Genomic DNA, 51375 nt, shown 5'->3' with positions numbered 1-51375 from the left:
TTTCTTCACGCAGGGGTCGCTGGACTAACACCCGAGCCTACGATGCCGCTTCGACTCAAAGTCAACGATATCGCCTTCTTCGATCGGCCGCTGATGTTCGCCCGGCCGTTCCGCTTCGGCGCGGTGACGATCACCGCGTCGACGCAGCTGTTCGTGCGGGTCGAGATCGAGGTGGAGGGCAAGGGCCGCGCCACCGGCGCCAGCGCCGAAATACTGGCGCCGAAATGGTTCGACAAGCGGTCGCATCTGACGGAAGCGCAGTCGCTCGACGGCCTTCGCCGCTCGCTCGCGATTGCGCGCGAGCTCTATCTGGCAAACAGGGGCTTCGACACCGCCTTCGGCCTGCACGCCGCATGTATCGGTCCGCAGGTCGCGGCTTGTGCCGCGGAAGACATTCCAGCGCTCGCCGCTGGCTTTGGCCCGGCCGAGATCGACAAGGCAATCCTGGATGCGCTGCTGCGCGCGGCTGGCGCGAATTTCTTCGACGGCATGGCCGGCAATATCGCCGGCATCGACGCGCGGCTGACGCTGGATATTGACGAGGCCGCCATCGCGCGGTTCCTGTCGAATAGCAAGCGGCTCGACCGTGTCGCCGTCAGGCATACGGTCGGGATGGACGACAAGGTCGAAGGCGAGGGCGGCGTTGCCGACGCGAACGAGAATGCCGGTGCACGCTATTTCAAGCTCAAGCTGAACGGCGATCCCGCGCATGACGCGGCGCGGCTGGCGCGGATCGGCAGCGAGCTCGCAAAGCTGCCTTACGCCACCAGGATCACGCTCGACGCCAACGAGCAATATGCCGACCTTACCGCACTGAACGCGTTGGCCGAGCGGCTCGACCATGACGCGGCGCTGCGGTCGATCGCCGCAAACTTGCTCTATATCGAGCAGCCGATGCCGCGCGACATCACAAAGGCCTCGCCGCTCGGGAAGCTCGCCGCGCGGAACTTCATCATCGACGAGGCCGACGATTCCTACGATGCCTTCCCGCAGGCGCGGGCGCTCGGCTATCGCGGCATCTCGTCGAAATCGTGCAAGGGCATCTACAAGTCGGTCATCAACGCCGCGCGCGCGGCGGTGTGGAGCGCGGAGGGCGGCCAGTATTTCATCAGCGGCGAGGACCTGACCTGCCAGGCAGGGCTCGGCGTGCAGCAGGATCTCGCGCTCGGCGCGCTGATCGGCGTCCCCCATGCCGAGCGCAACGGCCACCATTACGTCGACGGCTTTGCCGACACTCCGGCTGACGAAGCCGGCGCCTTCCTCACCGCGCATCCCGATCTCTACGCGCGCGCCGGCGGCAAGGTCCGCCTCGCGATCCATGACGGCGATCTCCTGACCGGATCGATCGCCGCGGCACCGGGCTTTGCCAGTTCGATCCATCCGGACTGGTCCACCATGCAGCCGCTCAAGCGGCCAACACCACGCGTTTCGCAGGAGCAGAAAGTATGACGACCAAACGCCTCGGCTTGATCATGAACGGCGTCACCGGCCGGATGGGGCTCAACCAGCATCTGATCCGCTCGATCGTTGCGATCCGCGAGCAGGGCGGCGTGCAGCTTTCGAACGGCGACCGCATCATGCCCGATCCGATCCTGGTCGGCCGCGACGCCGAGAAGGTCGGCGCATTGGCGAAACGTTACAATATCGAGCGCCACACCACCGATCTCGATCGCGCGCTCGCCGACGAGGGCGATACGGTGTTCTTCGATGCCGCGACCACGCAGGCGCGGCCCTCGCTGCTGACCAAGGCGATCAACGCCGGCAAGCACGTCTATTGCGAGAAGCCGATCGCGACCAATCTCGAGGAGGCCGTCGCGGTGGTGAAGCTTGCCAACGCCAAGGGCCTCAAGCACGGCACGGTGCAGGACAAGCTGTTCCTGCCCGGCCTGAAGAAGCTCGCCTTCCTGCGCGACTCCGGTTTCTTCGGCCGCATGCTCTCGGTGCGCGGCGAATTCGGTTATTGGGTGTTCGAGGGCGGTTGGCAGGAGGCGCAGCGGCCGTCGTGGAATTACCGCGCCGAGGACGGCGGCGGCATCATCCTCGATATGGTCTGCCACTGGCGCTACGTGCTCGACAATCTGTTCGGCGAGGTCGAGAGCGTGGTCTGCATCGGGACAACAGATATCCCCGAGCGCTATGACGAGAAGGGCAAGAAGTACCAGGCAACCGCCGATGATTCCGCTTACGCCACCTTCCGTCTGAAGGGCGGCGTGATCGCGCATATCAACATGAGCTGGGTGACGCGGGTCTATCGCGACGACCTCGTCACCTTCCAGGTCGACGGCACCCATGGCTCGGCGGTGGCGGGCCTGACCGACTGCGTGATCCAGGCGCGCCAGGCGACGCCGCGGCCGGTGTGGAATCCGGACGAGAAACGGATGCACGATTTCTATGCCGATTGGCAGAAGCTGCCGGAGAATGTCGTCTACGATAACGGCTTCAAGGAACAGTGGGAGATGTTCATCCGCCACGTCTGCGAGGATGCGCCCTACAAATATACGTTGCTCGAGGGTGCCAAGGGCGTGCAGCTTGCCGAATGCGCGCTGAAGAGCTGGAAGGAGCGGCGCTGGATCGACGTCGCCCCGATCGTCGTCTGAGAGAGGGCTTTTGTCATGAACAAGCCAGTCCTGCCGATCTCGTCGCTGTCGCTGAAACTCCCCATCACGGGCGGGGGCATCGAGACCTATCGCCTGGCAGCGTCGCGGACCTTTCCGGCGAAGCTCGAGGGCACGCTCAATCGTGTGGCGTTCTCGGCGGCACATGTGGTCGCCGATCCGCGGGCCGACGTCGATCCCTGGCTGAGCGCTGCGATCGATTGGGACAGGACGATCGCATTCCGCGAGCGCGTCTGGGACCTCGGTCTTGGCGTCGCCGAGGCGATGGACACCGCGCAGCGCGGCATGGGGCTGGACTGGGCAACCTCGCTCGAACTGATCCAACGCTCGGTGAAGGCGGCGAAGGCCAGGGGCAATGCGCTGGTGTTTTCGGGCGCCGGCACCGATCATCTCGCTGTGGAAGATGCCAGGTCGATCGACGACGTGATCCATGCCTATGAGGAGCAGATCGCGGCGGTGGAGAAGGCCGGCGGGCGGATCATCCTGATGGCCTCGCGCGCGCTGGCCAAGCTCGGCAGGACCGCGGACGATTATGCAAAGGTCTATGACCGGGTGCTGTCGCAGGTCCGGGAGCCCGTGATCATCCACTGGCTCGGCGACATGTTCGATCCGGCGCTATCGGGCTATTGGGGCACCGCCGATCTCGACAAGGCGATGGATACGGCGGTTGCGATCATCAACGCGAACGCGGCCAAGGTCGACGGCGTCAAGGTCTCGCTGCTCGACAAGCAGCGCGAGATCGACATGCGGCGCCGGCTCGATCCCCGCGTCAAGATGTACAGCGGCGACGACTTCAACTATGCCGAGCTGATCGCCGGCGATGACAAGGGCTTCTCCCACGCGCTGCTCGGCATCTTCGACGCGATCGCGCCGGCGGCGTCCTATGCGCTGTCGCGGCTGGCGGCGGGCGATGAGGCCGGCTTCCATGACGTGCTGGGACCGACGGTGCCGCTGTCGCGCCACATCTTCAAGGCGCCGACGCGCTTCTACAAAACCGGCATCGTGTTCATGGCCTATCTCAACGGGCATCAGGATCACTTCACGATGGTCGGCGGACAGGAGAGCGCGCGCTCGACCCTGCATCTCGCCGAGCTGTTCCGGCTCGCCGACCAGGCGGGGCTGCTTGCCAATCCGGAAGTCGCGACGCGCCGGATGCAAGCCATCCTGACCACACGCGGCATCGACGCGTGATGCGTGATTTTTCCAACGATCACCGCTGGCTGTCGCTGAACACGGCGACGGTCCGCAAGCAGGGTGATCTCATCGCGATCATCGACGCCTGCGCGCGCCATGGCATCCGCGCCATCGATCCCTGGCGCGACCAGGTCGCCGGCGTCGGCCTCGATCGCGCCGTGCGCGCGGTCAGGGATGCCGGGCTCGATCTGTCGGGCTATTGCCGCGGCGGCATGTTCACGGCTGACAGTGCGCACCGCAGCGAGGCGCGCGACGACAACCGCCGCGCAGTCGACGAGGCGGCGGCGCTCGGCGCGTCCTGCATCGTGCTGGTGGTGGGCGGCCTGCCGCAATACTCGCGGCCGGGCAGTATGGCCTCGAAGGACATCGCCGCTGCGCGCAATCAGGTGCATGACGGCATCGCCGAGATGCTGGACTATGCGAAGCAGGCCAAGCTGCCGCTTGCGATCGAGCCGCTGCATCCGGCCTATGCCGCCGACCGCGCCTGCGTGAACACGACCAAGCACGCGCTCGACATCTGCGACGCGCTCGATCCCGACCGCACCGGCGCCATCGGCGTCGCGCTCGACGTCTATCACATCTGGTGGGATCCTGAGCTCAAGAGCCAGATCGCCCGCGCCGGGAAGGATCGCCTGCTCGCGTTCCACGTCTGCGACTGGCTGGTGCCGACCAAGGACATCCTCAACGACCGCGGCATGATGGGCGACGGCGTCATCGACATCAAATCGGTCCGCGCGATGGTCGAGGCGCAGGGCTTTGCCGGCTATTCGGAGATCGAGATCTTCTCGAATGACTGGTGGAGCCGGCCGCTGGACGAGGTGCTGGAGACCTGCATCGAGCGGCACCGCTCGGTGGTCTGACCCGACCACCGGTTCGGTGGACAAGGCAAAGCGTGCCCGCTATTCCGGGTGCTGTGGTGTGAACGGCACTGAGAGCCGTTGAACGCCGCGGTCCGGGACCTTCGGAGCACGTCATGCGCTTGAGTCATTGCCACAATTTCCATGACTTCCGTGAACTGGCGCGGCGGCGGCTTCCCGGGCCGATCTTCGATTATATCGACGGCGGAGCCGACGACGAGGCGACGCTCCGGCAGAACACCGCGAGCTTCGAGCGGTGCGACCTGGTGCCCAACGTCCTGCGCGGCGTGGAGACCGTCGATCTCTCGGTCAACGTGATGGGACAGAAGCTGGCCACGCCATTTTATTGTTCGCCTACCGCGCTGCAGCGCCTGTTTCATCATGATGGCGAGCGGGCCGTCGCGGCGGCGGCATCGAAATTCGGCACGATGTTCGGCGTGTCCTCCCTCGGCACCGTGAGCCTCGAGGAGTTGCGCAAGGCCTACGCGACGCCGCAGGTCTACCAGTTCTATTTCCACCGGGATCGCGGCTTGAACACGGCGATGATGCAGCGCGCCAAGCAGGCCGGCGTCAACGTCATGATGCTGACGGTCGACAGCATCACCGGCGGCAACCGCGAGCGCGATTTGCGCACCGGGTTCTCGATTCCGTTCAGGCTGACGCTCGGCGGCATGATGCAATTCGCCATCAAGCCGGCATGGGCCATCAACTACGTCACCCATGAGAGCTTCAAGCTGCCGCAACTCGACGAGCATGTCGACATGAGCGGCGGTGCGATGTCGATCGGGCGCTATTTCACGGAAATGCTCGATCCCGCCATGACATGGGACGACGTCGCCGGGATGGTCCGGCAGTGGAACGGCCAGTTCTGCCTGAAGGGCATCATGTCGGTCGAGGATGCCAAGCGCGCTGTCGAGATCGGCTGCACCGGAATCATCCTGTCCAACCACGGCGGCCGGCAGCTCGACGGCTCGCGGGCGGCGTTCGATCAGCTGGCCGAGATCGTCGATGCCGTGGGCGACCGGATCGACGTGATGATGGACGGCGGCATCAAGCGGGGCAGCCACGTGCTCAAGGCATTGTCGCTGGGCGCCAAGGCCGTCGGCCTCGGCCGCTTCTATCTCTATCCACTGGCATCTGCCGGCCAGGCCGGAGTCGAGGCGGCGCTCGGTCTGCTGCAGGCGGAGCTGGTGCGGGACATGCGGCTGATGGGGTGCTCCTCGATCAGCCAGCTCTCTCGTGCAAACCTGCGGTTCAGATAGCCGCCCCACCAATCCGTCTCGCGCTCACGAATCCTGATCGCTGTGCGTAATCTCGAGCGTGACGAGCCGCGCCAGCAGCGTTGCGGGATAGAGTTGGCCGAAGATCGCCTCGAGATTGCACAGGCTGCGCGCGATCGGGTGCAGCGGGGCGACGTCGCCATAGCCGGTGGTCGTCAGCGTCATGAAGCTGAAATAGATCAATTGGTTCGCCAGCGCCGGACTGTCCTCCATCTTCATCCCGGAAAAGGCGTTCGGCAGCAGCGTGCCGATGAAGGTGTAGAGTGCCGAGAAGATCACGGCAACGGATAGGTAGAGCAGGACGGCGCCGATCACGCGGTGATAGGTGACGCGGCCCGGCGCAAACGTCGCGCGAGCCACCGTCACAGCGAGAGTGATGCCGACGATCAGCCACGAGCCGGCGAACAGATTGAGGTCGAGGATCGAGGGCGAACGCAGCCTCAGGACTCCGCCCGTGACGATCATGGCAAGCGCAACCAGCATCGCGGTGACGGCGATTGCGCTTCCCGACATCAGGAACACGCCGCCGACCAGGAAGAGCGCGAGCAGCAGCTCGAAGATCTGGAATTCGAACAGGCCGAGGGCTTGGAGCGGCGCTATCACGAACATCATGATCATGATCAGGGCCGTGAGCCCGGTCAGCAGGGAATCGCCCCAGCGCTTGCGCAGCTCGCCGATGCTCGTCCAATTGCGCTTCATTCCCGCCCCGCCACTCGGCATGACATCAGGATGTCGGTGCCGAACATTGCTGTGCGCCGGCCGCAAAGGCAAGACGGGGGGCCGGTGTCGCGCGCACCGGGCGGTGAAGATCGCAGGCCGGCGGCCTCAGGGGCTCGCGACCTGCTGCAGCGTGTTGAAGCGTGCCTTCTGCTCGCTGCTCAGCGTGGCGTAGAACTTGTCCAGCGCAGGCTCGATCAGCTGCGCGGCCTTCTGCATGGCCTCGAGCCGGTGCTGCATTGCCTCCAGCCGGCCGACCGGGGTCAGCGGCACATCGTTCGGGCAAGCCGCCTGCAGGTCCGCAATGGCCTTCGTGGTCGCGTCGCTCAAGCGGTCGAGCGCTTCCTTCTGCTTGCCCGCCGGATGAAGCGAGGCCTCGATCCGGTTGATCGGCAATTGGGCCAGGTCGGATTTCGAATCGCCGCAATTTCCGGATTGCGCGGTCGCCTCATGCTGTTGCGGCGAACGCTCGCCGACATGTGGACCGAGCGCATTGAAGCGGGCCTGCTGCTCGTCGCTGAGCGAGCCGTAGAAATTCGCCAGGGCGGGCCGCACGATCTTGATTGCATCGAGCGTTGCGCTGATCCGGTTCAGCATCGACCGCAAGCGGCCGGTTGGCGTCAATGCATAGCTGTCGGTGCAGGAGTCCTTGAAGACATTGGCAGCCTGCGCCGCGGCAGCCTTCAGATCGTCCAGCAAGGCACGCTGCTGCTGGTTCGGCCGTACCGCCCGCGCGATATCGGCAAGCGGCCAGGCCGTGACGCCCTTGTCGGGTTCACCACACAGCTGCTTGATGGCCTGCGGGCTCGTATCGGCGCGTTGACGGGATCGAGTGCGGCCTGCGGTCGCCGGATAATCGCCGGGCTCGATGCTTGCATAGGCGGAGTAAGGGCTGTTGGTGTCCCAGAACACGGTGTCGACGAAGTCGTCATAGGCGTAGGCCCAATAACCGGGGTCGTAGGCATAGGGCCAGAACGTGTAGTCAAAGATGTCCGAATAGGCGTAAGGCAGGAACACCGGGCCAAGCCATGCCACGAACGCCGCGCGGTGGCCGCGCCGCCAGGCATTCCGGGGCGCCCAGCCACCTTGGCGCACCGCAAGCGCGGCCTGGCTTTGCGCGCCTGTCTGCTCGCGGAAGCGCGCGGCAAATCGCTCGCGCTGGGCCGCCTGCGTCGCCGCGGTGGTCGCGGCGGCGGCCCCAACCGTCGCTGCCGGTGCCAATCGCTGCTGCCGGGCAAGATCGGCTTGCTGTGAGCGCTGCTCGCGCTGCAGCAGGCGGTTCTGTGCCTGCAGGGCGCGGTCGTGGACGCGTTGCGCGCGTGCGCCCTGGACATTCTGCGACTGCAACTGCTGCACGCGTTGCTGCAGACGATCGATCCGGGTTTGCCGCTCCGCGGTCTGGCGCGAGAGCGTGTCACGCTGCCGCTCCTGCACAGTCTGCTGGCGTTGCTGGACGAGTTGCTGTCGCTGTTGCGCGCGCTGTTGAATTCGCTCGGCCTGCGACGGTCGTTCGCTCAAGCGCGACGGTGGGCCCGGGCGTGATGGCGCGGCCAAATGAGGAGCAGGGCGCTGCGGCGGCGCCCCCCGACGGAATTCGGGTCGATGCGTTGCAACGCGTGGCGCGGCGATATGGGGCGCCTGGCGCGGTGACGGGGCAGCGAAATGCGGCGCCGGGCGTGGCGCCATCGCAGGTCGCTGCGGGGCGTGGAACGCAGGTGCGGCCGGTCGAGCCATCGCTGGCGGTCGCGCCATTGCGGGCGGGGCGGCGTGCACCATCGGCGCGGAAGGACGCGCCATTGCTGGCGGTGCGGCTGGACGTGCCGCCGGTCCACCCTTTACGTGCGGCTGGGCGGACGCGCCGCCGCTCGCCACGAGCATTGAGGCACTAATCAAAAAGACAATAAGTCCAGTGCGACGGCAAGGCATGAGCGCGACTCTCCGTCCATACCTGCCCGTAGAGCTTCAACGCGCAGACGTCGAAATTGTTCTTGTTGGCCGTAGCCGGCGGTGCGGTCTTCCGACGCTGGGAACCGTCAGGAAACATCCTGGGTGAGGGCAGCCGTGATCCGCTCCAACGCCCAGTCGACCTGGTCGGCCGTGATCACCAGCGGCGGGGCGATGCGGATGGTGTGCTCGTGGGTGTCCTTGGCGAGGATGCCACGCGCCTGCAGCGCGAGGCAGTAGCGGCGGGCGCCGCCGGCTTCCGGTTGTAGTTCGATCGCCAGCATCAAACCGCGCCCGCGCACCTCGCGGATGACGTTGGCGCGGATGTCCTGCAATCCGGCGAGAAAGCGGGCGCCTTGTTGCGCCGCGTTCTCGATCATGCCTTCCTCGACCAGCACGCGCAACGCTGCGCGCGCCACCGCACAGGCCAGCGGGTTGCCGCCGAAGGTCGAGCCGTGCTGGCCCGGCCGCAGCGTGCCCAGCACGGCGTTGTTGGAGAGCACGGCCGACACCGGATAGAAGCCGCCCGATAGCGCCTTGCCCAGCAGCGTCACGTCGGCCTCGATGCCCTCGTGCTGCTCGGCGAGCAGCTTGCCGGTGCGGCCGAGCCCGGTCTGGATCTCGTCGAGCACGAGCATCACATTGCGCGCGGTGCACAGTTCGCGCACGCGCGCGAAATAGCCCGGCGGGGGAATGATGACGCCGGCTTCGCCCTGGACCGGCTCGACCAGGAAGGCCGCGGTGTTCGGCGTGATCGCCTGCTCAAGTGCCGCGGCATCGCCGAACGGGATGATCTTGAAGCCCGGCGCGAACGGGCCGAAATGATCGCGCGATGCCGGGTCGGTCGAGAAGCCGACGATGCCGAGCGTGCGCCCGTGAAAATTATTGGCGCAGACGATGATCTCGGCCTGTCCGTCCGGCACGCCCTTGACCTCATAGGCCCATTTGCGCACCGACTTGATCGCGCTCTCCACCGCTTCGGCGCCGCTGTTCATCGGCAGCACCTTGTGCGAGCCGGTCAGCTCCGCGAGCTCGCGGTAGAAGGGAGCGAGCTGGTCGTTGTGGAAGGCGCGCGAGGTCAACGTCAGCCGATGCGCCTGCTCGATCATTGCTGCCAGGATCTTCGGATGACAGTGGCCCTGGCTCACCGCCGAATAGGCGGAGAGACAATCGAGATACCGGTTACCATCGGTGTCCCAGACCCAGACGCCTTCGCCGCGGGACAGCATGACCCCGATCGGCTCGTAATTGTAGGTGCCGAACTGCGCTTCGGTTGCGAGGAGATCAGTGACCGATGGACTCATCCTGCGTCACTCCCGCTGTCGCGCGCCAGATTACATCAATGCGCGCCTACAGCTGATTTGGGCATCAGTTCCTCCACAGGGAAGTGGAGTCACTGGCCAAATTCGCAGGAGGCGATAACCTGTCCTAGGCCTTGATGCTGCATGGCACGCTGAGGAAGCCACGGAAGCGAACCCGGCCGCCGCGCACCGGCGCGCCGTCGAGCGAATAGTTCGGGAAGCGCTGAAGGAAGCGCGCGATCGCGATGGCGCCTTCGAGGCGCGCCAGCGCCATGCCTGCGCATTGATGCGCGCCGGTGCCGAAGGCGAGGTGACGGTTCGGCGTGCGTGCGACGTCGAAGCCTTCGGGGTTGGGGAATTGTGCGGGGTCGCGGTTGGCGGCGCCGATGCACAGCGTGACCAGCGTACCGGCCGGCAGCTTGATGCCGCCGAGCTCGGTCTCCTCCACGATCATGCGGTTGCCGAGCTGGTTCGAGCTTTCGTAGCGCAGCATCTCCTCGACCGCGGTCTTGATCAGCTCCGGCTGTTCAATCAGCCGCTGCTTCTGATCGGGATATTGGGCGAGCGTCACCAGCCCGTTGCCGATCAGATTGGTCGTGGTCTCGTGGCCGGCGTTGAGCAGGAAGATGCAGTTGTGCAGCAATTCCTTTGCCGTCAGCCGCTCGCCATTCTCCTCACCCCGGATCAATCGCGTCAGCACATCGCGCTCGGGATTGCCCGGTTTGGCGCGGCGGCGTTCGACGAGGGTTTCGAGATAGGCGAGGAAATCCTTCACGGCATCGTTGCCGCGGTCGAACGCCTCCTTGGCGATCACGGGCTCCAGCGCGCCGAGAATCGCAAGCGACCAGTCGCGCAGCGGCTCGCGCTCGTCATGCGGCACGTCGAGCAGATTGCCGATCACCTCGACCGGGATAGCCGAGGCGAAATCCTCGATCAGCTCGAAGTGGCCTTTCGTGGCGATCCGGTCGAGCAGGCTGTCGACCAGCGCGATCAGGTCCGGCTCCATGCCGGCGATCGCACGCGGCGACAACGCGCCCATGATCAACCGCCGCACGCGGGTGTGCGCCGGCGGATCGTTGAAGACGAGGCTCGTCGTGTGGTGCTCGTAGAGCAGCGAGTTGCCGTATTTCGGCAGGAACTCCTTCTTCTTGTCGGAGGAGAACGCCTTGGTGTTCTTGTAGGCAGCGATCAGGTCGTCGTAGCGGGTGAGAAAATAGCAGCCGTTCGGCAGGCGCTTGACCGGTGCGTGCTCGCGCAGCGCGCGATAGGTCGGGTAGGGGTTCGCGTAGAACTTCGGCGTCAGCTTTTCCAGGTCGAAGCCGTCAGCCAGCTCTCGCGCGTGCCCGTTCATGGCGGATATCCAACCCTTATTAGTTTCATTTGCAACTATCGTAAGCCGCGGGCAGCGGCCGCGCAATACAATTTGCGGGGAGTGAGGACCAGCGCGGGTGCGCCGCGCGATGCCTGTAAATCGCAGAGCCATATGCGGTATTGCGCTTTGATGAAGCGCGCGCGCCCCTCTACAGTCGCGGCCAATAAGCAATAGAGAACCGGAAACGCCGATGCATGCCCGTGCTGAGACCGCGGCCTCCTGGCCCGAGGAGATTTTCTCGATCTTGCAGCGCTTCGAGGTGCGTCAGGTGCCCTACGTGCCGGACGCCGGACATTCCGAACTGATCGAGCGCGTGCTGGGATCGTCCTCGATGCGCGGCATCGCGCTGACCACCGAGGAAGAGGGCGTCGCACTGCTGGCAGGCGCCTGGGCCGGCGGCCAGCGCGGCGTGCTGCTGATGCAATCGAGCGGCGTCGGCAATTGCATCAACATGCTGTCGCTGGTGCAGATCTTCCGCCTGCCGTTCCTCACGCTGGTGACGATGCGCGGCGAATGGGGCGAGTTCAATCCCTGGCAGGTGCCGATGGGCTCGAACACCCAAGGCATTCTCGAACTGTCGGGGATCAAGGTGCTGCGCGCTTCGCGCCCTGATGAGGTCCGCGAGGTCGTCGAGGCCGGCGCGGCGCAGGCCTACAACGCCTGCACGCCGACCGCCGTCCTGCTGTCGCAGCGCCTGATCGGAGCAAAGGTCTTCACCAAATGAGCAAAGCCAATCTCCTCGACCGCCGCGCCGTGGTTTCCGAACTGCTCAGGGATCGCAAGGGCGCCTTCGCGATCGGCGGCCTCGGCGCCTCCACCTACGACATCGCCGCGGCCGGCGACCACGACCGCAACTTCTATCTCTGGGGCGGCATGGGCGGCGCCGTGATGATCGGGCTCGGCCTGGCGCTGGCCCAGCCGACGCTGCCGGTCATCGTGATCACCGGTGACGGCGAGATGCTGATGGGCATGGGGAGTCTGGCGACCGTCGGGCTGCAGCAGCCCAAAAACCTCTCGATCATCGTGCTCGACAACGAGGCCTATGGTGAGACCGGCGGCCAGACCAGCCACACCGGTGGAACCGCCGACCTCGTCGGTGTTGCCAAAGCCTGCGGAATCGGAGATAGCCGCGCGATCAGCACGATGGCGGAGGTCGAGGCTTTTGCTTCGTCTTTGCAAGACGTTACGGCAGGGCCGCGGTTTGCGAGCGCGAAGATCGACGGGGCCAATCTGGAGCGCGTGCTGTCCAGCCGCGACGGCACCTACATCGTGAACCGCATCAGGGGATCGATCGGCCACACTCCAATTTAAAGTGGCTTTCGCGGTGCAATAGAACCTTGACTTTCGGTAAAGTGAGTGATTACTCACGACCCAAATGTCTACCTTACGCATGACGAGTGACTTGCGGCGTCAGTTGATCCTGAGCGCTGCAAAGCGATGCTTCGCCCGCAACGGCTTTGCCGGCACCACGACAAAGAGCGTGGCGGCTGCGGCTGCCATTTCGGAGGGACTGCTGTTCAAGCACTTCCCGTCGAAGGCGGCGCTCTATGCCGAAATCCTTGCCGAGGAGTGCGAGGCGGATCCCGATCTCGCGCATCTGCTCGGCCAGGAGCCGTCGACCGCAACGCTGGTCGAACTGGTGGAGGGCATGGTCGGCCACTTCATGCAGCTACGCGATGCGCCGGACCAGGAAGAGGCGCAGCGGATGCGGCTGATGGTGACGAGCCATCTCGACGATGGCGAGTTCGCGCGCCTGCTCTACGACAAGGTCGGCAAGCTGATCGGTCCGACTTTCGCCGCCTCGCTTGAACGGGCGATTGCTGCCGGCGAGGCGACGCGGATCGGCGACGAGCCGCTCAACCTGTTCTGGTTTGCGCATCATACCGTGCTTATGGGCGCACTGACGCAGCTGCCTGCGACACCATGTCTCCCCTATGGCGATGCCGCTGCGGCCGAGCAGCAGCTTTGCCAGTTCATTCTTCGCGGCATCGGACTTACCGAAGCCGCAATTTCAACTCATTTGGGCCGCCAGCCGTCGCCGAGCGCAGGACCGTCGGTAACTGCAGAAAGTGCATGACATGAATATTCAGACCGAAAGCCACATCTCGGGACAACCGATCAAGGAGAAACAAGCCAAGCGTCCTGTCCGTATGGTGCGCTGGTTTATCATTGTGGGGCTGTTGCTGGCCCTGCTGGTCGGCGCGCTGGTCGGCTTCAACGCCTTCCGCAGCCACATGATCGCGCAGTTCTTCGCCAACAATAAGCCGCCGCCGTCGAACGTCACGGTCGCCGAGGCGAAGACGGAAGTGATTCCGAATCTTCTGACCGCCGTCGGCGATCTCGTCGCGGTGCACCAGGTCAACGTCACGACCGACGTGCCGGGCCGCATCACCGAGATCCAGTTCACCGCCGGCAGCCATGTGAAGGCGGGCACGCCGCTGGTGCAGTTGTTCGACGCACCTGAGCAGGGCGACCTCGCGAGCTTCAAGGCACAGGCGACCGTGGGCGAGCAGCAGCTCGACCGCGCCAAGCAGCTTGCGTCGCGCCAGTTCGGGCCGCAGTCGACCGTCGACACCGCGCAGGCGACCTACGACCAGGCCAAGGCGGGCATTGCCAAGACCGAAGCGCTGATCTCGCAGAAGCTGGTGCGCGCGCCGTTCGAAGGCGATCTCGGCGTTCGCCAGGTCGAAGTCGGCCAGTATCTGACGGCCGGCACGCAGATCGTGTCGCTGACCGATCTGTCGGTGCTGTATGCCAACCTGACCGTGACCGAGAAGCAGAGCTCGCAGATCAAGGTCGGCCAGGCTGTGCGTGTTGCGGTCGACGCCTATCCGGGCCGCACCTTCGAGGGCAAGATCACGACCATCGAGCCGCAGATCGCGACCGAAACCCGCAACATCCGGGTCCAGGCAACGATCCAGAATCCGGACAGCATCCTCAAGCCCGGCATGTTCGCGACCACCACGATCGTGCTGCCTGAGAAGCCGCCGGTCGTGACCATTCCGGAAACCGCGGTGGACTACACGCTGTACGGCGACTCCGTGTTCCTGATCACAGAGAAGAAGGGCGAGGACGGCAAGACCACCCTGACCGCCGACCGCACCTTCGTGAAGACGGGCAACCGCGTCGAAGGCCGCGTCGAGATCCTCAAGGGCCTGAAGGCCGGGGACAAGGTCGTGGCCGTCGGCCAGATCAAGCTGCAGTCGGGCATGGCGGTCGCGATCTCGACCGATCCGCCGCCGCCGGTTCCGGCCGAGCCGCCGCGCTACTGATCTCCACTAGCTGAACCCGGAGGGCCTGATGGCCCTCCGCCACATGTTGCCGCAACCGGCAGACAACACGAATCGAGTTGGCGATGGCCTTCACTGATATTTTCATCAAGCGCCCGGTGCTGTCGGTCGTCGTCAGCCTGCTGATCCTCTTGATCGGCTTGCGCGCGGCGATGGTGCTGCCGATCCGGCAATATCCGAATCTCTCGAACACCGTCGTGACGATCACGACGTCGTATCCCGGCGCGTCGCCCGAGCTGATCAACGGCTTCATCACCACGCCGATCGAGCAGGCGGTCGCTTCGGCCGAAGGCGTCGACTACATGACGTCGAACTCGGTGCTCGGCACCTCGACGATCCAGGTCTACGTCAAGCTCAACCACGATCCGAACCAGGCGCTCACTGAAGTGCTCGCCAAAGTCAATTCGGTCAAATATCTGATCCCGAAGGAAGCCTTCGATCCGGTCGTGACCAAGGCGACCGGTGACACTATCGCCGTGATGTATCTCGGCTTCTCCAGCGAAGAGCTGACCGGATCGGCGATCTCGGACTATCTGACCCGCGTCGTGCAGCCGGTGCTGTCGACGGTCGACGGCGTCGCTTCGGCCGACATTCTCGGCGGCCAGACCTTTGCAATGCGCGTCTGGCTCGATCCGACCCGTATGGCCGGACGCGGCGTGTCGCCCAACGACGTTGCCGCTGCGATCGCCGCCAACAACTTCCAGGCGGCCGCCGGCCAGACCAAGGGCTTCTTCATCGTCTCGAACGTCTCGGCCAATACCGACCTTCAGAACATTGATCAGTTCAAGCGCATGATCGTGAAGGCGAAGGACGGCGGCTTCGTGCGCATCGAGGACATCGCGACGGTGGAGCTCGCGGCGCAGTCGACCGACGCCAGCGTCGCCTTCAACGGCGAGCATGCGATCTTCATCGGCATCAAGGCGACGCCGCAGGGCAACCCGCTGACCCTGGTGAAGGGCGTGCGGGCGCTGTTCCCCGATCTCGAGCGCAACCTGCCGCCGTCGATGAAGATGAAGGTGGCCTACGACTCCACCAAGTTCATCCAATCCTCGATCGACGAAGTCCAGAAGACGCTGACTGAAGCGGTCCTGATCGTCGTCGTCGTGATCTTTCTGTTCCTGGCCTCGCTGCGGTCGGTGATCATCCCCGTCGTCACCATTCCGCTGTCGCTGATCGGCGTCTGCATCCTGATGCTGGCCGCGGGCTTCAGCTTCAACCTGCTGACGCTGCTGGCGATGGTGCTGGCGATCGGGCTCGTGGTCGACGACGCCATCGTGGTGGTGGAGAATATCCATCGACATCTCGAGGAGGGCCTGCCACCCGTGCAGGCATCGCTGAAAGGTGCGCGCGAGATCGTCGGCCCCGTCGTCTCCATGACGATCACGCTGGCGGCGGTGTACGCGCCGATCGGCTTCCTCGGCGGCGTGACCGGCACGCTGTTCCGCGAATTCGCCTTTACGCTGGCGGGCTCGGTGATCGTGTCGGGCGTGATCGCGCTGACGCTGTCGCCGATGATGTGCTCGGTGTTCCTCAAGAGCGCGGAAGAGGGCCGGTTCGCCAAGCTCGTCAATCGCGTGTTCGGCGCGTTGACGCGCGCCTATGGCCGCCAGCTGGATCGTTCGCTCGACTACCGCCCGATCACGGCGCTGTTCGCCGTGACCATCCTCGGCCTGGTCGGCTTCCTCTACATGCACATCCAGAAGGAACTGGCGCCGCAGGAAGACCAGGGCATCGTGTTCGCGGTGACCAAGGCGCCGAAATACGCCAACATCGACTACATCGATTTCTACGGCGACAAGATGGACAAGGAGTTCCAGAAGTTTCCCGAGACCGATCTGCGGTTCATCCTGAACGGCATCACCGGTCCGCAGGGCGGCTTCGCCGGCATGCTGCTCAAGCCGTGGGATGAGCGCAAGCGCTCGGCCCAGACATTGCAGCCGCTGGTGCAGAACGAGCTGTCGAAGATCGAAGGCGTCAGCGCATTCGCGTTCAGCCTGCCGCCGCTGCCGGGCGGCCCCGGCGGTCTGCCGGTGCAGATGGTGATCTCGTCGACAGCCGGCTTCCAGCAGGTGTTCGACCAGATGAACAAGCTGAAGGATGCCGCGCGCAAGAGCGGCCTGTTCATCGTCACCGACAGCGACCTCGACTTCAACCAGCCGGTGGTCCGGGTGAAGGTCGATCGCTCCAAGGCGAGCGACCTCGGCATCACGATGCAGTCGGTCGGTGGCGCGCTGGCGACGCTGCTCGGCGGCAACTACGTCAATCGCTTCAACCTGGAAGGGCGCTCCTATCAGGTGATCCCGCAGGTGCCGCGCGCCAGCCGGCTCGCTCCGGAATCGTTCGACAACTACTACGTCCCGACCACGACCGGGCAGCTGGTGCGGCTGTCGACGGTGGTGTCGGTCGAGACCGGCGTCGATCCGAACGCGCTGACCCACTACAACCAGCTCAACTCGTCGACCTTCCAGGCCGTGCCGATGCCCGGCGTCTCGATGGGGCAGGCGGTCGAGTTCCTGCAGGGTGAAGCCAAAAAGCTGCCGTCCGGCTTCAGCTACGACTTCCTCGCCGACTCCCGGCAATACGTCCACGAGGGCAACCAGCTGCTGGTCACCTTCGCGTTCGCCATCATCATCATCTTCCTGGTGCTGGCGGCGCAGTTCGAGAGCCTGCGCGATCCGTTCGTGATCATGATCTCGGTGCCGATGGCGATCGTCGGCGCCTTGATCCCGCTGTTCTTCGGCGTCGCCACCATGAACATCTACACCCAGGTGGGCCTGCTGACGCTGGTCGGACTGATCACCAAGCACGGCATTCTGATGGTGGAGTTCGCCAATGAGCTGCAACTCAATGAGGGACTGGACCGCCGCTCGGCGATCGAGATGTCGGCGCGGATTCGTCTGCGTCCGATCCTGATGACGACGGCGGCCATGGTCACCGGCCTGCTGCCGCTGCTCACCGCCTCGGGCGCCGGCGCCGCCAGCCGCTTCTCGATCGGGCTTGTCGTCGTCACCGGCATGACGATCGGCACGCTGTTCACGCTGTTCGTGCTGCCGATGGTCTACACGGTGATCGCGACCGACCACCAGGCTGCGGCCCGTTCCGAGCGCGCCAAGCAGATCGCCGACTACGAACTCGAGGGTAACGGCGGCGGCGCACTGAAACCGACCTGAGCCCTCCAAGCTCATGTTCGCAGGAAAGGCGGCACTGGCGAAAGCCACTGCCGCCTTTTCCTTGGGAGACCACTTCGCTCCAAAACGCTATGCTCCGCCTCACAAGATCTGGAGGAAACAGGCATGGCGAGCGAATTTGCGGCGGGCAATTACCGGTTCATTCCGGCCGTGTTCCAATATTCCAGCGGCGCGCAGGCGAACGCGGGCTATGAGATCGAGCGGGTCCGCTTCGATCGGCTGGTGCCGCTTGCGGAAGGGTTTGCGCGGATCGCCGCCTACATCAAGGACGCCGGCCGGCCGTTGACCTCGTTCTGCGCCTGCGAGTTGCGCTCGCCGGCCGCCTTCACCGAGGACGGCTTCCGCGCTTTCAACCAGCATTACGTCAAGACGCTCGCCGAATGGGGCCTGTTCGACGGCACCATCAATCCGGTGGCCCGCAGCAATGTCTGTCCCGAGATCGATCCGCCAAGCGAGCCCTCGTTCTACGCGTTCTCGTTCACGCGGCCGAGCACGAGCACGTCGCCGTCCTTCGTGATCGCAGGCGGCGCCGAGGCGCGCAGTGGCACCGCCAGCTATCCCGACCGCATTGTTTGCTATCGCGATCTCAGTCCCGGCGCATGGCGGGAGAAGGTCCGCTTCACCGCCGGCGAGATGGAGCGACGTCTTGCCGAGTTCAGCTTCGGCTGGCAGGAGACCACGGCCGTGCAGGCCTACACCGTGCACGACATCCATCCGGTGATGGCCGACGAACTGGTCCGCCGCGGCGCCACGCGCTCCGGCCTGACCTGGCACTTCTGCCGCCCGCCGGTGGTCGATCTCGAATACGAGATGGATTGCAGGCGGGTGTTGCGCGAGGTGGTGATCTAGCTTCCGTCGTCATTGCGAGAAGCGAAGCGACGAAGCAATCCATGCCTCCGCACGCTAGGTGACATTGGATTGCTTCGCTTCGCTCGCAATGACGTGGATGGTGCAGCGCGCAATCTCTCCCCGTCATCCTGAGGAGCGCGTAGCGCGTCTCGAAGGATGCACGGCCCCAGTCGGGCCGTCGATCCTTCGAGGGCCGCTGAAGACGCGGCCACCTCAGGATGACGGGGAAGATCGAGCGTTCGTCGCTGTGATAGGACGACGGCGTGTCACCGCGCCTTCGGATCGAGCGCGTCGCGCAGGCCGTCGCCGACCAGGTTGAACGACAGCACGACCAGGAAGATCGCAAGCCCCGGCCAGACTGCCATCCACGGCGCGGTGGTCAGGAAGCGTTGCGCGGCGTTGAGCATGCTACCCCAGGACGGCGCCGGCGGCTGCTGGCCGAGGCCGAGGAAGGACAGCGCGGCCTCGGCGATGATCGCGGCCGCGATCGACAGCGTCGCCTGCACCAGGAGCGCGGGCAGGATGTTGGGCAGGATGTGGACCAGCGCGATGCGCCAGCGCGGATTGCCCATGGCGCGCGCCGCCTCGACATAATCCTCGACCTTGACGCTCATCACCTGGCCGCGGGTCAGGCGGATGAAGATCGGGGTCGCCGAGACGCCGATCGCGATCATCGCATTGCCGAGGCTCGGGCCGAGGAAGGCCGCGAGCGCGATCGCCAGGATCAGGAACGGGCAGGCCAGCATCGCATCGGTGACGCGGCTGATCAGCGCGTCGATGAAGCCGCCGCGATAGCCGGCGAGCAATCCGAGCGGCACGCCGACCGCAAGCGCGATGCCGACCGAGATGACGCCGGCAAGCAGCGAGGCGCGGGCGCCGAACACGACGCGCGCGAGCACGTCGCGGCCGAGCTCGTCGGTGCCGAACCAGTGCTGCATCGACGGCGCCTTGCGCACCAGCGACCAGCTCGTCGCGACGGGGTCATAGGGCACGATCAGTGGCGCGAAGACGGTGAGCAGGACAAACAGCGCGATCACGGTGAGGCCGAGCACGGCGCCCCTGCGCTTCATCAGCCGCCGCCAGGCACGCCGCGCCGAGCTCTCCAGCGTCTCGGCCGCGGCAAGCGAAGCTGATGTCCCGAGTGCAGCGTCGGTCATCCGATCAGCCCCTCAGCCGCGGATTGACGAGGATATAGGCGATATCAGCGATCAGATTGAGCGTGATGTAGATCGTCGCCGTCGTCAGCACCACGCCCTGCACGACGGCATAGTCGCGGTTGAACACGGCATCGACAATCAGCTTGCCGAAGCCCGGGATCGAGAAGATCTGCTCGGTGAGCACCGCGCCCGACAGCAGCGTGCCGAGCTCGAGCGCGCCAAGTGTGATGATCGGCGTCAGCGCGTTGCGCATCGCATGCTTGAGGATCACCGTACGCTCGGACAGGCCCTTCGCCCGCGCGGTGCGGACATAGTCGCTCTCCAGCACTTGCAGCATCGCGCTTCGCGTATGCCGCATCAGGATCGCGGCGATCGCGTTGCCGAGCACGAAGGCCGGCATGACGGATGCGGCGAGGCTCGCGCGCCAGTTTTCGCTGAGCGGTACGTAGCCGGAGGCCGGCAGCCAGCCAAGTTCGACCGAGAACAGGAAGATCAGCATGATGCCGAGCCAGAAATTCGGCGTCGAGATCCCCCACAGCGCGAACAAATTGGCGCCATAGTCCCACGCCGTGCCCATCTTCACCGCCGAGATGATGCCAGCAGGAATGCCGATCAGGAAGGCGACCACGATCGCCATGCCGGCGATTTGCATCGTCACCGGCAGCTTCTGCGCGATCAGGCTCGATACCGGCATCTTGTTGCGCAGCGACTCGCCGAAGTCGCCCATCAGCACGCCCTTGACCCAATAGGCGTATTGCACCGGGATCGGCTGATCCAGGTGGTATTGCTGGCGGATCTGCTCGATGACAGCCGGATCGCGCTCCTCGCCGGCCATCACGAGCGCCGGATCGCCGGGCAGCAGATGTTGCAGCGAGAAGATCAGGAGCGAGACGAAGAACAGCGTCGGGATCAGCTGAGCCAGCCGCTTGGCGAGAAAGTTCAGCATTGTCGACCCCGCGTACCCTGCGCCGTGGCGATCATTTCAATTTCAGCCCGACCACGCGCACCAATCCATCCGGCATCTGCCGGTAACCCTCGACCTTGACGGAGTGGGCGATCAGCAGCGTGCGGTGGTAGAGATAGATGATTGGCTCGTCATTGAGCACGATCTTGGTCATCTTCTCGTAGATCGCCTTGCGCTGGGCGGGATCGTTGATCAGCCGCGCATCTTCCATCAGCTTGTCGGCTTCCGCGTTGGAATAGCCGCCATCGTTCTGCGGCGCCTTGGTGTGCAGGAAGACATAGGAATTGCCGTCAGGATCGATCCGGCCGCTCCAGTTGATCTGAAACACCTGAAATTCGCCGGCCTGGGCCTGCTTGAACGTCGTCGCAAATTCGACCACGCGGATCTTGATGTCAAAGCCTGCTTCGGCCGCCATCGACTGCACGACCTGGGCCACGGCTTCGTTCTCGGCCCCTTTGGGGACCATGTAGTCGATGGCTAAGGGCAGCGTTACACCGGCCTCCTTCAGCAGTGCCTTGGCCTTGGCAACGTCGCGTCCCCGAACCGGAAACGCTTTCTGATAGTAAGGATGCGTCGGGCTGACCCACTGATTGCCCGGCGTGAACTCGCCGTTGAAGACGACCTGGTTGAGCGCCTCGCGGTCGATCGACAGATCGAGCGCCTGGCGCACCTTTTCCGACTGGCTGAGCGGTCCCTTGCTCTTGTCGTTGCCGATGTTGATGGTGAGGCCGAGATAGCCGAGTTCAGGTGCGGTCGACAGCACGAGCCGCTTGTCGGCGCGGACGTCCTTGATGTCGGTGGCGAGCACGCGCTCGATCAGATCGAGTCCGCCGGATTTCAGATTGGCGAGCCGCACCGTGGCGTCGACGATAGGGAGGAACACGATGCGATCGATGAATACGTTGTCCTTGTTCCAGTAATCCCCGAATTTCTCGAACACCATGCGGTCCTGCTGCACGCGCTCGACGAATTTGTAGGGTCCGGCGCAGACCGGATGCAGGCCGAATTTGTCGCCCGCCTCCTTCACCGCCTTCGGCGAGACCATCATGCCGGCGCGGTCGGTCAGCTGGGCGATCAGCGGCGAGTAGGGCGTCTTGAGCACCAGCTTGATGGTCAGGGGATCAACGACGTCGACATGGTCGAGGGCGGCCAATTCCGGTTTGCGAAACGAGGTCGGCAGCGTCAGATGGCGCTCCAGCGAGAATTTGGCGGCTTCGGCGTCGAACGGCTCACCGTCGTGGAATTTGACGCCCGGCCGGAGCCTGATCGTCATCTCCTTGCCGTCGGCCGAGTTCTCGTAGGACAGCGCGAGCTGCGGAACGATGTTCAGCTTCTCGTCAATGTCGAACAGCTTGTCGCAGAAGGCGGAAAAGACGATGCGGCCGACATAGGTGCGACCGACTGAAGGATCGAGGATGTCGGGGTCCTCGGCGAGCCCGATGCGAAGCGTCGTCTCGGCACGCGCGCTCGTTCCGCACCAGGTCACGAGGGCTGTCATCAGGACCGCCAAGCGCCAAAATCTCATCGCCAACCCCTTATCCCTTGCGCCTTTATCCCTTGCGCCTTTGTTCCCTACGAAATAACCCCGGGCCGCCCCGAGGCTTCCGCCGTATTGAACGCCGCCACCAGCTTTTCCAGTGTCGGCGAGAACCCGCCATCGGACGGCACGATCGCCTCCGCGCCGGGCAGCTCGCCGGTCCGGTGACAGGCCGTTGCATATCCGGTGCCATCGTCGCGCAACTGCGGCACTTCGCTGCGGCAACGCGAAATCACATAGGGGCAGCGAGTGTGGAAGCGGCAGCCGGAGGGCGGATTGAGCGCGCTCGGCAGCTCGCCCTCCAGCACGATGCGGCTGCGTTTGGCGCGCGGCTTCGGCACCGGGATCGCCGACAGCAATGCGCGGCTATAGGGATGGCGCGGCGCGGTGAACAGCGCCTGCGCCTCCGCCGTTTCGACGATGGTGCCGAGATTCATCACGGCGACCCGGTCGGCGATGTGTTTCACGACGGCGAGATCGTGCGAGACGAAGATGTAGGCGAGCTTCAAGCGATCCTGCAGGTCGCGCAGCAGGTTCAGGATCTGCGAGCGGATCGAGACGTCGAGCGCCGACACCGGCTCGTCGCAGATGATCAGCTTCGGCTCGACCGCGAGCGCACGGGCAATCGCGATGCGCTGGCGCTGGCCGCCGGAGAATTCGTGCGGATAGCGGCGCGCAAAGCGCGGCTCGAGCCCGACCAGGCGCAACAGCTCGTCGACCCGCTCGCGGCGGCGCGCAGCCGGCACGAGATCGTGCAGCGCCAGCGGCTCGGTCAGGATCTGGCTCACCGTTATGCGCGGGTTGAGCGAGGCGTAGGGGTCCTGGAAGATCAGCTGCGCGTCGCGGCGGAACGCGCGCAATTGCTCGGCATTGAGAGCGCCGAGGTCGCGGCCCGCGAAGGTGACGCGGCCGGCATCCGGCTCGATCAGCCGCAGCACCAGCCGGCTCACGGTGGATTTGCCGCAGCCGGATTCACCGACCAGCGCCAGCGTTTTTCCGGCCTCGACCGTGAAGCTGGCGCCGTCGACCGCCTTCACATAGGCGGTCGGCCGGCCGAACACCGAGCGTTCGGCGACGAAATGCTTCACCAGCCCTTCCACCTCGAGCAGCGCAGTCATGACACCAGCCGTTCCAGCGGCGCGCGGAGGCAGCGCGAGGCGTGGGTCGCGCTCAGCATCGCCAGCGGGGGAGGGGATTTGGTGCAGGCATTCTCCACGAACGGGCAGCGCGCGGCGAAGCGGCAGCCGGCCGGCGGGTTCGCCATGTTCGGCACCATGCCCTCGATGGTCGCAAGATGGCTGGTGCGGCGATCGAGCCGCGGGATGGAGCCGAGCAGGCCGACCGTGTAGGGATGCTGCGGATTGGCAAACAGCTCGTCGACCGGGGCGCGCTCGACGATCTCGCCCGCATACATCACGGCGACCTCGTCGCAGACTTCGGCGACGACGCCGAGATCGTGGGTGATCAGGATGATCGCCGCACCACTTGCGGCCTTCAGCTCGCGCATCAGATCGAGAATCTGCGCCTGCAGCGTGACGTCGAGTGCGGTAGTCGGCTCGTCGGCGATCAGGAGCTGCGGGTCGCAGGCCAGCGCCATCGCGATCATCACGCGCTGGCGCATGCCGCCGGACAGCTTGTGCGGATACTCGTCGATGCGTTTCTCGGGCGAGGGGATATGCACGCGGCGCAGCAGCTCGATGGTGCGCTCGCGCGCCGCGCGCCGGGAGCCGCCGCGGTGGCGCAAAATCGTCTCGGTGATCTGGTCACCGATGGTGAAGCTCGGGTTGAGCGAGGTCATCGGCTCCTGGAAGATCATGGCGAGGCGATTGCCGCGCAGGTCGCGCAGCGTCGCGTCCGGCACGTCGAGCAGGTCGAAGCCGTCGAAGCGGATCGCACCGGACACCGCGGCGGATTGCTTCGGCAACAGCCCCATGATCGCGAGCGAGGTCACGCTCTTGCCGCAGCCGGACTCGCCGACCAGGCCGAGCGTGGTGCCGTTGGCGACGGACAGATCGACGCTGTCGACGGCATGCGTGGTACGACCGTCGTCGCCGTGGAAGGTGACGCGCAGGCCCTCGATCTCGATCAGCGGGCCGGCGGTCATTCGCCGCTCTTGGTTGCCGCTGCGATGGCAGCCTCGATCCTAGCGCGATCGCTGGTTCCGGCCGGGTTGGCGCGGGTCGGCATGAAGTCCCGGAACGGCACCCAGTGTTCCCGGCTGACGGCTTCCAGCCGCTCCAGCTCGCGCAGGGGATCGGCGTGGTCGTCGACCCGCAGGTCCAGCGCCGGCCATTCCTCGGTGCTGTGGATCAGAAGCGCCGCGGACTGCTTGCCACGCTTGTCGCCGCCGGCCGCTTCGCCGGCGAGCATCGCCTTGATCAGCCGTTCCGCGAACGGCAGCGTTTCGTTGGCTGCGTAGACGCGTGCGGTCTCGTCGAGCACCGCAGGTCCGGCCAGCATGTTGCCGGCGATCGAAAAACCGTCGCCGGCGATGTGGCCGAACCAGTCGATGCAATCCTTGCCGGAGTGGGCGGCGATCCGGCCCTTGGCATCCATGACATGCACCTGCCGGCTGTCGCGGCTGTTGTCAGGCGCGAGCAGCGCCGAGATCACCTCATGCGGGCTCTTGCCGTCGCGCAGCAGCGCAAGGCCGTCGATGCCGTAATAGGGATTGACCAGCGCCTGCGTCGCAACGGCGCCGATCCCGGGTGCAATGTGCGGCACGAGAGCGCCAACCGCGAAGAACCGCGTCGCGACGGCGATGCCGAGCTGGCCGGTGGCGCTGTCGCGGGCGACGATCGACCAGGTCATCTCACCTCTCTTCTCCCTCTCCCCGCCCTTTCCGGGGAGAGGGGTGGGGTGAGGGGCTTGTTCCGCGAAGATGATGAAAATCGAGTTCGCGGAGACTCCCCCTCACCCGGATCGCATCTTCGATGCGACATACCCGAAGCTTCGCTTCGGCGTTTTTCAGGACAGCCGCCAAAGGCGGCCTTTGCCTCTCCCCGCAAGCGGGGCGAGGTGGAGTTTGAGGCTCGCTTCGCGATCCGACCGGATGTCATCATGCTGTGGCGATCACCTTTTGCTAGCGCCCTGCGGCGTAGCCCTGCATGCCGCGCGGGTTGGCGGCGGCGCGGCGGCGGGGGCCGACCTTCGAGGCTGCAGTGAGGCGGCCTTCCGACCAATCGGGGCCAATCTCGACCACATGGCCGCGGCGTTTCAATTCGTCGATGGTCGATTTCGGCACGCGATTTTCCAGCACCAGCACGCCGGGCCGCGAGGTGCGTGGCCAGAACGAGATCGGGAAATGTTCGGAGTGCCAGGCCGGTGCGTCGATCGCCTCCTGCAAATTGAGCTTGGCGTGCACGTGGCGCAGGAAGAACTGGGTGATCCACTGGTCCTGCTGGTCGCCACCCGGCGAACCCCAGGCGAGATACGGCTCGCCATCGCGCAGCGCCATGGTCGGCGACAGCGTGGTGCGCGGCCGCTTGCCCGGCGCCAGCGAGGCCGGGTGGTTCTCCTCCAGCCAGAACATCTGGGCGCGGCTGCCGAGGCAGAAGCCGAGCTCGGGAATCACCGGCGAGGATTGCAGCCAGCCGCCCGAGGGCGTCCCCGAGATCATGTTGCCGGCCTTGTCGATGATGTCGAAATGCACGGTATCGCCGCGCACCTCGCCGAACCGGCCGACGGTCGGCTCGCCCGCGCCCATGGCGCCGACTGCTTCGCGATGCCCTTCGGCATGTCGCAATTTGACGACGCCACCGAAGCCTTCGACCGAGCCGGGGCGGAAGTCGAGCGAAGCCTTGTCCCTTGAGATCAGCTTGCGCCGTTCGTTGTTATAAGTGTCGGACAGCAGCGTCTCGATCGGGATGTTCGTGAATTTCGGGTCGCCATAGAACGTCTCGCGATCGGCATAAGCGAGCTTGGCGGCTTCGATCTGCAGATGGATGAAGTCGGGGCCTGCGGGATCGAGCCCGTCGAGCTCAAAGCCCTTCAGCAGCGCGAGTTGCTGCAGCATCACCGGACCCTGGCTCCAGACCCCGGCCTTCTGCACGGTGTAGCGGCCATAGTCGTAGGTCAGCGGCGCTTCGATGGTCGGCTGCCAGCGCGCCATGTCGTCGGCCGACAGCACGCCGCGATGCGGCGAGCCGGAGACGTCCATCACCTCCTGGGTGCGGCAGAACTTGTCGATCGCTTCCGCGACGAAGCCCTTCGACCAGGCCTGCCGCGCGCGCTCGATCTGCGCGACGCGGTCGCCGCCGGCGCTCTCGGCTTCAGTCAGGATGCGGGTGTAAGTCTCCGCGAGCTTCGTGTTGGTGAAGATGGTGCCGGGCTTCGGCACCTCGCCGTTGGGCAGATAGACATCGGCCGAGGTGGTCCAGTATTTCCGGAACAGCTGCTCGACGGTCTTGATGGTGGCCGACGCACGCTCGACCAGCGGATAGCCGTCGCGGGCATAGGCGATCGCGGGCTCCAGCACGTCGCGCAGCCTCAATGTGCCGTAGTCGCGCAGCAGCAGCATCCAGGATTCGAACGTGCCGGGCACGCAGGCGGCGAGCAGGCCGGTGCCGGGCACCATCTCGAGGCCCTCGCTGCGGTAATGCGCGATCGTTGCCTTCGCCGGCGCCGGGCCCTGGCCGCAGATCACCTCGGTCTTGCCGCGCTTGACATCGTGCACGATGATCGGCACGTCGCCGCCGGGGCCGTTCAGATGCGGCTCGACGACCTGCAACGTGAAGGCAGTTGCCACCCCCGCATCAAATGCGTTGCCACCCTTCTCCAGCGTCGCCATGCCGACCGCGGTCGCAATCCAGTGCGTCGAGGTGACGACGCCGAAAGTGCCTTCGATCTCGGGCCGTGTGGTGAATGGATCGGGATTGACGTTGCTCATGGCTCTTCACCGTTAGGCGGTTTGTTCTTCGATTTGTTCTGGCGCGACTTGCGCGCGCGCACTTGATCACAGCCGGGCTGGTATGCCAACCGCTTGGTGGACATGGCCGCTCCCATCCGCGTGATCATGCCGGAACGGCGGCGGCCGGGCTGTTGACGGCGTGGCAGGCGACGCCGTCGATCAGTTCCGGCGCCCTCTCGCGGCAGAGATCGAAGGCGAGGGGACAGCGCGGATTGAACGCGCAGCCGGACGGCGGATCGATCGGGTTGGGAATCTCGCCCTTGACCGGGATGCGCTGGCGGCCGGACATCGCAAGATCCGGAACCGCGCCGAGCAGCATCTTCGTGTAGGGCATCCTCGGGTTCTCGAACAGTTTCCGGCCCTCGGCGATCTCGACGATGCGGCCGAGATACATCACGCCGATCCTGGTCGCCATGTGGCGGACAACCGCCAGATTGTGGCTGATGAACAGATAGGTCAGGCCGAACTTGTCCTGGAGGTCGCGCATCAGATTGAGGATCTGCGCCTGCACGGAGACGTCGAGCGCCGAGGTGGGCTCGTCGCAGACGATGAACTCGGCTTCGGACGCCAGTGCGCGGGCGATCGCGATGCGCTGGCGCTGGCCGCCGGAAAACTCGTGCGGGAATTTTTGGCCGTCGTCGGGGTGCAGGCCGACCAGCGAAAGCAATTCGCCGACCCTGGCCTTGATGTCGCGCTCCCCCTGGATCAGGTCGAAGGCGCGGATCGGCTCGGCGACGATGGCGGCGACCCGGTAGCGCGGATTGAGGCTCGCATAGGGATCCTGAAAAACCATCTGGATGCGCCGGCGCAGCCGGCGGCGCGCCTGGCCCTGCCGCGGATCGGTCATCGAGATGCCGTCGATGATGACTTCGCCCGAACTCGGCGGCAGCAGGCCGACGACCATGCGCGCAACGGTGGTCTTGCCGGAGCCGGATTCGCCGACCAGCGCAAAGGTCTCGCCGCGCTTGATGTCGAAGCTGACGCCGTCGACGGCTTTCAGAAGCTCGAGATGACCACCCTCCAGCACGCGGTTGAGCCATGGCTTCGAGACGTCGAAGACGCGGCGCAGGTTCCTGACCTCGATCAACGTCCCGCTCATGCCGCGGTCTCCTTCGCGGGCTCGAACAGATGGCAGGCGACGGATTGCGTGCCCTGCCGGATCGGCTCAGGCCGCTCGATGCAGCAGCGATCGAACGCAAACGCGCAGCGCGGATTGAACGGGCAGCCTGGCGGGATTGCCGACAGCCGCGGCATCGCGCCTGGGATCTGCACCAGGCGCTTGTCCTCGCCGGCGAGTGTCGGGATCGCGCCCATCAGGCCCTTGGCGTAGGGATGCAAGGGATTGCGCACCACCTCCTGCACCGGGCCGATCTCGGCGATGCGGCCCGAATACATCACCGCGACGCGGTCGCAGGTCTCGGCGATCACCCCCATGTCGTGGGTCACCAGCATCACCGCGGTGCCATGGTCGCGCCCGAGCCGCTTGATCAGCGCGATGATCTGCGCCTGCACCGAGACGTCGAGCGCGGTCGTCGGCTCGTCGGCGATGATCAATTCCGGCTCGGCACAGATCGCGAGCGCAATGACGACGCGCTGGCGCATGCCGCCGGAGAATTCATGCGGATAGCCGTCGATGCGCTTCTCCGGCGCGGGAATGCCGACCTCGGCCAATAGATCGATGGCGCGCCTGCGCGCGGCGCTTTCGCTTAAGTTTGTGTGGGTGCGGATGGTCTCGATGATCTGGTCGCCGATCCGGTAGAGCGGATTGAGGCTGGTCAGCGGATCCTGGAAGATCATGCCGATCCGCTTGCCCCTGACGCGGCGGATCTCCTCCGGCGGAAGATGGTCGATCCGCGTGCCCGACAGCTCGATCTCGCCGCCGGAGATGCGGCCGGGTGGATCGATCAGCCCGATCACGGCAAGGCCCGTGACCGATTTGCCGGCGCCGGATTCGCCGACCACGCCGAGCACCTCGCCCTTGGCGATGTCGAACGACACGCCGTTGATGGCGCGCAAGTTGGCGCGGCGGGTGACGAATTCCACCTCGAGGTTACGCACGGAGAGAACAGGTTGGGTCATCGGAGCTTCGGGTTGAGTGCGTCGCGCAGCCAGTCGCCGAGCAGGTTGATGGAGAGGATCAGGCCGGCAAGGGCAATGCCCGGGAAGGCGACGATCCACCATTCGCCGGCGAACAGATAATTGTTGCCGATCCGGATCAGGGTGCCGAGCGACGGCATGGTGTCGGGCATGCCGGCGCCGAGGAACGACAGCGTCGCCTCGGTGATGATGGCGAGCGCGAGGTTGATGGTGGCGATCACCAGGATCGGGCCCATCGTGTTCGGCAGCACGTGGCGGAACATGATCTTCGGCGCCGGCAGGCCGATCAGCTGCGCCGCAGCCACATAGTCCTTGTTCTTCTCGACCATGACCGAGCCGCGCACGGTGCGGGCATATTGCACCCAGAAGCTGAGGCCGATCGCGATCACGAGCACGCCAAGCGTGCTTATCTCGTCGAGCCGGTTGCCGAGCAGCGATTTGGCGACGCCGTTGACCAGCAGCGCGATCAGGATCGCGGGGAAGGTGAGCTGCACGTCGGCGATCCGCATGATCACGGTGTCGACCACGCCGCCGAAATAGCCGGCGATCAGGCCGAGGGCGATGCCGAGCGCGCCGGCGAAGACAACGCCTGCGATGCCGACCGCAAGCGAGATGCGCAGGCCGTAAAGGATCGCCGAGAGCACGTCGCGGCCCTGTTCGTCGGTGCCGAGCAGGAACGGGCTCTGGCCATCGGCGGTCCACAGCGGGGCGATCCGCGAGTTGAGCAGCTGCAGCTGCGCCGGATCGAACGGATCCTGCACCGCGAGCCATGACGCAAAGATCGCCAGCAGGAAGAACAGCAGCGTGATGGAGGCTGCGACCATCGTCAGCCTGGAGCGGCGGAACGAATAGAAGATGTCGCTGTCGAGCGCGCGCCTGACCCAGCCGGCAGGTGCCTGGTGGTCTTGCGTGCGATGGGGGACGACGGCGTCGGACATGGTTTGGTCCCTCACGCCGCGCGGCCGACGGTCGACCGCAAGCGCGGATCGACCACGGTGTAGAGGATGTCGACCACGAGATTGATGGTGACGAAGATCAGCGAGACCATCAGGAGATACGCGGCCATGATCGGGATATCGACATTCTGCACGGCCTGCACGAACAGAAGCCCCATGCCCGGCCATTGGAACACGGTTTCGGTGATGATCGAGAAAGCAATAACCGAGCCAAACTGCAGGCCGGCCACCGTGATCACCGGAACCAGCGTGTTCTTCAGCGCGTGGCCGAAATGGATCGCGCGCGTGGTCAGCCCGCGGGCGCGGGCAAAGCGGATATAGTCGGTGCGCAGCACTTCCAGCATTTCGGCGCGCACCAGCCGCATGATCAGGGTCATCTGGAACAGCCCGAGCGTGATCGCCGGCATGATGATCGCCTTCCAGCCGGAGACGGTGAGGAGCCCGGTCGACCACCAGCCGAGCTTCACCACGTCGCCGCGACCGAACGAGGGCAGCCAGCCCAAGGTCACGGCGAACAGATAGATCAGGAGGATGCCGATCAGGAAGGTCGGCAGCGAAATGCCGATCAGCGATATCGCCTGGAATAATCTGGCCAGGATGGTGTCACGGCGCAGCGCCGAATAGACCCCCATCAGGATGCCGGCCACCATCGCAAAGATGGTGGCGACGATCGCAAGCTCCAGCGTCGCCGGCATGCGCTCCGCCAGCAGCGATGAGACCGGCAGGCGGAATTGGTAGGACACGCCGAACTTGAACTGCAGCGCATTGATGAAGTAGCGGCCGAACTGCACCAGCACGGGATCGTCGAGGCCGAGCGACTGCCGGATCGAGGCGCGTTCCGCCGCCGAAGTGTCGATCGAGACGATCTGGTTCACCGGATCGCCGGCGAAGCGGAACATCGCAAACGCGATGATGCCGACGGCGAGCATGACGCCGATCGCCTGCAGGAAGCGGCGAAGAGTGAAAGCGAGCATCTCTACCTTTCACTGCTTTTGAATATTGGTGCGCGGCTTTGCGCGACCGGAAAACGCGAGGTCCCGGAAGCCTGCGCTTCCGGGACCCAATTCGCCGTAGCCACTATTCACCCTGTTTGGTCGCCCAGTACAGCAGCACCTGGTTGTCCGCGCGCTGGGTCAATTTGACTTTTTTCGACACGCCCCACACCAGCGGTTGCTGATGCAGCGGAATGTAGCCGTAATCCTTGATGACGATCTCGTAGGCCTGCTTGATCAACTGGTCGCGCTTGGCCGTGTCGCTCTCGACCAGGACCTTGTCGGTGAGCGCGTCGACTTCCTTGTTGCAATAGCCGCCGAGATTGGCCTCGCCCCGGGTGGAATCCTTCGGATCGTCGCGGCAGCCGAGGATGTCGTGCAGCACGTTGTGCGAGTCTGATGTCGCGGGGGTCCAGCCCAGCATGAAAAACGAGGTCTGGTAACCGCCGGGCTTCAGCACCTTGCCGAAATACTGCGCCTTCGGCTGCGCCAGCAGGTTCACCTTGACGCCGATGCGGGCCAGCATGCCGACCACCGCCTGGCAGATCGCGGCGTCGTTGACGTAGCGGTCGTTCGGGCAATCCATCGTGACTTCGAAGCCGTTCGGATAGCCGGCCTCGGCCAACAGCTTCTTGGCACCATCAGGATCGAGTTTCGGCCGGGTGAACTCCTTCGACAGCGGATAGAGCTCGGGGGCGATCATCAGGGTCGAGGGCGTCGACATGCCGCGCATCACGCGGGTCTTGATCAGATCGACGTCGATCGTCTTGTAGAAGGCTTCGCGGACCCTGATGTCCTTGAACGGATTCTTGCCCTTGATGTTGGAATACAGCAGCTCGTCGCGGGCCATATCCATGCCGATGAAGATGGTGCGGATCTCCGGCGCGGTCATCACGGTGGCGACGCCGCTGGAATTGACGCGCTGGATGTCCTGCAGCGGAACCGGCTCGATGACATCGACTTCGCCCGAGAGCAATGCGGCGACGCGGGTGGCGTCGGAGCCGATCGGGGTGAAGATGATCTCCTTGAGATTATGCTCGGGCTTGCGCCAATAGCCCGGAAACGCCTTGAATACGGTCTTCACACCGGGCTGATGGCTCTCGATCGTGAAGGCGCCGGTGCCGTTCTCGTGCAGCGCCGCGTAGCTCGGCGTGGTTGCAGAGGCCGGCGTCGGTGCGACCGAGTTGTTCTCCTCGCACCACTTCTTGTCCATGATGTACCAGCTATCCCATTGCGAGGTCAGGATGGGATTGGGCGAGTCCAGCGTCACGTCGACGGTGTAGTCGTCGACCTTGGTGAATTTGGCGTCGGCCGGGACGTTGCTGAGGAAGTTGGAGCCCTTGGCGCGGACGCGGTCCGCGGAAAACAGCACGTCGTCGGCGGTGAAGGGGTCGCCATTGTGGAATTTCACGCCCTTGCGCAGATGGAAGCGCCATTTGGTCGGGCTCAGCGTCTCCCAGCTTTCCGCCAGTGCCGGAATGATCTTGAGGTCCTTGTCGCGCGCGGTGAGGCCCTCATAGACGTGGGCGTGGTGCGCGATCGTCGTGGTCTCCTTCAGCGTGTAGGGATCCAGCGACTTGAGCTCGCCCTGGTTGGCATACTTCAACGTCTGGGCCGATGCCGGCAAGGCAAGGGCGACCAGTGCGACGGCCGTCGCCGCAAACAAACTCCAACGTACCGACATGTGATCCCGCGTCCCCGTTTTTGTCCGCCGGCTGCTTTGTCCGGCTGGTATTATTGATGCATGTTGCCAGAGTTTACCGGCCGCGCAAGCGCGATTTCCCAAAGGGTTAACCTGTTCGCGCGAGTGCAGCGCAATGGCCGGGATTCGAGAGTAAGCTGTCGGCACGAACGCGAGACATTCGACTTTCGGAGTGCTGCCTGTCGGTCACGGGAATGATCACCGGCGCGCCCTGTTTATGCCGGTCGCTCCAAAACGGTTTGGTTGACCATAACGGATGATTGAGGCCGACTGCCCGTTGGGGCGGGTGGGGCCGACTTGCGCAACGCACCCCGTCGCGGCGATACTGAGGTGGGTCAGGCGTATTTGAGGAGGCGGATATGAAAGTCAACGTCGAGATAGATTGTACGCCCCTCGAAGCGCGGCAGTTCTTTGGCCTGCCCGATGTGGCGCCGATGCAGAATGCCGTCATGGACAAGTTGCAGCAGCAGATGCTGTCGAACATCGATAAGATTTCGCCGGAATCGCTGATGCAGAGCTGGTTCACCTTCGATCCCAAACTCGCCGAGCGCTTCCAGGACATGTTCGTGGCGATGGCCGGCTTCGGCGGCACCAGCAAGAAGAAATAGTGACCGACATGGACAGGAGCGTTGATGGGACCGTACGCCGGTTGCGCCCGCCTAGCCTGTTCCTGATGCTGGCGGAGGCGCGCGGCGTGCTCGAACTCAATTGGAGCCTGCTGCTGTCGCCCCTGCTGATGCAGGCGCCGAAGGGCGACGGCCATCCGGTGCTGGCGCTGCCGGGCTTCCTCGCCAGCGACCTTTCGATGGCGCCGATGCGGCGCTATCTGAAGGAGCTCGGCTACGACGCCTACGCCTGGAACATGGGCCGCAATTTCGGCGGGATTTCCAGCAGGCGGGCTGCACTGCGCGACCTGCTGAAGCGGGTCCATGAAGCGTCCGGGCGCAAGGTCTCGATCATCGGCTGGAGCCTCGGCGGCGTCTATGCGCGCGACCTGGCGGCGCAGATGCCCGATCTGGTGCGCTCCATCATCACGCTCGGCAGTCCGTTCGCTGACGACATCCGCGCCACCAACGCGACCCGGCTGTACGAACTGCTGTCCGGCGAGGCGGTGGACGACATCCCCGAGATTCGCGCGGCGATCGCCGGCGACATGCCGGTGCCGGCCACCTCGATCTATTCCCGCACCGACGGCATCGTGAACTGGCGGACCTCGCGGGTGCGGTCGTCGGCGACCGCCGAGAACATCGAGGTGCATCTGGCCAGCCATCTCGGCCTCGGCGTCAACCCCGCAGCGCTGTGGGCGATCGCGGACCGGCTGGCGCAGTCGGAAGGCGAGTTCCGGCATTTTGACCGGTCGGGCCCCTTTGCCATTGCCTACCGGCCGGCAGAACAGGCACTATCCTGATCAGACGACGAGAAGCGCCGCCAAGGCGCCCGCGTGAGTAGGTTCTCGGGAGGAGATCATGAGCGACGCCAAGAAGCTGTCCTCGCTGGACGCATCGTTTCTGTATCTGGAAACGCCGGAAATGCCGATGCATGTCGGCAGCATGGCGATCTTCCGCCTGCCCGACGGCTACAAGGGCGACTTCTTCGAGGAATTCAAGGCGATGATCGCCTCGCGGCTGCACATCGCGCCGATCCTCAAGGCGCGCCTGCAGAAGGCGCCGCTCGACATCGACCATCCGTCCTGGGTCGAGGACGACCAGTTCGACATCGACCGCCACATCTTCCGGGCCAGCCTGCCGGCGCCGCGCGATCGCGCGACGCTGGAGCGCATCGTCGGCTGGATGCACGCCAAGCTCTTGAACCGCGCCCGCCCGCTCTGGGAGTTCTACGTCTTCGAAGGGATGAAGGACAACGAGATCGGGCTCTATTCCAAGATGCACCACGCCTGCATCGACGGCGGCGCAGGTGCTGCGCTGACCAGCATGATCTACGACCTGACGCCGGTGCCGCGCGAGATCGAGCCGCCGAGCGCGAAAAAGGTCGCGCAGGAGCCGCGTGATATCGCGGCCAATCTGATCGACGCCTATCAGCAGCTCTGGACCCAGCCGTTCGAGGCGGCCGCTGCCGCGCAGAAGAGCCTGGAGCTGCCGCGCTCGGGCAAGAGCGACCTCGGCTCGATCCTGTTCGACAACGCCATGTTCCAGATCGAGAGTGCGGTGAAGTTCGCAGGCTCCATGCCGACCGTCATGAAGAGCCTCTCCGACGTCGTCGCCAAGATCGCCGATCCGAGGTCGCGTGAGAACCTGCAGGCGATGGCCTCGCCGCCGACCATTCTCAACAAGGCGATCTCGTCGGAACGCAGCTTTGCCGGCACCTCGATCTCGTTGTCGCGCGCCAAGGCGCTGGCCAAGGCCTCGGGCGGCAAGCTCAACGACGTCGTGCTGGCGCTCGCTTCCGGCGTGGTGCGGCGCTATCTGATCAGCCAGGGCGCGCTGCCCAACAAATCGCTGACCGCCGGCGTGCCGATCTCGCTGCGCGAGGAGGGCAATGCCGAATCCAACAACCAGGTGTTCGGGATGATCTGCTCGATCGCGACCGACATCGAGGATCCCCGGAAGCGGCTGGAAACCATCATCGCGCAGTCCACCAAGTCCAAGGAGATGTCGCATCCGCTGCGCGCCCTGGTGCCGCAGGTGACCAACATCTCGCTGCTGGGTGCGCCGATCCTGGTGCAGATCCTGGCGCTGCTCTACAGCCGCTCCGATCTCTCCAACGTGTTGCCGCCGGCGACCAACATCACGGTCTCCAACGTGCCCGGGCCGCGGCAGACGCTGTACGCGGCGGGCGCGGAGCTGCTGCACATCTTCCCGGTTTCGATCTCGACCCACGGCGTGGCGCTCAACATCACCGTGCAGAGCTACCGCGATCAGCTCGATTTCGGCTTCATCGTGGGTGCCAACATCATTCCGCACGTCCAGGTGATGTGCGACATGCTCCCGCTCGAGTTCGATGCACTCGAGGCGGCGTTCGCTCCCCCGACCGCGGATATCAAGGGCGCGGCTGAATAGGAATTTCACGATGATCGAGATGCCACCGCTGCAGTTCGCCGAGACGAACGGCATCCGCATGGGGTTTTACGAAGCAGGCCCCAAGACCGACACGCCGCCGGTGGTGCTGTGCCACGGCTGGCCTGAACTGGCGTTCTCCTGGCGCCACCAGATCAAGGCGTTGGGCGATGCCGGCATCCGGGTGATCGCGCCGGATCAGCGCGGCTACGGCGCGACCGACCGGCCGGAGCCGGTCGAAGCCTACGACATGGAGCACCTGACCGCCGATCTCGTCGGCCTGCTCGACCATCTCAAGATCGACAAGGCGATCTTCGTCGGTCACGACTGGGGCGGCTTTGTCGTCTGGCAGATGCCGCTCAGGCATCCCACGCGAGTCGCCGGCGTCGTCGGCGTCAACACGCCGCATTGGGACCGGGCGCCGATGGACCCGATCGCGCTGTTTCGCCAGCGCTTCGGCGACCACATGTACATCGTCCAGTTCCAGGACCCGGCGCGCGAGCCGGACCGCATCTTCGGCAGCCGGGTCGAGCAGACCTTTGACGCCTTCATGCGCAAGCCGGCCGCCCGTGCGCCCGGTGCGCCGGAGGAGCAGCCGATCGCCGGTGTCGGCGCCTCGGCGCGGCTCAACCTGGCGTTCCCGCAGATGATCGCGAATTACGACGCCAAGCACGATCCGCGGACGCCGATCCTGTCGGCCGAGGAGAAGAAGGTGTTCGTCGACACCTTCACCAAGACCGGCTTCACCGGCGGTATCAACTGGTATCGCAACTTCACCCGCAACTGGGAGCGCTCGGCCGGGCTCGACCACAATGTGCGGGTGCCGTCGCTGATGATCATGGCCGAGAACGATGCGGTGCTGCCGCCTTCGGCCGCCGACGGCATGGAGCGGCTGGTGCCGGACCTCGAAAAATATCTGGTCAAGGACAGCGGCCATTGGACGCAGCAGGAAAAGCCTGACGAGGTCAGCGCAAAGCTGATCGAATGGCGCAGAAAGCGGTTTGGATAGCCGTCATCCCCGCGCAAAGGCTTCGCCTTTGCGCTGGAGGTGCGCGCCGGCTTCGGCGCGCCTCGAAGGATGAGAGGGGCAGGAAACAAGCGGCCATCCTTCGAGACGCGCGCGATGCGCGCTCCTCAGGATGACGGCGCGTAGTGAGGGGGCACTTCCGACATGGCGTCCGGCAACAGACTGAGTCCGATCCCGCATCCACCGACGAAACCGGTGGTCGGCAACATGCTGTCGCTGGATTCGACCGCGCCGGTACAGCATCTGGTCAAGCTCTCCAAGGAGCTCGGGCCGATCTTCTGGCTTGACATGATGGGGGCGCCGCTTGTGATCGTCTCCGGTCACGATCTGGTCGACGAGCTGTCCGACGAGAAGCGCTTCGACAAGGCGGTGCGCGGCTCGCTGCGCCGCGTGCGCGCGGTCGGCGGCGACGGGCTGTTCACCGCCGACACCAAGGAGCCGAACTGGAGCAAGGCGCACAACATCCTGATGCAGCCGTTCGGCAATCGCGCCATGCAGTCGTATCACCCGAGCATGGTCGATATCGCCGAGCAGCTGGTCAAGAAATGGGAGCGCCTCAACGCCGACGAGGAGATCGAGGTCGTCCACGACATGACGGCGCTGACCCTCGACACCATCGGCCTCTGCGGCTTCGACTATCGCTTCAACTCGTTCTACCGCCGCGACTACCATCCCTTCGTGGAATCGCTGGTGCGCTCGCTCGAGACCATCATGATGACCCGCGGCCTGCCGCTCGAGGGTCTGTGGATGCAGAAGCGGCGCAAGACGCTGACCGACGACGTCGCCTTCATGAACAAGATGGTCGACGAGATCATCGCCGAGCGGCGCGGCAACACCGACGTGACCGACGACAAGAAGGACATGCTGGCCGCGATGATGACCGGCGTCGACCGCGCCACCGGCGAGCAGCTCGACGATGTGAACATCCGCTACCAGATCAACACCTTCCTGATCGCCGGCCATGAGACCACCTCCGGCCTGCTGTCGTGCACGATCTACGCGCTGCTGAAGCATCCCGAGGTGCTGAAGAAGGCCTATGAGGAGGTCGACCGCGTCCTTGGTCCCGACGTCAATGCGCGGCCGACCTATCAGCAGGTGACGCAGCTCACCTACATCACTCAGTGCCTGAAGGAGGCGCTGCGGCTTTGGCCGCCGGCGCCGGCCTACGGCATTGCGCCGCTGAACGACGAGACGATCGGCGGCAAATACAAGCTGAAGAAGAACACCTTCATCACCATCCTAGTGATGGCGCTGCACCGCGATCCCTCGGTCTGGGGTCCGAACCCCGATGTGTTCGATCCCGAGAATTTCAGCCGCGAGGCCGAGGCCAAGCGCCCGGTCAACGCCTGGAAGCCGTTCGGCAACGGACAGCGCGCCTGCATCGGCCGCGGCTTTGCCATGCACGAGGCGGCGCTCGCGATCGGGATGATCCTGCAACGCTTCAAGCTGCTCGACGTGCATCGCTACCAGATGCACCTGAAGGAGACGCTGACCGTCAAGCCCGACGGCTTCAGGATCAAGGTGCGGCCGCGCGACGACAGGGATCGCGGCGCCTTCGCCGGCAGCACAGGCGCGGTTGCGGCCGCGCCGAAGGTTCAGCGCGCGCCGACCACGCGTCCCGGTCACAACACGCCGATGCTGGTGCTCTACGGCTCCAACCTCGGCTCGGCCGAGGAACTGGCGACCCGCATGGCCGATCTGTCCGAGATCAATGGCTTTGCGGTGCGGCTTGGTCCGCTGGACGACTATGTCGGCAAGCTGCCGGAGGAGGGCGGCGTGCTGATCATCTGCGCCTCGTACAATGGCGCGGCGCCCGACAATGCGACGCAATTCGTCAAATGGCTGGAAAGCGATCTGCCGAAGGACGCCTTTGCGAAGGTGCGCTACGCCGTGTTCGGCTGCGGCAACAGCGACTGGGCGGCGACCTACCAGTCGGTGCCGCGCTTCATCGACGAGCAGTTGACCAAACATGGCGCCCGCGCGGTCTATCCGCGCGGCGAGGGCGATGCACGCAGCGATCTCGACGGCCAGTTCCAGAAATGGTTCCCGGAGGCGGCGAAGGTCGCGACCAAGGAATTCGGCATCGACTGGAATTTCACCCGCACCGCCGAGGACGAGCCGCTCTACGCGATCGAGCCGGTGGCGCAGGGGGCTGTCAACACCATCGTGACGCAGGGCGGCGCGGTGCCGATGAAGGTGCTCGCCAACAACGAGCTGCAAAACAAGGACGGTGCCCATCCGTCGGAGCGCTCGACCCGGCATATCGAGGTCGAGCTGCCGGCCGGCCTGAAATATCGCGTCGGCGATCACCTCAGCGTGGTGCCGCGCAACGATCCGACCCTGGTCGATTCCGTCGCGCGTCGCTTCGGCTTCCTGCCGGCCGACCAGATCCGTTTGCAGGTCTCGGAAGGCCGCCGCGCGCAACTGCCGGTCGGCAACGCGGTGTCGGTCGGGCGGCTGCTCACCGAGTTCGTCGAGCTGCAGCAGGTCGCGACCCGGAAGCAGATCCAGATCATGTCCGAGCATACGCGCTGCCCGGTGACCAAGCCGAAGCTGATGGCCTATGTCGGCGACGACGACGCTTCAGCCGCGCGTTACCGCGCGGAGGTGCTGGCCAAACGCAAATCGGTTTTCGACCTGCTCGAGGAGTATCCGGCCTGCGAGCTGCCGTTCCACCTCTACCTTGAAATGCTGTCGCTGCTGGCGCCGCGCTATTACTCGATCTCGTCGTCTCCGGCCGGCGCGGCGCAGCGTTGCAGCGTCACCGTGGGTGTCGTGGAGGCGCCCGCAAGCTCGGGCCGCGGCATCTACAAGGGCATCTGCTCGAACTATCTGGCGCGCCGCCGCGCCGGCGACACCGTCCACGCCACCATCAAGGAAACCAAGGCCGGCTTCCGCCTGCCTGACGACAACGCGGTGCCGATCATCATGATCGGGCCGGGTACCGGGCTCGCACCGTTCCGCGGCTTCCTGCAGGAGCGCGCCGCGCGCAAGGCACAGGGCGCGACGCTGGGCCCTGCGATGCTGTTCTTCGGCTGCCGCAATCCCGGGCAGGATTTCATCTATGCGGACGAGCTGAAGGCATTCGCAGCCGACGGCGTCAATGAGCTCTACACCGCCTTCTCACGCGCCGACGGCCCGAAGACCTATGTGCAGCACCTCGTCGCCGCGCAGAAGGATCGGGTCTGGGAGCTGATCCAGAAGGGTGCGATCGTCTATGTCTGCGGCGACGGCAGCAAGATGGAGCCCGATGTCAAGGCGACGTTGACGTCGATCTATGGTGAGCGCACCGGTTCCGACGCCGATGCCGCCGCGCGCTGGATCGAGGAGATGGGAACCAGGAACCGCTACGTGCTCGACGTCTGGGCCGGCGGGTAGGCTCGGCGAATGGCGCCACAAACTCAGTGTCGTCCCGGCGAAAGCCGGGACCCATAACCACCGAAGGTGATTGTTGCGCACCGCTGGGGCCACAGCCCTCTTCAACGACTCAATCCCGTGGTTATGGTCCCGGCTTTCGCCGGGACGACGATGGGGAAAGAAACACGCCCTCAACCGCATCACCGTCGTCCCCGGCGTGAGTCACGATTTCGCATTCTCTCGGCGCTAGCTTCGCCGGCCCCGACGCCCATGTTACAAGCCGCCGCATGATTCCATGGGAAAAGATCGATACCGCGCGCATTTCCGGCACTGAAGGTGAATTGCGCCTGATGCGGCGAGGCCGCGAATTCTCGATCATGCTCGGCACCAACGAGCTGATGAACAGCCGCCTGTCAGGCTCGGAAGCCGCACTGGCGACGCTTGCTGCGAAGAAGATCGAGCAGGTCGCAAAGCCGCATTTTCTGATCGGCGGCCTCGGCATGGGCTTTACGCTGCGGGCGGCGCTCGCCGTGTTGGGGCGCGATGCGCAGATCGTGGTGGCCGAACTGGTGCCGGCCGTGGTTGCCTGGGCGAGGGGGCCGATGGCGGAGATCTTCGGCGACAGCCTGAACGATCCGCGCGTCAGCATTCAGGAGGTGGATGTCGCTGATGTCATCGAGCGCCACCCGCGCAGCTTCGATGCCATTCTCCTCGATGTCGACAACGGCCCCGAAGGTCTGACCCGCAAGGCCAATGACGGGCTTTATGATGTCTCCGGGCTCAAGCTCGCGCACAACGCATTGCGACGTGGTGGCGTGCTCGCCGTCTGGTCGTCCGGCCCGAATGCCAAGTTCCCGAAATCGCTGTCCCGGGCGGGGTTCGCGGTCAACGAAATTGCCGTCCGCGCCACCGGAAGAGGCCGCGGCGTCCGCCACGTGATCTGGATCGCGGTCAAGGAGTAGCCGGCATCGCTGTTGCGACGCAGCAAAGCCGACGGAGGCGCCCTTCGGTTCGATTGTGTTGAAAATCGGGGGCCGTTGGGTTTCACTCCGCGGCACGTGAGGCCTCGAGCCCTTGGTCGGTCGGATGCAGGCGACGTCGAATTTTGGGGTGCAGGAGACGCACGGGATTCTGGACCGCTTCCAGGCCGAATTCCGCGGCTCGAGCGAAGGGCTCGGCTGGTCGTCGGCATATGCCTCGGTGCAGCGTGAACGGCCGTTTGACGGGCACTTCCACGCGCTGTCGGACAATCTGATGGTGCTGCATCGGGGCGGCCCGGTCGACATCACCTATGTGATGGACGGCAAGTCGATAGCCCGGCACATCCCGCGCGGCGGCGTGTTCTTCCTGCCCGCGGGGCACGCCTGCAACGTGGTGCTGCGCGAGGCGCTCGAATCCACCCACATCTATCTGCGCTCCGATTTGTTCGCGGGCCGCGACGGGGCGCCGAGCCTGATCGGCGGGCTGGCGCCGATGCTCGGCGATCAGGATGCGGTGCTGGAGCATCTCGCCGCGGCGATCGGCGACACCATCACCGGCGGCCTGCCGGCCTCGTCGTTGTTCATCGATCCGATCGCGCAGGCGATCGCCAATCGCTTTGTCGCGATCAACTTCCACAAGCCGAGCGTGGAGGCCGGCAAGCATCCGAACCTGCTCAGCGCCAGGCAAATGGCGCGCATCCGCGAGTTCGTCGACGCCAATCTCGATACCGACATCCGGCTCGACCAGCTCGCGGAGCTGTGCGGCCGCAGCACCGAATATTTCGTCCGGCTGTTCAAGGCGACCAGCGGCATCTCACCCTACCAATATGTGCTCAATCTGCGAATCGAGCGGGCGAGAGCGCTGCTCGCCGACGAGACGCAGAGTCTCGCCGACATCGCGCTCGCCTGCGGCTTCTCGCATCAGGAGCATTTCACCCGCATGTTCCGCCGCTTCACCGGCGTGACGCCCGGGCGATACCGGCGCAGCCATTAGGCGCGGCGGCCGGGACGCGCGAGGGCGGCACGGCCGCGTCGTGTCCCACCGGATGATTTTTCCGGTTTTGTGCAGATTTTCTCCGGTTTCGTGCAGGCCCGGCGCGGCCGCCCGCCGCTAGCTTTCTCCCAACAAGATGAGACTGCCGGTTCGCCGGCTTGGGAGAAATGCCATGAGCACCGCGACGCCGGACGCCGGAAGCGCATCCGTCGCACTTGCAGCAGCAGCCACCGATGCCCGCCAGGGTGCCTTTGCCTATTGCTCGCAGCAATATCGCGTGGTGTTCGGCGCCGGCACCTCGGCGCGGCTCGGCGAGGAGAGCGAGCGCCTTGGCATCAAGCGGGCGCTGGTGCTCACCACCCCCGAGCAGCAGGACCTCGGACGCCGGCTCGGCGCCGGCCTCGGCGACAGGCTCGCGGGGTTGTTCGCCGGCGCGCGCATGCATACGCCGGTCGAGGGCACCAACGAAGCGCTTGGCATCGTCGAATCCCGCGACATCGACGGGTTGGTCGCGATCGGCGGCGGCTCGACGGGCGGGCTCGGCAAGGCGCTGGCGCTGCGCACTGGGCTGCCGCACATCGCGATGCCGACCACCTACGCCGGCTCGGAGATGACGCCGATCCTCGGCGAAACCGCTAACGGCATCAAGACCACGCAGCATTCCCAGGATCTGGTCCCGGACACCGTCATCTACGACGTCGATCTCACGGTCAGCCTGCCACCGCACATCTCCGCCGCCAGCGGCCTCAATGCGATCGCGCACGCCGTCGAGGCGCTTTATGCGCCAGACGCCAATCCGCTGACCTCGCTGATGGCCGAGGAAGGCATCGCCGCGCTCGCCCGCGCGCTGCCCCGCATCATGACTGCGCCTGCCGACGCCGGCGCGCGTCGCGATGCGCTCTATGGCGCCTGGCTGTGCGGCGCGTGTCTCGGCGCGGTCGGCATGTCGCTGCACCACAAGCTCTGCCACGTGCTGGGCGGCATGTTCAACCTGCCGCATGCCGAAACCCACGCGATCGTGCTGCCCCATGCGGCCACCTACAACGCGGCGGCCGCGCCTGAGGCGATGATCCGAATTGCGCGCGCATTGCGCGCGACGGATGCGCCGCAAGGGCTGTTCGACCTCACGCGCCGGCTCGCGCTGCCGCGCCGGCTTGCCGAGATCGGAATGCCCGAAGACGGCATCGCGCGCGCCGCCGAGATGGCCGTGCGGAGCCCCTATGCCAATCCAAGACCTGTGGAGCGCGTCGCGATCCAGGACCTGATCGCGGCGGCCTGGCGCGGCGATGCGCCGGCGCAGCACTGACATCTCAAGATCGAGAGGATAACACGATGGCCAATTTCAACGAGCATGATCTCACCGACGAGGTTCTTCGCAGCTTCGCCAAGACGCCGAACGCGCGGCTCAAGTTCCTCATCGAGGAGACGGTCAAGTCGCTGCACGATCTGGTGCGCCGTACCGAGCTCACCTTCGAGGAATGGAATCAGGCGATCGAATTCCTGACCCGTACCGGCCAGACCTGCACGCCGCTGCGCCAGGAGTTCATCCTGCTCTCCGATGTGCTCGGCGTCTCGATGCTGGTCGATGCGATCAATCACCGCGAGCGCGAGGGCGCCACCGAGACCACGGTGCTCGGGCCGTTCTATGTCGGCGAACACCGCGTCACGCCGCACGGCGCCAACATCTCCGAGGGCATCGACGGCGAAGTGATGTTCGTGCAGAGCCGCGTCACGGACCTTGCCGGCAAACCGCTCGTCGGCGCCGAGATCGACGTCTGGCACGCCGACGACGACGGTTTCTACGATTCGCAGAAGGCGGACTACGCGGCTCACGGCCCCTCGCTGCGCGCGCGCTTCGTCACCGGTGCCGACGGCCGCTTCTCCTTCCGCACCATCCTGCCGTGCAGCTATCCGATCCCGACCGACGGCCCGGTCGGCGATCTCATCACGACCACGAAGCGTCATCCAATGCGGCCGGCGCATGTGCATTTCCTGGTCAAGGCCGAGGGCTACGAGCCGCTGATCACCCACGTGTTCCTCGACGGCGATGAATATCTGCGCAGCGATGTGGTGTTCGGCGTCAAGGACGAACTCATCGCACGCGTCGAGCCGCGCAGTGAACCTGCGCTGCCGAACGGCGAGCGGGTCTCTGGCCCGTGGCACCTGATGACCTACGACTTCCAGATGCGGCCCGGCGCAGGCCTGGTGCCGCAGCCGATGATGGCCGCCGAATAGCGATCACAACCAACACGACGACCAGGGAGAGGAACATGACCAGCATACCTGTTGAGACCGACGTGCTTGTCGTCGGCAGCGGCCCGGCCGGCGCGACCGCAGCGGCGCTGCTCGGCATGTACGGCGTCAAGCACATCATGGTGACGAAATACGGCTGGCTCGCCGACACGCCGCGCGCCCACATCACCAACCAGCGCGCGATGGAAGTGCTGCGCGATCTCGGCCTCGAGGACAAGGCGGTGGCGCAGGCCGTACCGCAGCCTCTGATGGCCAACAACGTGTTCTGCGAGAGCCTTGCCGGCGAGGAGTTCGGCCGGCTCTACTCCTGGGGCAATCATCCCGCACGCAAGGCGGACTACGATCTTGCCAGCCCGACCCGGATCTGCGACCTGCCGCAGAATTTCCTCGAACCGATCCTGATCGAGGCCGCCGGCCAGCGCGGCACCTCGCTGTGCTTCAACACCGAGTTCGTCGATCTGGTGCAGGATGCCGACGGCGTCACCGCGACCGTGAAGGACCGCTTGTCGGGCGAGACCTACCAGATCCGCGCCAAATATCTGATCGGCGCAGATGGCGGCCGCAGCCGGGTCGCCGAAGTGATCGGGCTGCCGATGGAGGGCCAGATGGGCCGCGCCGGCAGCATGAACATCATCGTGCAGGCGGATTTGAGCAAGTACGTCGCGCACCGGCCGAGTGTGCTGTACTGGGTGTTGCAGCCTGGAGCTGAGATCGGCGGCATAGGGGCCGGCCTGATCCGCATGGTGCGGCCGTGGAACGAATGGCTGATCATCTGGGGCTACGACATCGAGCAGGGCGAGCGCAAGCTCAGCAATGACGAGGCGATCTCGATCGTGCGCAATCTCGTCGGTGACGAGACGCTCGAAGTCAACGTTCGCTCCACCTCGACCTGGACCGTAAACGAGATGTATGCCGGCCACTATTCGTCCGGCCGCGTGTTCTGCGTCGGCGACGCCGTGCACCGCCATCCGCCGACCAACGGGCTCGGCTCCAACACCTCGATCCAGGATTCCTTCAATCTGTGCTGGAAGCTGAAGCTGGTGCTGGAGGGCCACGCGGCGCCGTCGCTGCTCGAAACTTACTCTGCGGAGCGCCAGCCGGTCGGCAAGCAGATCGTGACTCGCGCCAACAAGAGCATCGGCGACTTCCCGCCGATCTTCGAGGCGGTGGGGCTCGTCGCCTCGACCGATCCCGCGGAAGCGCGCAAGGCGATTGCGGCGCGCAAGGCGCCGACCGCCGAGGGCAAGGCGCGTCGCAAGAAGCTCTATGAGGCCATCGCCAACAAGAGCTACGAGTTCAACTGCCACGGCGTCGAGCTGAACCAGCGCTATGGGTCGACCGCCGTCGTGTCCGACGGCACGCCGATTCCGGCGTTCAACAGGGATCACGAGCTCTACTATCAGGCCACGACCTGGCCCGGCGCGCATCTGCCGCATGTCTGGGTCGAGCATCAGGGCCAGCGCAAGTCGACGCTCGATCTCACCGGCAAGGGCCGCTTCACGCTGCTCACCGGGATCGGCGGCGATGGCTGGAAGATGGCCGCGGCCGCGGTCGAGAAGGCCTATGGCCTGCCGGTCGATGTCGTGACCATCGGTCCCCAGGGCTGCGATGCGCTCGACATCTATGCCGACTGGTATCGCCAGAGCGAGGTGGATGAGGACGGCTGCGTGCTGGTGCGTCCCGACATGTATGTCGCCTGGCGCGCCAGGGAGGCGGCGGCCGACGCCACCGACGTGCTGCTCGACGTGTTCGGCCAGATCCTCGGTCGCAGTGCGCAAGCGAAGTCCGTCGGCGCCGCGTGATGCGGCACGGCGCCGGCAATCCTTTTCAGAACGAAATGAAACGGCAGCCGGCATGCAACCGGCCTGCCTCAAGGGAGGGGAAAATGAGCAAGGATCAATTGAACGGAATGTCTTTCGATCGCCGCCGCGTGCTGCAAGGTATTGCCGGTGGTTTTGCCGCCGCCGGCAGCACGACGTTGTTCGCGCCGGCCGTGCGGGCCGCCAACAAGCCGATCAAGATCGGCTATGTCTCGCCGAAGAGCGGCCCGCTCGCGGCCTTCGCCGAAGCCGACGACTTCGTGCTCGGCGAATTCCGAAGATTCATCAAGGATGGCGTCAAGGTCGGATCGCAGACCTATCCGGTCGAAGTCGTGACAAAAGACAGCCAGTCGAATCCGAACCGCGCCGCCGAGGTCGCCAAGGAGCTGATCACCCGCGACAATGTCAGCCTGATCGTGGTCGGCGCCACGCCCGAGACCAACAATCCGGTGGCGACGCAGTGCGAGCTGGAGCAGGTGCCGTGCATCTCCTCGGTTGCGCCGTGGCAGACCAACTTCATCGGCCGCCAGGCCAACCCCGGCGATCCCAAGAGCTGGAAGCCGTTCGACTACACCTTCCACTACTTCTGGGGACTGGAAGACGTGATCGGCGTCTTCACCAGCATGTGGAGCCAGGTCGCGTCCAACAAGTCGGTCGGCGCGCTGTTTCCGAACGATGCCGACGGCAACGCCTGGGGCGACACCACGATCGGCTTCCCGCCGGTGCTGGCCAAGCAGGGCTTCAAGCTCACCGATCCCGGCCGCTTCCAGAATCTCACCGACGATTTCAGCTCGCAGATCGCAGCATTTCGCGGCGCCGATGCCGAGATCATCACCGGCGTGATCATCCCTCCCGACTTCACCACGTTCTGGAACCAGTCGCGGCAGAAGGGGCTGAAGCCGAAGGTCGTGTCGGTCGCCAAGGCGCTGCTGTTTCCGGCGTCGGTGCAGGCGCTCGGCAAGGGCGGCAACAACATCTCGACCGAGGTGTGGTGGACACCGACGCATCCCTACAAGTCGAGCCTCAGCGGCGTCAGTGCCGCGGAGCTTGCCAAGGGATATGAGCAGGCCTCCGGCAAGCAGTGGACCCAGCCGATCGGCTTCGTGCATTCGCTGTTCGAGGTCGCGATCGACGGAATCAAGCGAGCCAGCGACCCGAGCGATGGCGCAGCGCTGGCGAAGGCGATCGGAGCCACAAAGTTGGACACCATCGTGGGCCAGGTCGCATTCGGCTCGAGCGCCGTGCCGCCGTTCGCCGCGAAGAACATCGCCAAGACGCCGCTGGTCGGCGGTCAGTGGCGGCTCAACGGCGACAAATACGACATGGTGATCACCGACAACAGGCTGGCGCCGCAGATCCCGCTCGGCGGCGACATGCAGGCGCTGAGCTAGCGCACGCGTTCCAGGCAGATTGTTCATCGGAGATGCGCGGCACCCCGCGCATCTTCCCGACGCTAATTCTTGCGGTGAGCGGACATGCTCGAACTCCATTCCGTCTCGAAGACGTTCGGTGCCATCGTCGTTGCCGACGCGATCGATCTGACGCTCCTGCCCGGCGAGGCACTGGGCGTGATCGGGCCGAACGGCGCCGGCAAGTCGACGCTGTTCAACCTGATCACCGGACTGTTGCGGCCGAACTCCGGCCGCATCGTGCTCGACGGCGTCGACATCACAGGTCTCTCTCCCGAGGCACGCTGCCGGGCCGGCATCGGGCGCTCATTCCAGATCCCGCAGCCGTTCGACCATCTCTCGGTGTTCGAGAACCTTGCAGTCGCCGCGCTGTTCGGCGGCGGCCTCTCGGAGGCCGACGCCGTCCAGCATTGCGGCCGCATGCTGGATCTCACCGGCCTCGAAGCCAAGGCCAATCGGCTTGCCGGCAGCCTGCCGCTGCTCGATCGCAAGCGCCTCGAGCTGGCGCGGGCGCTTGCCACCAAGCCGCGTACGCTATTGCTCGACGAGATCGCAGGCGGCCTCACCGATGCCGAATGCCACGAGCTGGTCGAGACGATCAGAACCATCCATGCCGAAGGCGTCGCCATCATCTGGATCGAACATGTGGTGCACGCACTGCTCGCGGTGGTGCAGCGGCTGGTCGTGCTGAACTTCGGCAAGGTAGTCGCGCAGGGTGTGCCCACTGAGGTGATGCGCTCGCGCGAGGTCGAGACGATCTACATGGGGGTGCCGGCATGACCGCGCTGCTCAATGTCTCCGCCCTCGATGCGTTCTATGGCGACTTCCAGGCGCTGTTCGGGATCGATTTCGAGCTCGATCAGGGCGAGGCGGTCGCGGTGATCGGCGCCAACGGCGCTGGCAAGTCGACCATGCTGAAGTCGCTGGCGGGTCTCGTGAAGAACCGCTCCGATGCGATCCGCCTTGGTGGACGGGCGATCGGCGATGCGTCCGCCGCCAGCATCGTCCGGCTCGGCCTCGCCCTGGTCCCGGAGGGCCGCCAACTGTTTCCCTCGCTCAGCGTCGAGGAGAACCTCCTGATCGGTGCCTATGGCGGCGAACGCAGCACGCCTTGGGATCTCGCCGCGGTCTATCGCATGTTTCCAGTGCTCAGGGAGCGGCGGCGCGGCGCCGTCACGGCGCTGTCCGGCGGCCAGCAGCAGATGGTGGCGATCGGCCGCGCGCTGATGTCGAACCCACAGGTGCTGCTGTGCGACGAGATCAGCCTCGGCCTCGCGCCGATCGTGGTGGAGGACATCTACCGCATGCTGTCGCAGATCCGTGCCGGCGGCACCGCCGTCGTGCTGGTCGAGCAGGACATCGCCCGCGCGCTACGGGCTGCCGATCGCTTCTACTGCTTGCAGGAGGGGCGAGTGACGCTGAGCGGACGGCCAAAGGATGTGGGTCAGGACACGATCCGCTCGGCCTATTTCGGAGCATGAGGGAGCGATGAGCGGGTTCGACACCATCATCGAAGGCGTGCTGCTCGGCGGCGTCTATGCGCTGTTCGCGCTCGGCCTGTCGCTGATCTTCGGCATCATGCGCCTGGTCAATCTGGCGCATGGCGATCTGATCCTGCTCGCCGCTTATCTGGTGCTGAGCGCCACCACGGCGCTCGGCCTGCCGCTGGCGGCCGCATCTCTGCTGGCCGTCGCCGTGATGTTCGTGCTCGGCTTCGTGCTGCAACGGCTGGTGCTGGAGCGGGTGCTGGGCGACGACATCCTGCCGCCGCTGCTCGTCACCTTCGGCCTGTCGATCGTGATCCAGAACGGGCTGCTGCTCGGCTACGGTGCGGACAGCCGCCGGCTGCAGGCAGGCGCCTTCGAATCCTCGTCGGTGACGCTGGCCCCCGGCCTGAGCGTTGGCCTCGCGCCGTTGACGGCGCTGGTGACGGCGATCGCCGCCGTCACGCTGCTGCAACTGATCTTCTATCGCACCTCGCTCGGCCGCGCCTTCCGCGCCACCGCCGACAATCCGGCGATCGCGCAATTGATGGGCGTCAACGAGCGCAACGTCTACGCCATCGCGGTCGGGCTGTCGCTCGCTGTCTCGGTGATCGCCGCTGTCGTGTTCGGCATCCGCGCCAGCTTCGATCCGTCGATCGGGCCGGCACGGTTGCTCTATGCGTTCGAGGCCGTCATCATCGGCGGCCTCGGCAGCCTGTGGGGGACGCTGGCGGGCGGCATCGTGCTCGGGCTCGCCCAGGCGATCGGCGGGCGGATCAATCCGGAGTGGCAGATCCTCGCCGGCCATCTCACCTTCCTTGCGGTGCTGATGGTGCGGCCGCGCGGCCTCTTCCCGGCGAGGCGGACATGAGCGTCGAGAGCATCGATATGCCGGCAAGCCGGGAGCAGCGCACGGTGGAGGCGCCGGTCTGGCAAGTTCGGGTTGGAACGCGCCTGTCGCGCGTTGCGGCCGTGGCCGGCATCGTGCTGGTGGCGGTGCTTGCCGCGCTGCCCGCGTTCGCCTCGCGCAATTTGATCCAGGATCTGATCTTCGTCCTCACCATGCTGACGCTGGCGCAGCTCTGGAACGTGCTGGCCGGGTGGGGCGGGCTGGTGTCGGTCGGGCAGCAGGCGTTTGTCGGGCTCGGCGCCTATGCGCTGTTTGCCGGCATCGTGATGGCGGGGCTCGATCCCGTGGCGGCGATCCCCCTCGCCGGGCTGTTCGCAGCGGTGATCGCAGCGGTGCTCGGGCCGCTGCTGTTCCGCTTGGAAGGACCGTATTTCGCGATCGGCAGCTGGGTTGCCGCCGAAGCGCTGCGGCTGATCTGCGCCCAGTTCAAGTCGCTCGGCGGCGGCACCGGAATGTCGATTTCACCGAGCGAACTGTCGCAGATGTTCGGGTTGAAGGCGGTGCAGGCGCTGCTTGGCCTGCGTCCGGCGGCCGCGCGCGACGTGCTGGTCTACTGGCTTGCGCTCTTGCTCGCGGTGCTGGTCACGCTCGGCATCTACGCCTTCATGCGCTCGCGCCACGGCCTCGCGCTGGCGGCCAGCCGCGACAACGCCGCCGCGGCACGTAGCGTCGGCGTCCGCACCGGGCGGATTCGCCATGTGCTGTGGATCGCGGTTGCCTTCGCCACCGGGATGGTCGGCGCGGTGGTCTATCTGCAGAAGGCGCGGATATCGCCGGACGCTGCCTTCAGCGTCACGGACTGGACTGCGTACGTGATCTTCATCGTCGTGATCGGCGGCGTGCGCACCATCGAAGGGCCGATGGTCGGCGTGCTGCTGCTGTGGGGGCTCGTCACTTATCTTGCCCAGTATGGCAGCCTCTATCTCGTCGTGCTCGGGACGCTCGCCATCCTGATCATGCTGTTCATGCCAAGGGGCGTGTGGGGCGCGGCAGCGCGGCGCTGGCAGATGCAGCTATTCCCGACACAGCGCTGGCTCGGCCGCAGCCGCTAGTGCATGATGAATTAGGCTTGAACGGCGCTGCGAAGGAACTGTGCTCCCTCTCCCGCTTGCGGGGGAGGTCGCATGTCGCATCGCATCGAAGATACGATGCGGGTGGGGGCTTTCTCCACGAGTCGCATCGTTGATACAGCCCCCACCCGCATCC

At 65.4% G+C, this 51375-nt stretch carries 42 protein-coding genes; 26 read left to right on the top strand and 16 right to left on the bottom strand.

The window, feature by feature from the left end; genetic code table 11:
- The first annotated feature begins 42 nt into the window (after positions 1-42).
- From FNJ47_RS10700 to FNJ47_RS10680, 5 genes are all read left to right on the top strand, one after another.
- On the top strand, positions 43-1449 hold the full coding sequence (locus FNJ47_RS10700) for a hypothetical protein (RefSeq protein WP_163153046.1): 1407 nt from the start codon (positions 43-45) through the stop codon (positions 1447-1449).
- Complete coding sequence (locus FNJ47_RS10695; RefSeq protein ID WP_163153045.1) at positions 1446-2597, top strand: Gfo/Idh/MocA family protein; 1152 nt, start codon at positions 1446-1448, stop codon at positions 2595-2597. Before FNJ47_RS10700 ends, FNJ47_RS10695 begins: the two co-directional genes overlap by 4 nt.
- 15 nt (positions 2598-2612) lie before the next feature.
- Entirely contained in the window at positions 2613-3806 is a 1194-nt protein-coding gene (locus FNJ47_RS10690) for a dihydrodipicolinate synthase family protein (protein WP_163153044.1), read from the top strand.
- Complete coding sequence (locus tag FNJ47_RS10685) at positions 3806-4669, top strand: sugar phosphate isomerase/epimerase family protein (RefSeq protein WP_163153043.1); 864 nt, start codon at positions 3806-3808, stop codon at positions 4667-4669. Before FNJ47_RS10690 ends, FNJ47_RS10685 begins: the two co-directional genes overlap by 1 nt.
- 113 nt (positions 4670-4782) lie before the next feature.
- Entirely contained in the window at positions 4783-5928 is a 1146-nt protein-coding gene (locus FNJ47_RS10680) for an alpha-hydroxy acid oxidase (RefSeq protein ID WP_163153042.1), read from the top strand.
- A 24-nt stretch (positions 5929-5952) separates the two neighbouring features.
- Here the strand turns inward: FNJ47_RS10680 and FNJ47_RS10675 are convergent, their stop codons facing one another.
- The 4 genes from FNJ47_RS10675 to FNJ47_RS10660 form a co-directional block, all read right to left on the bottom strand.
- On the bottom strand, positions 5953-6645 hold the full coding sequence (locus tag FNJ47_RS10675; protein ID WP_163153041.1) for a potassium channel family protein: 693 nt from the start codon (positions 6643-6645) through the stop codon (positions 5953-5955).
- A gap of 126 nt (positions 6646-6771) precedes the next feature.
- Positions 6772-8181: a Spy/CpxP family protein refolding chaperone gene (locus FNJ47_RS10670; protein ID WP_235999808.1), complete on the bottom strand. Its 1410-nt coding sequence runs from the start codon at positions 8179-8181 to the stop codon at positions 6772-6774.
- Positions 8182-8696: 515 nt separating this feature from the next.
- The gene (gene rocD, locus FNJ47_RS10665; RefSeq protein ID WP_163153039.1) at positions 8697-9911 is read right to left on the bottom strand and encodes an ornithine--oxo-acid transaminase; all 1215 of its coding nucleotides are present in this window, start codon (positions 9909-9911) and stop codon (positions 8697-8699) included.
- A gap of 124 nt (positions 9912-10035) precedes the next feature.
- Positions 10036-11259 carry a cytochrome P450 gene (locus FNJ47_RS10660; RefSeq protein ID WP_163153038.1) on the bottom strand — a complete coding sequence of 408 codons (1224 nt, stop codon included), beginning with the start codon at positions 11257-11259 and terminating at the stop codon, positions 10036-10038.
- 211 nt (positions 11260-11470) lie between these two features.
- Here FNJ47_RS10660 and FNJ47_RS10655 point away from each other — a divergent pair, with 211 nt between their 5' ends.
- The 6 genes from FNJ47_RS10655 (at position 11471) to cnbZ (ending at position 18607) form a co-directional block, all read left to right on the top strand.
- A complete protein-coding gene (locus tag FNJ47_RS10655) occupies positions 11471-12004 on the top strand; it encodes a thiamine pyrophosphate-binding protein (protein WP_163153037.1) in 534 nt (177 codons plus the stop codon).
- A complete protein-coding gene (locus tag FNJ47_RS10650; protein ID WP_163153036.1) occupies positions 12001-12591 on the top strand; it encodes a thiamine pyrophosphate-dependent enzyme in 591 nt (196 codons plus the stop codon). Before FNJ47_RS10655 ends, FNJ47_RS10650 begins: the two co-directional genes overlap by 4 nt.
- 64 nt (positions 12592-12655) lie before the next feature.
- Positions 12656-13357 (top strand): TetR/AcrR family transcriptional regulator, encoded by a 702-nt coding sequence (locus FNJ47_RS10645; RefSeq protein ID WP_163153035.1) that lies wholly within the window; start codon positions 12656-12658, stop codon positions 13355-13357.
- A gap of 1 nt (position 13358) precedes the next feature.
- Positions 13359-14552 (top strand): efflux RND transporter periplasmic adaptor subunit, encoded by a 1194-nt coding sequence (locus tag FNJ47_RS10640; protein ID WP_163153034.1) that lies wholly within the window; start codon positions 13359-13361, stop codon positions 14550-14552.
- Positions 14553-14635: 83 nt separating this feature from the next.
- Positions 14636-17740 (top strand): multidrug efflux RND transporter permease subunit, encoded by a 3105-nt coding sequence (locus FNJ47_RS10635; protein ID WP_163153033.1) that lies wholly within the window; start codon positions 14636-14638, stop codon positions 17738-17740.
- 123 nt (positions 17741-17863) lie between these two features.
- A complete protein-coding gene (cnbZ, locus tag FNJ47_RS10630; protein ID WP_163153032.1) occupies positions 17864-18607 on the top strand; it encodes a 2-amino-5-chloromuconate deaminase CnbZ in 744 nt (247 codons plus the stop codon).
- Between the two features lie 266 nt (positions 18608-18873).
- Here cnbZ and FNJ47_RS10625 read toward each other — a convergent pair whose 3' ends face one another.
- The 12 genes from FNJ47_RS10625 to FNJ47_RS10570 all read right to left on the bottom strand — a co-directional run bounded on the left by FNJ47_RS10625 (position 18874) and on the right by FNJ47_RS10570 (position 32903).
- The gene (locus FNJ47_RS10625; RefSeq protein WP_163153031.1) at positions 18874-19764 is read right to left on the bottom strand and encodes an ABC transporter permease; all 891 of its coding nucleotides are present in this window, start codon (positions 19762-19764) and stop codon (positions 18874-18876) included.
- Positions 19765-19768: 4 nt separating this feature from the next.
- Positions 19769-20710 (bottom strand): ABC transporter permease, encoded by a 942-nt coding sequence (locus FNJ47_RS10620; RefSeq protein WP_163153030.1) that lies wholly within the window; start codon positions 20708-20710, stop codon positions 19769-19771.
- 31 nt (positions 20711-20741) lie between these two features.
- Positions 20742-22253, bottom strand: coding sequence for an ABC transporter substrate-binding protein (locus tag FNJ47_RS10615; protein ID WP_163153029.1), 1512 nt, complete (start codon positions 22251-22253; stop codon positions 20742-20744).
- Positions 22254-22300: 47 nt separating this feature from the next.
- Positions 22301-23383, bottom strand: a complete 1083-nt coding sequence (locus FNJ47_RS10610; protein ID WP_163153028.1) for an ABC transporter ATP-binding protein — start codon at positions 23381-23383, stop codon at positions 22301-22303.
- A complete protein-coding gene (locus FNJ47_RS10605) occupies positions 23380-24369 on the bottom strand; it encodes an ABC transporter ATP-binding protein (RefSeq protein ID WP_163153027.1) in 990 nt (329 codons plus the stop codon). The genes FNJ47_RS10610 and FNJ47_RS10605 overlap by 4 nt, the downstream gene beginning before the upstream one ends.
- Positions 24366-25076, bottom strand: a complete 711-nt coding sequence (locus tag FNJ47_RS10600; RefSeq protein ID WP_163153026.1) for a DUF1028 domain-containing protein — start codon at positions 25074-25076, stop codon at positions 24366-24368. The genes FNJ47_RS10605 and FNJ47_RS10600 overlap by 4 nt, the downstream gene beginning before the upstream one ends.
- A 271-nt stretch (positions 25077-25347) precedes the next feature.
- On the bottom strand, positions 25348-27153 hold the full coding sequence (locus FNJ47_RS10595; protein ID WP_163153025.1) for a gamma-glutamyltransferase family protein: 1806 nt from the start codon (positions 27151-27153) through the stop codon (positions 25348-25350).
- Between the two features lie 124 nt (positions 27154-27277).
- Positions 27278-28273 (bottom strand): ABC transporter ATP-binding protein, encoded by a 996-nt coding sequence (locus FNJ47_RS10590; protein WP_163153024.1) that lies wholly within the window; start codon positions 28271-28273, stop codon positions 27278-27280.
- Positions 28270-29253, bottom strand: a complete 984-nt coding sequence (locus FNJ47_RS10585; protein ID WP_163153023.1) for an ABC transporter ATP-binding protein — start codon at positions 29251-29253, stop codon at positions 28270-28272. The genes FNJ47_RS10590 and FNJ47_RS10585 overlap by 4 nt, the downstream gene beginning before the upstream one ends.
- Complete coding sequence (locus FNJ47_RS10580; RefSeq protein ID WP_163153022.1) at positions 29250-30209, bottom strand: ABC transporter permease; 960 nt, start codon at positions 30207-30209, stop codon at positions 29250-29252. Before FNJ47_RS10580 ends, FNJ47_RS10585 begins: the two co-directional genes overlap by 4 nt.
- An 11-nt stretch (positions 30210-30220) precedes the next feature.
- On the bottom strand, positions 30221-31201 hold the full coding sequence (locus FNJ47_RS10575; RefSeq protein WP_163153021.1) for an ABC transporter permease: 981 nt from the start codon (positions 31199-31201) through the stop codon (positions 30221-30223).
- A 103-nt stretch (positions 31202-31304) separates the two neighbouring features.
- A complete protein-coding gene (locus tag FNJ47_RS10570) occupies positions 31305-32903 on the bottom strand; it encodes an ABC transporter substrate-binding protein (protein WP_163153020.1) in 1599 nt (532 codons plus the stop codon).
- 377 nt (positions 32904-33280) lie between these two features.
- On the opposite strand from FNJ47_RS10570, the gene FNJ47_RS10565 reads away from it, so the two are divergent.
- From FNJ47_RS10565 to FNJ47_RS10495, 15 genes are all read left to right on the top strand, one after another.
- Complete coding sequence (locus tag FNJ47_RS10565; RefSeq protein ID WP_163153019.1) at positions 33281-33529, top strand: DUF6489 family protein; 249 nt, start codon at positions 33281-33283, stop codon at positions 33527-33529.
- Positions 33530-33537: 8 nt separating this feature from the next.
- The gene (locus FNJ47_RS10560) at positions 33538-34329 is read left to right on the top strand and encodes an esterase/lipase family protein (RefSeq protein WP_163153018.1); all 792 of its coding nucleotides are present in this window, start codon (positions 33538-33540) and stop codon (positions 34327-34329) included.
- A 58-nt stretch (positions 34330-34387) separates the two neighbouring features.
- Positions 34388-35938 (top strand): WS/DGAT/MGAT family O-acyltransferase, encoded by a 1551-nt coding sequence (locus FNJ47_RS10555; protein WP_163153017.1) that lies wholly within the window; start codon positions 34388-34390, stop codon positions 35936-35938.
- Positions 35939-35948: 10 nt separating this feature from the next.
- The gene (locus FNJ47_RS10550; protein WP_163153016.1) at positions 35949-36944 is read left to right on the top strand and encodes an alpha/beta fold hydrolase; all 996 of its coding nucleotides are present in this window, start codon (positions 35949-35951) and stop codon (positions 36942-36944) included.
- A 162-nt stretch (positions 36945-37106) separates the two neighbouring features.
- The gene (locus tag FNJ47_RS10545; RefSeq protein WP_163153015.1) at positions 37107-40340 is read left to right on the top strand and encodes a bifunctional cytochrome P450/NADPH--P450 reductase; all 3234 of its coding nucleotides are present in this window, start codon (positions 37107-37109) and stop codon (positions 40338-40340) included.
- A 266-nt stretch (positions 40341-40606) separates the two neighbouring features.
- Complete coding sequence (locus tag FNJ47_RS10540; RefSeq protein ID WP_163153014.1) at positions 40607-41281, top strand: spermidine synthase; 675 nt, start codon at positions 40607-40609, stop codon at positions 41279-41281.
- Positions 41282-41429: 148 nt separating this feature from the next.
- Positions 41430-42293 (top strand): helix-turn-helix domain-containing protein, encoded by an 864-nt coding sequence (locus FNJ47_RS53880; RefSeq protein ID WP_163153013.1) that lies wholly within the window; start codon positions 41430-41432, stop codon positions 42291-42293.
- 172 nt (positions 42294-42465) lie between these two features.
- Positions 42466-43599: a maleylacetate reductase gene (locus tag FNJ47_RS10530; protein ID WP_163153012.1), complete on the top strand. Its 1134-nt coding sequence runs from the start codon at positions 42466-42468 to the stop codon at positions 43597-43599.
- A gap of 26 nt (positions 43600-43625) precedes the next feature.
- Entirely contained in the window at positions 43626-44528 is a 903-nt protein-coding gene (locus FNJ47_RS10525; protein ID WP_163153011.1) for an intradiol ring-cleavage dioxygenase, read from the top strand.
- Between the two features lie 35 nt (positions 44529-44563).
- Complete coding sequence (locus FNJ47_RS10520) at positions 44564-46348, top strand: FAD-dependent oxidoreductase (RefSeq protein WP_163153010.1); 1785 nt, start codon at positions 44564-44566, stop codon at positions 46346-46348.
- A gap of 83 nt (positions 46349-46431) precedes the next feature.
- On the top strand, positions 46432-47757 hold the full coding sequence (locus tag FNJ47_RS10515; RefSeq protein ID WP_430649370.1) for an ABC transporter substrate-binding protein: 1326 nt from the start codon (positions 46432-46434) through the stop codon (positions 47755-47757).
- An 84-nt stretch (positions 47758-47841) separates the two neighbouring features.
- Positions 47842-48555 carry an ABC transporter ATP-binding protein gene (locus FNJ47_RS10510; protein WP_163153009.1) on the top strand — a complete coding sequence of 238 codons (714 nt, stop codon included), beginning with the start codon at positions 47842-47844 and terminating at the stop codon, positions 48553-48555.
- Positions 48552-49256: an ABC transporter ATP-binding protein gene (locus FNJ47_RS10505; RefSeq protein ID WP_163153008.1), complete on the top strand. Its 705-nt coding sequence runs from the start codon at positions 48552-48554 to the stop codon at positions 49254-49256. Before FNJ47_RS10510 ends, FNJ47_RS10505 begins: the two co-directional genes overlap by 4 nt.
- Positions 49257-49263: 7 nt before the next feature.
- Entirely contained in the window at positions 49264-50130 is an 867-nt protein-coding gene (locus FNJ47_RS10500; protein WP_163153007.1) for a branched-chain amino acid ABC transporter permease, read from the top strand.
- Positions 50127-51221: a branched-chain amino acid ABC transporter permease gene (locus FNJ47_RS10495; protein ID WP_235999805.1), complete on the top strand. Its 1095-nt coding sequence runs from the start codon at positions 50127-50129 to the stop codon at positions 51219-51221. The genes FNJ47_RS10500 and FNJ47_RS10495 overlap by 4 nt, the downstream gene beginning before the upstream one ends.
- The last annotated feature ends 154 nt before the right edge of the window (positions 51222-51375 follow it).

Source organism: Bradyrhizobium uaiense (assembly GCF_010811875.1).
GTDB classification, from domain to species: Bacteria; Pseudomonadota; Alphaproteobacteria; order Rhizobiales; family Xanthobacteraceae; genus Bradyrhizobium; species Bradyrhizobium uaiense.
This window is presented reverse-complemented; position numbering and strand designations above follow the sequence as displayed.

Bases quoted from the DNA above. Each gene is read 5' to 3' on its own strand.
- FNJ47_RS10700 (WP_163153046.1), top strand. From the start codon at position 43: ATGCCGCTTCGACTCAAAGTCAACGATATCGCCTTCTTCGATCGGCCG.
- FNJ47_RS10695 (WP_163153045.1), top strand. From the start codon at position 1,446: ATGACGACCAAACGCCTCGGCTTGATCATGAACGGCGTCACCGGCCGG.
- FNJ47_RS10690 (WP_163153044.1), top strand. From the start codon at position 2,613: ATGAACAAGCCAGTCCTGCCGATCTCGTCGCTGTCGCTGAAACTCCCC.
- FNJ47_RS10685 (WP_163153043.1), top strand. From the start codon at position 3,806: ATGCGTGATTTTTCCAACGATCACCGCTGGCTGTCGCTGAACACGGCG.
- FNJ47_RS10680 (WP_163153042.1), top strand. From the start codon at position 4,783: ATGCGCTTGAGTCATTGCCACAATTTCCATGACTTCCGTGAACTGGCG.
- FNJ47_RS10675 (WP_163153041.1), bottom strand. From the start codon at position 6,645: ATGAAGCGCAATTGGACGAGCATCGGCGAGCTGCGCAAGCGCTGGGGC.
- rocD (WP_163153039.1), bottom strand. From the start codon at position 9,911: ATGAGTCCATCGGTCACTGATCTCCTCGCAACCGAAGCGCAGTTCGGC.
- FNJ47_RS10660 (WP_163153038.1), bottom strand. From the start codon at position 11,259: ATGAACGGGCACGCGCGAGAGCTGGCTGACGGCTTCGACCTGGAAAAG.
- FNJ47_RS10655 (WP_163153037.1), top strand. From the start codon at position 11,471: ATGCATGCCCGTGCTGAGACCGCGGCCTCCTGGCCCGAGGAGATTTTC.
- FNJ47_RS10650 (WP_163153036.1), top strand. From the start codon at position 12,001: ATGAGCAAAGCCAATCTCCTCGACCGCCGCGCCGTGGTTTCCGAACTG.
- FNJ47_RS10645 (WP_163153035.1), top strand. From the start codon at position 12,656: ATGTCTACCTTACGCATGACGAGTGACTTGCGGCGTCAGTTGATCCTG.
- FNJ47_RS10640 (WP_163153034.1), top strand. From the start codon at position 13,359: ATGAATATTCAGACCGAAAGCCACATCTCGGGACAACCGATCAAGGAG.
- FNJ47_RS10635 (WP_163153033.1), top strand. From the start codon at position 14,636: ATGGCCTTCACTGATATTTTCATCAAGCGCCCGGTGCTGTCGGTCGTC.
- cnbZ (WP_163153032.1), top strand. From the start codon at position 17,864: ATGGCGAGCGAATTTGCGGCGGGCAATTACCGGTTCATTCCGGCCGTG.
- FNJ47_RS10625 (WP_163153031.1), bottom strand. From the start codon at position 19,764: ATGACCGACGCTGCACTCGGGACATCAGCTTCGCTTGCCGCGGCCGAG.
- FNJ47_RS10620 (WP_163153030.1), bottom strand. From the start codon at position 20,710: ATGCTGAACTTTCTCGCCAAGCGGCTGGCTCAGCTGATCCCGACGCTG.
- FNJ47_RS10615 (WP_163153029.1), bottom strand. From the start codon at position 22,253: ATGAGATTTTGGCGCTTGGCGGTCCTGATGACAGCCCTCGTGACCTGG.
- FNJ47_RS10610 (WP_163153028.1), bottom strand. From the start codon at position 23,383: ATGACTGCGCTGCTCGAGGTGGAAGGGCTGGTGAAGCATTTCGTCGCC.
- FNJ47_RS10605 (WP_163153027.1), bottom strand. From the start codon at position 24,369: ATGACCGCCGGCCCGCTGATCGAGATCGAGGGCCTGCGCGTCACCTTC.
- FNJ47_RS10600 (WP_163153026.1), bottom strand. From the start codon at position 25,076: ATGACCTGGTCGATCGTCGCCCGCGACAGCGCCACCGGCCAGCTCGGC.
- FNJ47_RS10595 (WP_163153025.1), bottom strand. From the start codon at position 27,153: ATGAGCAACGTCAATCCCGATCCATTCACCACACGGCCCGAGATCGAA.
- FNJ47_RS10590 (WP_163153024.1), bottom strand. From the start codon at position 28,273: ATGAGCGGGACGTTGATCGAGGTCAGGAACCTGCGCCGCGTCTTCGAC.
- FNJ47_RS10585 (WP_163153023.1), bottom strand. From the start codon at position 29,253: ATGACCCAACCTGTTCTCTCCGTGCGTAACCTCGAGGTGGAATTCGTC.
- FNJ47_RS10580 (WP_163153022.1), bottom strand. From the start codon at position 30,209: ATGTCCGACGCCGTCGTCCCCCATCGCACGCAAGACCACCAGGCACCT.
- FNJ47_RS10575 (WP_163153021.1), bottom strand. From the start codon at position 31,201: ATGCTCGCTTTCACTCTTCGCCGCTTCCTGCAGGCGATCGGCGTCATG.
- FNJ47_RS10570 (WP_163153020.1), bottom strand. From the start codon at position 32,903: ATGTCGGTACGTTGGAGTTTGTTTGCGGCGACGGCCGTCGCACTGGTC.
- FNJ47_RS10565 (WP_163153019.1), top strand. From the start codon at position 33,281: ATGAAAGTCAACGTCGAGATAGATTGTACGCCCCTCGAAGCGCGGCAG.
- FNJ47_RS10560 (WP_163153018.1), top strand. From the start codon at position 33,538: ATGGACAGGAGCGTTGATGGGACCGTACGCCGGTTGCGCCCGCCTAGC.
- FNJ47_RS10555 (WP_163153017.1), top strand. From the start codon at position 34,388: ATGAGCGACGCCAAGAAGCTGTCCTCGCTGGACGCATCGTTTCTGTAT.
- FNJ47_RS10550 (WP_163153016.1), top strand. From the start codon at position 35,949: ATGATCGAGATGCCACCGCTGCAGTTCGCCGAGACGAACGGCATCCGC.
- FNJ47_RS10545 (WP_163153015.1), top strand. From the start codon at position 37,107: ATGGCGTCCGGCAACAGACTGAGTCCGATCCCGCATCCACCGACGAAA.
- FNJ47_RS10540 (WP_163153014.1), top strand. From the start codon at position 40,607: ATGATTCCATGGGAAAAGATCGATACCGCGCGCATTTCCGGCACTGAA.
- FNJ47_RS10530 (WP_163153012.1), top strand. From the start codon at position 42,466: ATGAGCACCGCGACGCCGGACGCCGGAAGCGCATCCGTCGCACTTGCA.
- FNJ47_RS10525 (WP_163153011.1), top strand. From the start codon at position 43,626: ATGGCCAATTTCAACGAGCATGATCTCACCGACGAGGTTCTTCGCAGC.
- FNJ47_RS10520 (WP_163153010.1), top strand. From the start codon at position 44,564: ATGACCAGCATACCTGTTGAGACCGACGTGCTTGTCGTCGGCAGCGGC.
- FNJ47_RS10515 (WP_430649370.1), top strand. From the start codon at position 46,432: ATGAGCAAGGATCAATTGAACGGAATGTCTTTCGATCGCCGCCGCGTG.
- FNJ47_RS10510 (WP_163153009.1), top strand. From the start codon at position 47,842: ATGCTCGAACTCCATTCCGTCTCGAAGACGTTCGGTGCCATCGTCGTT.
- FNJ47_RS10505 (WP_163153008.1), top strand. From the start codon at position 48,552: ATGACCGCGCTGCTCAATGTCTCCGCCCTCGATGCGTTCTATGGCGAC.
- FNJ47_RS10500 (WP_163153007.1), top strand. From the start codon at position 49,264: ATGAGCGGGTTCGACACCATCATCGAAGGCGTGCTGCTCGGCGGCGTC.
- FNJ47_RS10495 (WP_235999805.1), top strand. From the start codon at position 50,127: ATGAGCGTCGAGAGCATCGATATGCCGGCAAGCCGGGAGCAGCGCACG.